At 63.1% G+C, this 54,220-nt stretch carries 57 protein-coding genes; 28 read left to right on the top strand and 29 right to left on the bottom strand.

Annotated features, from left to right (window positions below; translation table 11 throughout):
* Nucleotides 1–235: 235 nt before the first annotated feature.
* The 5 genes from mnmE to rpmH all read right to left on the bottom strand — a co-directional run bounded on the left by mnmE (nt 236) and on the right by rpmH (nt 4,179).
* Nucleotides 236–1,606, bottom strand: coding sequence for a tRNA uridine-5-carboxymethylaminomethyl(34) synthesis GTPase MnmE (gene mnmE, locus BLS75_RS24275; protein ID WP_041120513.1), 1,371 nt, complete (start codon nt 1,604–1,606; stop codon nt 236–238).
* Nucleotides 1,607–1,685: 79 nt separating this feature from the next.
* On the bottom strand, nt 1,686–3,386 hold the full coding sequence (gene yidC, locus BLS75_RS24280) for a membrane protein insertase YidC (protein ID WP_011064394.1): 1,701 nt from the start codon (nt 3,384–3,386) through the stop codon (nt 1,686–1,688).
* 2 nt (nt 3,387–3,388) lie between these two features.
* On the bottom strand, nt 3,389–3,634 hold the full coding sequence (gene yidD, locus BLS75_RS24285) for a membrane protein insertion efficiency factor YidD (protein WP_003213574.1): 246 nt from the start codon (nt 3,632–3,634) through the stop codon (nt 3,389–3,391).
* A complete protein-coding gene (rnpA, locus tag BLS75_RS24290; RefSeq protein WP_026020269.1) occupies nt 3,627–4,028 on the bottom strand; it encodes a ribonuclease P protein component in 402 nt (133 codons plus the stop codon). Before rnpA ends, yidD begins: the two co-directional genes overlap by 8 nt.
* A gap of 16 nt (nt 4,029–4,044) precedes the next feature.
* Nucleotides 4,045–4,179, bottom strand: coding sequence for a 50S ribosomal protein L34 (rpmH, locus tag BLS75_RS24295; protein ID WP_003213577.1), 135 nt, complete (start codon nt 4,177–4,179; stop codon nt 4,045–4,047).
* Between the two features lie 566 nt (nt 4,180–4,745).
* On the opposite strand from rpmH, the gene dnaA reads away from it, so the two are divergent.
* The 7 genes from dnaA (at nt 4,746) to BLS75_RS24330 (ending at nt 12,792) form a co-directional block, all read left to right on the top strand.
* On the top strand, nt 4,746–6,287 hold the full coding sequence (gene dnaA, locus BLS75_RS24300; RefSeq protein ID WP_072451923.1) for a chromosomal replication initiator protein DnaA: 1,542 nt from the start codon (nt 4,746–4,748) through the stop codon (nt 6,285–6,287).
* Between the two features lie 38 nt (nt 6,288–6,325).
* Nucleotides 6,326–7,429, top strand: a complete 1,104-nt coding sequence (gene dnaN / locus BLS75_RS24305; protein WP_011058392.1) for a DNA polymerase III subunit beta — start codon at nt 6,326–6,328, stop codon at nt 7,427–7,429.
* Between the two features lie 20 nt (nt 7,430–7,449).
* Complete coding sequence (gene recF / locus BLS75_RS24310; protein ID WP_011058393.1) at nt 7,450–8,553, top strand: DNA replication/repair protein RecF; 1,104 nt, start codon at nt 7,450–7,452, stop codon at nt 8,551–8,553.
* Nucleotides 8,554–8,557: 4 nt separating this feature from the next.
* Nucleotides 8,558–10,975, top strand: coding sequence for a DNA topoisomerase (ATP-hydrolyzing) subunit B (gene gyrB, locus BLS75_RS24315; protein WP_011058394.1), 2,418 nt, complete (start codon nt 8,558–8,560; stop codon nt 10,973–10,975).
* A gap of 338 nt (nt 10,976–11,313) precedes the next feature.
* Nucleotides 11,314–11,838 (top strand): DUF4265 domain-containing protein, encoded by a 525-nt coding sequence (locus BLS75_RS24320; protein ID WP_072451924.1) that lies wholly within the window; start codon nt 11,314–11,316, stop codon nt 11,836–11,838.
* Nucleotides 11,839–11,989: 151 nt separating this feature from the next.
* On the top strand, nt 11,990–12,475 hold the full coding sequence (locus tag BLS75_RS24325; RefSeq protein ID WP_053160549.1) for a DUF4265 domain-containing protein: 486 nt from the start codon (nt 11,990–11,992) through the stop codon (nt 12,473–12,475).
* The gene (locus BLS75_RS24330) at nt 12,472–12,792 is read left to right on the top strand and encodes an immunity protein Imm33 domain-containing protein (protein ID WP_169892327.1); all 321 of its coding nucleotides are present in this window, start codon (nt 12,472–12,474) and stop codon (nt 12,790–12,792) included. The genes BLS75_RS24325 and BLS75_RS24330 overlap by 4 nt, the downstream gene beginning before the upstream one ends.
* 27 nt (nt 12,793–12,819) lie before the next feature.
* On the opposite strand, the gene BLS75_RS24335 is transcribed toward BLS75_RS24330, so the two are convergent.
* Complete coding sequence (locus tag BLS75_RS24335; protein WP_011058398.1) at nt 12,820–13,548, bottom strand: response regulator transcription factor; 729 nt, start codon at nt 13,546–13,548, stop codon at nt 12,820–12,822.
* A 228-nt stretch (nt 13,549–13,776) separates the two neighbouring features.
* Here BLS75_RS24335 and BLS75_RS24340 point away from each other — a divergent pair, with 228 nt between their 5' ends.
* From BLS75_RS24340 to BLS75_RS24350, 3 genes are all read left to right on the top strand, one after another.
* The gene (locus tag BLS75_RS24340; RefSeq protein WP_019095588.1) at nt 13,777–14,064 is read left to right on the top strand and encodes a hypothetical protein; all 288 of its coding nucleotides are present in this window, start codon (nt 13,777–13,779) and stop codon (nt 14,062–14,064) included.
* Between the two features lie 399 nt (nt 14,065–14,463).
* Nucleotides 14,464–15,462, top strand: a complete 999-nt coding sequence (locus BLS75_RS24345; protein ID WP_072451925.1) for a FecR family protein — start codon at nt 14,464–14,466, stop codon at nt 15,460–15,462.
* 18 nt (nt 15,463–15,480) lie between these two features.
* Entirely contained in the window at nt 15,481–17,799 is a 2,319-nt protein-coding gene (locus BLS75_RS24350; protein WP_072451926.1) for a CHASE2 domain-containing protein, read from the top strand.
* 180 nt (nt 17,800–17,979) lie between these two features.
* Here the strand turns inward: BLS75_RS24350 and BLS75_RS24355 are convergent, their stop codons facing one another.
* From BLS75_RS24355 to glyQ, 4 genes are all read right to left on the bottom strand, one after another.
* Nucleotides 17,980–18,750 carry a lysophospholipid acyltransferase family protein gene (locus tag BLS75_RS24355; RefSeq protein WP_041114926.1) on the bottom strand — a complete coding sequence of 257 codons (771 nt, stop codon included), beginning with the start codon at nt 18,748–18,750 and terminating at the stop codon, nt 17,980–17,982.
* 83 nt (nt 18,751–18,833) lie between these two features.
* Nucleotides 18,834–19,367: a D-glycero-beta-D-manno-heptose 1,7-bisphosphate 7-phosphatase gene (gmhB, locus tag BLS75_RS24360; RefSeq protein ID WP_011058402.1), complete on the bottom strand. Its 534-nt coding sequence runs from the start codon at nt 19,365–19,367 to the stop codon at nt 18,834–18,836.
* A 17-nt stretch (nt 19,368–19,384) separates the two neighbouring features.
* Nucleotides 19,385–21,439, bottom strand: a complete 2,055-nt coding sequence (glyS, locus tag BLS75_RS24365; RefSeq protein ID WP_072451927.1) for a glycine--tRNA ligase subunit beta — start codon at nt 21,437–21,439, stop codon at nt 19,385–19,387.
* Nucleotides 21,436–22,389 (bottom strand): glycine--tRNA ligase subunit alpha, encoded by a 954-nt coding sequence (gene glyQ, locus BLS75_RS24370; protein WP_003177094.1) that lies wholly within the window; start codon nt 22,387–22,389, stop codon nt 21,436–21,438. The genes glyS and glyQ overlap by 4 nt, the downstream gene beginning before the upstream one ends.
* Before the next feature lie 81 nt (nt 22,390–22,470).
* On the opposite strand from glyQ, the gene tag reads away from it, so the two are divergent.
* The 3 genes from tag to BLS75_RS24385 all read left to right on the top strand — a co-directional run bounded on the left by tag (nt 22,471) and on the right by BLS75_RS24385 (nt 24,276).
* A complete protein-coding gene (tag, locus tag BLS75_RS24375; RefSeq protein WP_072451928.1) occupies nt 22,471–23,034 on the top strand; it encodes a DNA-3-methyladenine glycosylase I in 564 nt (187 codons plus the stop codon).
* Between the two features lie 42 nt (nt 23,035–23,076).
* The gene (locus BLS75_RS24380) at nt 23,077–23,964 is read left to right on the top strand and encodes a lysophospholipid acyltransferase (RefSeq protein ID WP_011058405.1); all 888 of its coding nucleotides are present in this window, start codon (nt 23,077–23,079) and stop codon (nt 23,962–23,964) included.
* Between the two features lie 72 nt (nt 23,965–24,036).
* The gene (locus BLS75_RS24385) at nt 24,037–24,276 is read left to right on the top strand and encodes a PilZ domain-containing protein (RefSeq protein ID WP_011058406.1); all 240 of its coding nucleotides are present in this window, start codon (nt 24,037–24,039) and stop codon (nt 24,274–24,276) included.
* Between the two features lie 171 nt (nt 24,277–24,447).
* Here the strand turns inward: BLS75_RS24385 and BLS75_RS24390 are convergent, their stop codons facing one another.
* From BLS75_RS24390 to def, 5 genes are all read right to left on the bottom strand, one after another.
* Nucleotides 24,448–24,765 (bottom strand): tetratricopeptide repeat protein, encoded by a 318-nt coding sequence (locus BLS75_RS24390; protein ID WP_011058407.1) that lies wholly within the window; start codon nt 24,763–24,765, stop codon nt 24,448–24,450.
* Nucleotides 24,766–24,889: 124 nt separating this feature from the next.
* Nucleotides 24,890–26,263, bottom strand: a complete 1,374-nt coding sequence (trkA, locus tag BLS75_RS24395; protein WP_011058408.1) for a Trk system potassium transporter TrkA — start codon at nt 26,261–26,263, stop codon at nt 24,890–24,892.
* A gap of 22 nt (nt 26,264–26,285) precedes the next feature.
* Nucleotides 26,286–27,611 (bottom strand): 16S rRNA (cytosine(967)-C(5))-methyltransferase RsmB, encoded by a 1,326-nt coding sequence (rsmB, locus tag BLS75_RS24400; protein ID WP_072443358.1) that lies wholly within the window; start codon nt 27,609–27,611, stop codon nt 26,286–26,288.
* Nucleotides 27,608–28,567, bottom strand: coding sequence for a methionyl-tRNA formyltransferase (gene fmt, locus BLS75_RS24405; protein ID WP_015633615.1), 960 nt, complete (start codon nt 28,565–28,567; stop codon nt 27,608–27,610). Before fmt ends, rsmB begins: the two co-directional genes overlap by 4 nt.
* A gap of 69 nt (nt 28,568–28,636) precedes the next feature.
* On the bottom strand, nt 28,637–29,143 hold the full coding sequence (def, locus tag BLS75_RS24410) for a peptide deformylase (RefSeq protein WP_011058411.1): 507 nt from the start codon (nt 29,141–29,143) through the stop codon (nt 28,637–28,639).
* 153 nt (nt 29,144–29,296) lie between these two features.
* On the opposite strand from def, the gene BLS75_RS24415 reads away from it, so the two are divergent.
* The 3 genes from BLS75_RS24415 to BLS75_RS24425 all read left to right on the top strand — a co-directional run bounded on the left by BLS75_RS24415 (nt 29,297) and on the right by BLS75_RS24425 (nt 32,113).
* Nucleotides 29,297–30,307, top strand: a complete 1,011-nt coding sequence (locus BLS75_RS24415) for a LysM peptidoglycan-binding domain-containing protein (protein WP_072451929.1) — start codon at nt 29,297–29,299, stop codon at nt 30,305–30,307.
* Nucleotides 30,308–30,394: 87 nt separating this feature from the next.
* Nucleotides 30,395–31,501, top strand: coding sequence for a DNA-processing protein DprA (gene dprA / locus BLS75_RS24420; RefSeq protein ID WP_072451930.1), 1,107 nt, complete (start codon nt 30,395–30,397; stop codon nt 31,499–31,501).
* A gap of 54 nt (nt 31,502–31,555) precedes the next feature.
* Entirely contained in the window at nt 31,556–32,113 is a 558-nt protein-coding gene (locus BLS75_RS24425) for an L-threonylcarbamoyladenylate synthase type 1 TsaC (protein ID WP_011058414.1), read from the top strand.
* 64 nt (nt 32,114–32,177) lie between these two features.
* On the opposite strand, the gene BLS75_RS24430 is transcribed toward BLS75_RS24425, so the two are convergent.
* Complete coding sequence (locus BLS75_RS24430; protein ID WP_072451969.1) at nt 32,178–33,155, bottom strand: NADPH:quinone reductase; 978 nt, start codon at nt 33,153–33,155, stop codon at nt 32,178–32,180.
* Nucleotides 33,156–33,322: 167 nt separating this feature from the next.
* Here BLS75_RS24430 and hemF point away from each other — a divergent pair, with 167 nt between their 5' ends.
* Together hemF and aroE are read left to right on the top strand one after the other, a co-directional pair.
* On the top strand, nt 33,323–34,240 hold the full coding sequence (hemF, locus tag BLS75_RS24435; protein WP_011058416.1) for an oxygen-dependent coproporphyrinogen oxidase: 918 nt from the start codon (nt 33,323–33,325) through the stop codon (nt 34,238–34,240).
* Between the two features lie 93 nt (nt 34,241–34,333).
* Entirely contained in the window at nt 34,334–35,155 is an 822-nt protein-coding gene (gene aroE / locus BLS75_RS24440) for a shikimate dehydrogenase (RefSeq protein ID WP_072451931.1), read from the top strand.
* A gap of 115 nt (nt 35,156–35,270) precedes the next feature.
* Here aroE and BLS75_RS24445 read toward each other — a convergent pair whose 3' ends face one another.
* The 3 genes from BLS75_RS24445 to betC all read right to left on the bottom strand — a co-directional run bounded on the left by BLS75_RS24445 (nt 35,271) and on the right by betC (nt 39,389).
* On the bottom strand, nt 35,271–36,839 hold the full coding sequence (locus BLS75_RS24445; RefSeq protein WP_072451932.1) for a SulP family inorganic anion transporter: 1,569 nt from the start codon (nt 36,837–36,839) through the stop codon (nt 35,271–35,273).
* A gap of 100 nt (nt 36,840–36,939) precedes the next feature.
* Nucleotides 36,940–37,857, bottom strand: a complete 918-nt coding sequence (gene choX / locus BLS75_RS24450; RefSeq protein ID WP_011058419.1) for a choline ABC transporter substrate-binding protein — start codon at nt 37,855–37,857, stop codon at nt 36,940–36,942.
* 17 nt (nt 37,858–37,874) lie between these two features.
* Entirely contained in the window at nt 37,875–39,389 is a 1,515-nt protein-coding gene (betC, locus tag BLS75_RS24455) for a choline-sulfatase (RefSeq protein ID WP_072451933.1), read from the bottom strand.
* Between the two features lie 114 nt (nt 39,390–39,503).
* Between betC and BLS75_RS24460 the strand changes: the two genes are divergently transcribed.
* Nucleotides 39,504–40,454 (top strand): choline sulfate utilization transcriptional regulator, encoded by a 951-nt coding sequence (locus BLS75_RS24460; RefSeq protein ID WP_072451934.1) that lies wholly within the window; start codon nt 39,504–39,506, stop codon nt 40,452–40,454.
* On the opposite strand, the gene BLS75_RS24465 is transcribed toward BLS75_RS24460, so the two are convergent.
* Nucleotides 40,451–41,116: an NAD(P)-dependent oxidoreductase gene (locus tag BLS75_RS24465; RefSeq protein WP_072451935.1), complete on the bottom strand. Its 666-nt coding sequence runs from the start codon at nt 41,114–41,116 to the stop codon at nt 40,451–40,453. The two genes, BLS75_RS24460 and BLS75_RS24465, sit on opposite strands and share 4 nt — an antisense overlap.
* Before the next feature lie 82 nt (nt 41,117–41,198).
* Here BLS75_RS24465 and BLS75_RS24470 point away from each other — a divergent pair, with 82 nt between their 5' ends.
* A complete protein-coding gene (locus BLS75_RS24470; RefSeq protein ID WP_011058423.1) occupies nt 41,199–41,525 on the top strand; it encodes a DOPA 4,5-dioxygenase family protein in 327 nt (108 codons plus the stop codon).
* A gap of 55 nt (nt 41,526–41,580) precedes the next feature.
* Here the strand turns inward: BLS75_RS24470 and BLS75_RS24475 are convergent, their stop codons facing one another.
* The 3 genes from BLS75_RS24475 to trpB all read right to left on the bottom strand — a co-directional run bounded on the left by BLS75_RS24475 (nt 41,581) and on the right by trpB (nt 44,178).
* Complete coding sequence (locus BLS75_RS24475; protein WP_072451936.1) at nt 41,581–42,024, bottom strand: anti-virulence regulator CigR family protein; 444 nt, start codon at nt 42,022–42,024, stop codon at nt 41,581–41,583.
* A 121-nt stretch (nt 42,025–42,145) separates the two neighbouring features.
* Nucleotides 42,146–42,958: a tryptophan synthase subunit alpha gene (gene trpA / locus BLS75_RS24480; protein ID WP_072451937.1), complete on the bottom strand. Its 813-nt coding sequence runs from the start codon at nt 42,956–42,958 to the stop codon at nt 42,146–42,148.
* Nucleotides 42,958–44,178, bottom strand: a complete 1,221-nt coding sequence (trpB, locus tag BLS75_RS24485) for a tryptophan synthase subunit beta (RefSeq protein ID WP_072451938.1) — start codon at nt 44,176–44,178, stop codon at nt 42,958–42,960. Before trpB ends, trpA begins: the two co-directional genes overlap by 1 nt.
* A 147-nt stretch (nt 44,179–44,325) precedes the next feature.
* Between trpB and BLS75_RS24490 the strand changes: the two genes are divergently transcribed.
* On the top strand, nt 44,326–45,219 hold the full coding sequence (locus BLS75_RS24490) for a LysR family transcriptional regulator (protein WP_072451939.1): 894 nt from the start codon (nt 44,326–44,328) through the stop codon (nt 45,217–45,219).
* On the opposite strand, the gene BLS75_RS24495 is transcribed toward BLS75_RS24490, so the two are convergent.
* Nucleotides 45,216–45,542, bottom strand: a complete 327-nt coding sequence (locus BLS75_RS24495; protein WP_011058428.1) for an ElaB/YgaM/YqjD family protein — start codon at nt 45,540–45,542, stop codon at nt 45,216–45,218. The genes BLS75_RS24490 and BLS75_RS24495 overlap by 4 nt on opposite strands.
* A 158-nt stretch (nt 45,543–45,700) precedes the next feature.
* Here BLS75_RS24495 and BLS75_RS24500 point away from each other — a divergent pair, with 158 nt between their 5' ends.
* Together BLS75_RS24500 and BLS75_RS24505 are read left to right on the top strand one after the other, a co-directional pair.
* The gene (locus BLS75_RS24500) at nt 45,701–45,916 is read left to right on the top strand and encodes a dodecin (RefSeq protein ID WP_011058429.1); all 216 of its coding nucleotides are present in this window, start codon (nt 45,701–45,703) and stop codon (nt 45,914–45,916) included.
* 134 nt (nt 45,917–46,050) lie between these two features.
* Complete coding sequence (locus BLS75_RS24505) at nt 46,051–46,275, top strand: DUF1161 domain-containing protein (RefSeq protein WP_011058430.1); 225 nt, start codon at nt 46,051–46,053, stop codon at nt 46,273–46,275.
* Nucleotides 46,276–46,335: 60 nt separating this feature from the next.
* Here the strand turns inward: BLS75_RS24505 and BLS75_RS24510 are convergent, their stop codons facing one another.
* Complete coding sequence (locus tag BLS75_RS24510; protein ID WP_015633630.1) at nt 46,336–47,337, bottom strand: LLM class flavin-dependent oxidoreductase; 1,002 nt, start codon at nt 47,335–47,337, stop codon at nt 46,336–46,338.
* Between the two features lie 240 nt (nt 47,338–47,577).
* Between BLS75_RS24510 and BLS75_RS24515 the strand changes: the two genes are divergently transcribed.
* Together BLS75_RS24515 and BLS75_RS24520 are read left to right on the top strand one after the other, a co-directional pair.
* The gene (locus BLS75_RS24515) at nt 47,578–48,009 is read left to right on the top strand and encodes an OsmC family protein (protein WP_011058432.1); all 432 of its coding nucleotides are present in this window, start codon (nt 47,578–47,580) and stop codon (nt 48,007–48,009) included.
* A gap of 156 nt (nt 48,010–48,165) precedes the next feature.
* On the top strand, nt 48,166–48,399 hold the full coding sequence (locus tag BLS75_RS24520; protein ID WP_011058433.1) for a DUF1161 domain-containing protein: 234 nt from the start codon (nt 48,166–48,168) through the stop codon (nt 48,397–48,399).
* 6 nt (nt 48,400–48,405) lie between these two features.
* Here BLS75_RS24520 and BLS75_RS24525 read toward each other — a convergent pair whose 3' ends face one another.
* Nucleotides 48,406–48,825, bottom strand: coding sequence for a PA0061/PA0062 family lipoprotein (locus BLS75_RS24525; protein ID WP_011058434.1), 420 nt, complete (start codon nt 48,823–48,825; stop codon nt 48,406–48,408).
* A 42-nt stretch (nt 48,826–48,867) separates the two neighbouring features.
* Nucleotides 48,868–49,281 carry a PA0061/PA0062 family lipoprotein gene (locus BLS75_RS24530; RefSeq protein WP_072451940.1) on the bottom strand — a complete coding sequence of 138 codons (414 nt, stop codon included), beginning with the start codon at nt 49,279–49,281 and terminating at the stop codon, nt 48,868–48,870.
* Nucleotides 49,282–49,340: 59 nt separating this feature from the next.
* Here BLS75_RS24530 and BLS75_RS24535 point away from each other — a divergent pair, with 59 nt between their 5' ends.
* Complete coding sequence (locus BLS75_RS24535) at nt 49,341–50,450, top strand: aminopeptidase (RefSeq protein WP_011058436.1); 1,110 nt, start codon at nt 49,341–49,343, stop codon at nt 50,448–50,450.
* A gap of 28 nt (nt 50,451–50,478) precedes the next feature.
* Here BLS75_RS24535 and BLS75_RS24540 read toward each other — a convergent pair whose 3' ends face one another.
* On the bottom strand, nt 50,479–51,129 hold the full coding sequence (locus BLS75_RS24540) for an HAD family hydrolase (protein ID WP_011058437.1): 651 nt from the start codon (nt 51,127–51,129) through the stop codon (nt 50,479–50,481).
* A gap of 28 nt (nt 51,130–51,157) precedes the next feature.
* A complete protein-coding gene (locus BLS75_RS24545) occupies nt 51,158–51,703 on the bottom strand; it encodes a gamma carbonic anhydrase family protein (RefSeq protein WP_011058438.1) in 546 nt (181 codons plus the stop codon).
* 75 nt (nt 51,704–51,778) lie between these two features.
* Between BLS75_RS24545 and prlC the strand changes: the two genes are divergently transcribed.
* The gene (gene prlC / locus BLS75_RS24550) at nt 51,779–53,857 is read left to right on the top strand and encodes an oligopeptidase A (RefSeq protein WP_019095604.1); all 2,079 of its coding nucleotides are present in this window, start codon (nt 51,779–51,781) and stop codon (nt 53,855–53,857) included.
* Entirely contained in the window at nt 53,854–54,132 is a 279-nt protein-coding gene (locus BLS75_RS24555) for a YheV family putative zinc ribbon protein (RefSeq protein WP_011058440.1), read from the top strand. The genes prlC and BLS75_RS24555 overlap by 4 nt, the downstream gene beginning before the upstream one ends.
* Nucleotides 54,133–54,220 lie beyond the last annotated feature (88 nt).

Raw genomic sequence — 54,220 nt, forward strand, 5'->3', positions numbered from 1 at the left:
TTCCCGAGATGTATAAACCTGTACAAAAAAGGGATGCAAATAGGGAACCAAGTCGGCGTTTACGCGAACTTCTGCGATATGACGGCTATCGGCTGATTAACTGGGGGATAAAGCGGTGATTTTCAGGCAGGCGATGTTACTCAATGTCGCAGCGGGCTGGGATGGGGGATAAAGGTAACGCCCGCAGATGGTATCCCAGAGGGAGTTGTCCACAGGCGCTTGCTCGGAAGGATGATTACTTGCCGATGCAGAAGCTGGAGAAGATCCGCCCCAGCAGGTCATCGGAACTGAAGGCCCCGGTGATTTCCCCCAGCGATTGCTGGGCCTGGCGCAAGTCCTCGGCCAGCAGTTCGCCGGCACCTGCCAGGGTCAACTGTGCCCGGCCATGTTCCAGGGCGGCACTGGCGTAGCGCAATGCCTCCAAGTGCCGGCGGCGCGCACTGAAGCTGCTTTCGGATGTCTGTTCATAGCCCATGCAGGCTTTCAGGTGGTCCCGCAGCAGTTCCAGCCCGCTGCCCGCGGCCATGGCACTGAGGCTGATGGTGACATGGCCATCGTCACAGGTTTCCAGGGCAATGGGTTCACCGGTCAGATCGGCCTTGTTGCGAATCAGCGTGACCTTGGCCGGGTCTGGCCGCTGTTCGAGAAACTCCGGCCACAGGGCAAAGGGGTCCGCTGCTTCCGCCGCGGTGGCGTCCACCACCAGCAACACCCGGTCGGCCTCGCTGATGGCCTTGAGGGCCCGTTCGACACCGATCTTTTCCACCTGGTCCTCGGTGTCCCGCAACCCTGCGGTGTCCACCACGTGCAACGGCATGCCGTCGATGTGGATATGTTCGCGCAGGATGTCCCGAGTGGTGCCGGCGATATCGGTGACGATGGCAGCCTCGCGCCCGGCCAGGGCGTTGAGCAGGCTGGATTTGCCGGCATTTGGGCGCCCGGCGATCACCACGGTCATGCCATCGCGCAGCAAGGCGCCCTGCCCGGCTTCACGCAGTACTGTGGATAACTCGTCACGCACTGCATCGAGCATGCTCAACACATGGCCATCGGCAAGGAAGTCGATTTCTTCCTCGGGAAAATCGATCGCCGCTTCGACATAGATCCGCAGGGCGATCAGTTGCTCGGTCAAGTTATGCACACGTTGGGAGAACGCCCCTTGCAACGAACGCAGGGCATTGCGCGCAGCCTGTGCCGAACTGGCCTCGATCAGGTCGGCAATGGCTTCGGCCTGGGCCAGGTCCAGTTTGTCGTTGAGGAACGCACGTTCGCTGAATTCCCCCGGCCGAGCCAGGCGGCAGCCCAGTTCCAGGCAGCGCTGCAGCAGCATGTCGAGAACAATCGGGCCGCCGTGGCCCTGCAGTTCCAGCACGTCTTCGCCGGTGAAGGAGTTCGGCCCGGGGAAATACAGGGCAATGCCCTCATCCAGGACTTCTTCTTGCTCACTGAGAAACGGCCCGTAATGGGCAAACCGCGGCTTCAGCTCACGACCGCTGATGGCTTTGGCTGCCGCGCCCGCCAGGGGCCCGGAAATCCGTACGATACCCACGCCGCCGCGGCCCTGGGCGGTAGCAATGGCAGCGATGGTTTCACGAGGGACATTCATAACCCGACATCCAGACAAAAGTGACAGATAGCAAAACGCCCCACTAGGGGGCGTCTTGTGTGGTTATCCACAGCGTAGGTCAGGCAGCTGCTTTCTTGGTAGCCGCTTCGATCTTACGAGTGATGTACCACTGTTGAGCGATCGACAGGCAGTTGTTCACTACCCAGTACAGCACCAGACCCGCCGGGAACCACAGGAAGAAGAAGGTGAAGATGATCGGCATCATTTTCATCACCTTGGCCTGCATCGGATCCGGAGGCGTCGGGTTCAGCTGCTGCTGGATGAACATGGTGGCGCCCATGATGATCGGCAGGATGAAGAACGGATCCTTGATCGACAGGTCGGTAATCCACAGCATGAACGGTGCCTGGCGCATTTCCACACTTTCCAGGAGTACCCAGTACAGGGACAGGAAGACCGGCATCTGCACCAGGATCGGCAAGCAGCCGCCCAGCGGATTGATCTTCTCTTTCTTGTACAGCTCCATCATCGCCTGGGACATTTTCTGACGATCGTCGCCGAATTTTTCCTTCAGCGCGGCCAGTTTCGGAGCCACTGCACGCATGCGTGCCATGGACTTGTAGCTGGCAGCCGACAGTGGGAAGAAGATCCCCTTGATCAGCATGGTCAGGAAGATGATCGACCAGCCCCAGTTACCCACCAGGCTGTGGATATGTTGCAGCAGCCAGAAGATCGGCTGGGCAATGAACCACAGGAAGCCGTAGTCCACGGTCAGTTCCAGGCCTGGGGACAACTCTTTCAGCACGGCCTGGCTTTTCGGGCCGGCATACAGAATGGCACTGGTTTCAGCCTTGGCACCCGGAGCAACGGTCATCGAAGGGCCGGTGTAGCCGATGATGTAGTTGCCTTTGCTGTCTTTACGCGCCAGAACCTGGTTGTTCTCGCCTTTTGGCGGAATCCAGGCGGTTACGAAGTAGTGCTGCAGCCAGGCAACCCAACCACCCTGAACATTTTCAGTGATGGGTGCCTTGGATTTGTCCTCGTTCACCTTGTCCATGTCTTTCATGGACACTTTTTTGTACGGCTCGGAACTTGTCCACAGGGCGGCGCCCAGGTAAGTCGCGGTGCCGGTGGCGGTGCTGGAGGATGGATCGGAACTGGCGTCGCGCTTGAGCTGGGCGAACATCGCACCGGTCCAGGGCTGCGCGCTTTCGTTGTCGATCAGGTAGGAAACGGTGATGTCATACAGGCCACGCTTCAGGGTGAAGCGCTTGATGTAGTTGACGCCGTCCTTGCTGAACTTAAGGTCGACCACCAATTGGTCCTGACCGTCAGCCAGTTGATAACTTTTCTTCTCGGCCGAGTAGATCGGGCGACCGGCCGGGCTTGCGTCCGGGCCGTTGCTGCCAATCAGGCCACTTTGTGCCAGATAAGTCCGCTCGTTGCCGTTATCGAACAGCTGGAACGGGATTTCCGGGTGGTCCTGACGACGTGGATACAGTGGCAAACGCAGTTGCGCGATATCCCCACCTTGTGGATCGACAGCCAGGTCGAGCACATCCGTTTTGATCTGAATGAGATCTTTGCTTGCCGCTACAGGCGCTTCAGCGGGTGCGGTGGTGTCGCTTGCCGCGCGCGGAATGTCGTCGTTGGCAGCGGAAGTGCCTGTTGGCGCATCCGGCAAGCCCGGGGCGGTCGTGCTGGAAGCAACATTCTGAGTCGGCAGGGCAGCTTGGCCATAATCCTGGTTCCATTTAAGAACCATGACATAGGACACGATTGCCAGGGCGACGATCAGGATCGTGCGTTTGATATCCATGATTACTCGGCCATCGAAGAAGAACGGGAGGTAGGGATAGGTGGAACCGGGTCATAACCACCGGGATTCCACGGATGACAGCGACCTAAACGACGAAAGGTCAGCCAGCCACCGCGCAGAAGGCCATGATTTTCGATGGCTTCCAACGCGTAGCAGGAACAACTGGGGTAGAAACGACAGTGATTGGCCATCAGAGGACTAATGGCATAGCGGTAAAACTGGATCGGAACGAGTGCCAGTTTACGCATCGGGACTGTCTACCCCTACAGTTTCGGAGTTGGCTGCTGGTACCGGCTTGTTGCGTGCCAGGCGTTTCCAGAGTTTGCCGAAATGCTGAATCAATTCGGGGTTTTCTACATCGCCCAAACCTTTGCGCGCGACGATAACGATATCCCATCCGACCAGTGAATCCTGGTGGAGACGAAACGATTCGCGCATCAGACGCTTGAGGCGATTGCGCTCAACGGAGAGTTTTACGCTCTTTTTCCCGATCACGAGCCCCAGACGGGGATGATCAAGATCGTTGTTGCGCGCAAGGAGCAGGAGATTTTTCCCCGGAACCTTGCCGGTAGGGGAGTCAAAGACCGCCTTGAAGTGCCGGGGAGTAAGCAGACGCTTTTCCCGACTGAAGTCCTGACTCACCTCCAGTGCCGGATTATCAAACTGCCAGACGCGCACGACCTTTGGCGCGACGACGCGACAGGACGGCACGACCGTTCTTGGTAGCCATGCGAGCACGGAAACCGTGGGTACGAGCGCGTTTGATAGTGCTTGGTTGGAAAGTACGTTTCATGTCGTGTTACCTGGTTCGTCCACAACGGGCCGGAATGGCCCCCGTTTTAAGAGATCGGCGATTCTAGAGAAAGCAAGCCTCTAGGTCAATTTCCAACCAGCTTTTCCTTTATCTATGTATGTCCGGGTACGGGGTTGTGAGCCAGGGTCGGCTAGATATAAAAATAAAGAAGGAAAGTATTTAAAGCTTTTCTGTAAAGCTTATAAAGACTAGGGACGTCCTCATCTGTGGATAACTTACTCAAGCCCTTCTAGTCCGTACTGTACAGAGAATGACAACACGGTTGAGAAACGGTGTCCTGCCTGTGCTGCGCCATCGGAAAACCTGTGTGTGGAACGGTCGGTTATCCACAGGCGAGTTACCCACAGAGTTTCGCCCCGAGTTGTGCAATGGCCTCAAGTGGGGTTATCCACAGAGCTTATGCACATACCGCTGGTCGTGTTTATTCGGGGTAAGGCGTTGATTCTTAGTGTCCTGAGGACACGCTACATGTGGATAAGTGGGCGGCTGATCGCTACAATGGCCGCTTGTTTTTGCCTCACCGGCTTTCAACTTAGGGGATATCCGTGTCAGTGGAACTTTGGCAGCAGTGCGTGGAACTTCTGCGTGATGAGCTGCCTGCCCAGCAATTCAACACTTGGATCCGTCCGCTACAGGTCGAAGCCGAAGGCGACGAGTTGCGTGTATACGCACCGAATCGTTTTGTTCTCGATTGGGTCAATGAAAAGTACCTGGGGCGTGTGCTCGAGCTGCTGGATGAACACGGCAACGGCATGGCACCGGTTCTTTCCTTATTAATAGGCAGCAAACGCAGTTCGGCGCCTCGCGCCGCACCTAACGCGCCACTGGCCGCTGCCGCTTCGCAAGCGCTGCAAGCCGCAGCAGCCAATGCTGCCCCGGCGGCTGCTCCCGCGCCCACTCCGGCACACACTTCTGCCCCGGCCAAGAAAGCCGCCGCACAGAAGGCTGCCGAAGTCAGCGAAGAACCCTCTCGTGACAGCTTCGACCCGATGGCGGGCGCCAGCTCGCAGCAGGCACCGGTACGCGCCGAACAGCGTACCGTCCAGGTAGAAGGCGCGCTCAAGCACACCAGCTACCTGAACCGCACTTTCACCTTTGAGAATTTCGTCGAGGGTAAATCCAACCAGCTGGCCCGCGCGGCGGCCTGGCAGGTGGCGGACAACCCCAAGCATGGCTACAACCCGCTGTTCCTTTATGGTGGCGTCGGCCTGGGTAAGACCCACTTGATGCACGCTGTGGGTAACCACCTATTAAAGAAGAACCCGAATGCCAAGGTCGTGTACCTGCATTCCGAGCGATTCGTGGCGGACATGGTCAAGGCGTTGCAGCTCAACGCCATCAACGAATTCAAGCGTTTCTACCGTTCGGTCGATGCGCTGCTGATCGATGACATTCAATTCTTCGCCCGCAAGGAGCGTTCCCAGGAAGAGTTTTTCCACACCTTCAACGCCCTCCTCGAAGGCGGCCAGCAGGTGATTCTCACCAGCGACCGCTACCCGAAGGAGATCGAAGGCCTGGAAGAGCGCCTCAAGTCGCGCTTCGGCTGGGGCCTGACGGTGGCCGTCGAACCGCCTGAGCTGGAAACCCGGGTGGCGATCCTGATGAAGAAGGCCGACCAGGCCAAGGTCGAGCTGCCTCATGATGCAGCGTTCTTCATTGCCCAGCGCATTCGCTCCAACGTCCGTGAACTGGAAGGTGCCCTGAAACGGGTCATCGCCCACTCGCACTTCATGGGCCGCGATATCACCATCGAGCTGATTCGCGAATCCTTGAAGGACCTGCTGGCGCTGCAGGACAAGCTGGTGTCTGTGGATAACATCCAGCGCACCGTCGCCGAGTACTACAAGATCAAGATTTCCGATCTGCTGTCCAAGCGGCGTTCCCGTTCGGTGGCCCGCCCGCGTCAGGTGGCCATGGCCCTGTCCAAGGAACTGACCAACCACAGCCTGCCGGAAATCGGCGATGTGTTCGGCGGTCGCGACCACACCACGGTTCTGCACGCCTGCCGCAAGATCAATGAACTTAAGGAATCCGACGCGGACATCCGCGAGGACTACAAGAACCTGCTGCGTACTCTGACCACTTGATGACTCCAACGCAGCTTATTAAGGCAAGGGACTAGACCATGCATTTCACCATTCAACGCGAAGCCCTGTTGAAACCCCTGCAACTGGTCGCCGGCGTCGTCGAACGCCGCCAGACCTTGCCGGTGCTTTCCAACGTGCTGCTGGTTGTCGAAGGCCAGCAACTGTCGCTGACCGGTACCGACCTGGAAGTCGAGCTGGTCGGTCGTGTGCAACTTGAAGAGCCAGCCGAGCCGGGGGAAATCACCGTTCCCGCGCGCAAGCTGATGGACATCTGCAAGAGCCTGCCCAACGATGCCCTGATCGATATCAAGGTCGACGAGCAGAAGCTGGTGGTGAAGGCCGGGCGTAGCCGCTTCACCCTGTCGACCCTGCCGGCCAACGACTTCCCGACTGTGGAAGAAGGCCCGGGCTCGCTGACCTGCCAGCTGGAGCAGAGCCGACTGCGCCGCCTGATCGAACGCACCAGCTTCGCCATGGCCCAGCAGGATGTGCGCTACTACCTCAATGGCATGCTGCTGGAAGTGTCCGCCGGGATCATCCGCGCCGTGGCCACCGACGGTCACCGTCTGGCCATGTGCTCGATGCAGGCGGACATCGGCCAGCCGGATCGCCACCAGGTGATCGTGCCGCGCAAAGGCATCCTGGAACTGGCGCGCCTGCTCACCGAGCCCGATGGCAACGTCAGCATTGTCCTGGGCCAGCACCACATTCGTGCCACCACCGGCGAATTCACCTTCACCTCCAAGCTGGTGGACGGCAAGTTCCCGGACTACGAGCGCGTGCTGCCCAAAGGTGGTGACAAGCTGGTACTGGGTGATCGCCAGGCGCTGCGCGAAGCCTTCAGCCGTACCGCGATCCTGTCCAACGAGAAGTACCGCGGCATCCGTCTGCAACTGGCCAATGGTCAGCTGAAGATCCAGGCCAACAACCCGGAGCAGGAAGAAGCGGAAGAAGAAGTGGGCGTGGAATACAACGGCGGTTCCCTGGAAATCGGCTTCAACGTCAGCTACCTGCTGGACGTGCTGGGCGTGATGACCACCGAACAGGTTCGCCTGATCCTGTCCGATTCCAACAGCAGTGCGCTGGTGCAGGAATCCGACAACGACGACTCGGCTTACGTTGTCATGCCGATGCGCCTGTAATCATGCTCAGCAGAAGCTAGATGTCCCTCAGTCGCGTCTCGGTCACCGCGGTGCGCAATCTGCACCCGGTGACCTTCTCCCCCTCCCCCCGCATCAACCTTCTCTACGGCGCCAACGGCAGTGGCAAGACCAGCGTGCTGGAAGCCATCCACCTGCTGGGGCTTGCCCGCTCGTTCCGCAGTGCCCGCCTGTTGCCGGTGATCCAGTACGAGCAGCTGGCCTGCACGGTGTTCGGCCAGGTGGAGTTGGCCCAGGGCGGCCATAGCAGCCTGGGGATATCCCGTGATCGCCAGGGGGAATTCCAGATCCGCATCGACGGTCAGAATGCCCGCAGCGCGGCGCAGTTGGCCGAGATCCTGCCGCTGCAGTTGATCAACCCGGACAGCTTTCGCCTGCTGGAGGGGGCACCGAAGATCCGTCGGCAGTTCCTGGATTGGGGAGTGTTCCATGTGGAACCACGCTTCATGTCCACCTGGCAGCGCTTGCAGAAGGCCCTGCGGCAGCGGAACTCATGGCTGCGGCATGGTACACTTGACGCCGCTTCGCAAGCGGCCTGGGACCGGGAACTGTGTCAGGCCAGCGCTGAAATCGATGAATACCGCCGCGCTTATATCAAAGCCTTGAAACCAGTCTTTGAGCGGACCTTGGGCGAACTGTTGCAGCTCGAGGGCCTGACGCTTAGCTATTACCGTGGTTGGGACAAGGACCGGGAGCTCAGTGAAGTGCTCGCGACCGCCCTCCACCGTGACCAGCAAATGGGTCATACCCAGGCCGGCCCACAACGTGCTGATTTGCGTCTGCGCTTAGGCGGACACAACGCCGCGGACATCTTGTCCCGTGGCCAGCAGAAGCTGGTGGTCTGTGCCTTGCGCATTGCCCAGGGGCACCTGGTGAGCCAGGCTCGCCGCGGTCAGTGTATTTATCTGGTGGATGACTTGCCGTCCGAGCTGGACGAGCAGCATCGCCGCGCACTTTGTCGCTTGTTGGAAGACTTACGCTGCCAGGTGTTTATCACCTGTGTAGACCACGAATTATTGAGGGAAGGCTGGCAGACGGAAACGCCAGTCGCTTTGTTCCACGTGGAACAAGGCCGTATCACCCAGACCCACGACCATCGGGAGTGAAGGCATGAGCGAAGAAAATACGTACGACTCGACCAGCATCAAGGTGCTGAAAGGTTTGGATGCCGTACGCAAACGTCCCGGTATGTACATTGGCGACACCGATGACGGCAGCGGTCTGCACCACATGGTGTTCGAGGTGGTCGATAACTCCATCGACGAAGCGCTGGCCGGCCATTGCGACGACATCAGCATCATCATCCACCCGGATGAATCCATCACCGTGCGCGACAACGGTCGCGGCATCCCGGTAGATGTGCATAAAGAAGAAGGCGTTTCGGCGGCAGAGGTCATCATGACCGTGCTCCACGCCGGCGGTAAGTTCGACGATAACTCCTACAAGGTCTCCGGCGGTCTGCACGGCGTAGGTGTATCGGTAGTGAACGCCCTGTCCGAGGAGCTGATCCTCACCGTGCGCCGTAGCGGCAAGATCTGGGAACAGACCTATGTCCACGGTGTTCCGCAAGAGCGGATGAAGATCGTTGGCGACAGCGAAACCACCGGTACCCAGATCCACTTCAAGCCTTCGGCTGAAACCTTCAAGAACATCCACTTCAGCTGGGACGTCCTGGCCAAGCGGATCCGTGAACTGTCCTTCCTCAACTCCGGTGTCGGCATCGTCCTCAAGGACGAGCGCAGCGGCAAGGAAGAGCTGTTCAAGTACGAAGGCGGCCTGCGGGCATTCGTTGAATACCTGAACACCAACAAGACTGCGGTCAACCAGGTGTTCCACTTCAACATCCAGCGTGAAGACGGCATCGGCGTGGAAATCGCCTTGCAGTGGAACGACAGCTTCAACGAGAACCTGTTGTGCTTCACCAACAACATTCCTCAGCGCGACGGCGGTACCCACCTGGTGGGCTTCCGTTCGGCCCTGACCCGTAACCTGAACAACTACATCGAGCAGGAAGGCCTGGCCAAGAAACACAAGGTCGCCACCACTGGTGACGATGCTCGTGAAGGCCTGACCGCGATCATCTCGGTGAAGGTGCCGGATCCGAAGTTCAGCTCCCAGACCAAGGACAAGCTGGTTTCTTCCGAAGTGAAGACCGCGGTCGAACAGGAAATGGGCAAGTACTTCTCCGACTTCCTGCTGGAAAACCCCAACGAAGCCAAGTTGGTGGTGGGCAAGATGATCGACGCTGCCCGCGCTCGTGAAGCGGCGCGTAAAGCCCGTGAAATGACTCGCCGCAAAGGCGCGCTGGATATCGCCGGCCTGCCGGGCAAACTGGCGGACTGCCAGGAAAAGGATCCGGCCCTGTCCGAACTCTACCTGGTGGAAGGTGACTCTGCTGGCGGTTCCGCCAAGCAGGGCCGCAACCGCAAGACCCAGGCGATCCTGCCGCTCAAGGGCAAGATCCTCAACGTCGAGAAGGCACGCTTCGACAAGATGATCTCCTCGCAAGAGGTGGGCACCCTGATCACCGCGCTGGGCTGCGGCATCGGCCGTGAAGAGTACAACATCGACAAGCTGCGTTATCACAACATCATCATCATGACCGATGCTGACGTTGACGGTTCGCACATCCGTACCCTGCTGCTGACCTTCTTCTTCCGTCAGTTGCCGGAGCTGATCGAGCGCGGCTACATCTACATCGCCCAGCCGCCGCTGTACAAGGTCAAGAAAGGCAAGCAAGAGCAATACATCAAAGACGACGACGCCATGGAAGACTACATGACCCAGTCGGCTCTGGAAGATGCCAGCCTGCACTTGAACGAAGAAGCCCCGGGGATCTCCGGCGAGGCGCTGGAGCGCCTGGTCAACGACTTCCGCATGGTGATGAAGACCCTCAAGCGCCTGTCGCGCCTGTACCCGCAGGAGCTGACCGAGCACTTCATCTACCTGCCGGCCGTGACCATGGAGCAACTGTCCGACCACGCCGCCATGCAGGATTGGCTGGCCAAGTACGACGCCCGCCTGCGCACTTCCGAGAAGTCCGGCCTGGTCTACAAGGCCAGCCTGCGCGAAGACCGTGAACGCAATGTGTGGCTGCCAGAGGTCGAGCTGATCTCCCACGGCCTGTCCAACTACGTCACCTTCAACCGCGACTTCTTCGGCAGCAACGACTACAAGACCGTCGTCTCCCTCGGTGCTCAACTGAGCACCCTGCTGGACGAAGGCGCGTATGTTCAGCGCGGCGAACGCAAGAAAGCCGTCACCGAGTTCAAGGAGGCCCTGGACTGGCTGATGGCGGAAAGCACCAAGCGCCACACCATCCAGCGATACAAAGGTCTGGGCGAGATGAACCCTGACCAGCTGTGGGAAACCACCATGGACCCAAGCATGCGCCGCATGCTTAAAGTGACCATCGAAGACGCCATCGGCGCCGACCAGATCTTCAACACCCTGATGGGTGATGCGGTCGAGCCTCGTCGCGACTTCATCGAAAGCAACGCCCTGGCGGTGTCCAACCTGGACTTCTGATCCGGGGGCACAGCTGGAAATAAAAAGGCCGACGCTTAGCGTTGGCCTTTTTATTGGATGGAGTAAATAAGGACGTTGATCTTGGCAGGTACAAACAGCCATCTATTCGATGAAGTACCCTACCCCATCGCCTGGCGTTTCAATGCCGTGGACTGTGGCCTGAGTGCTGACGACAAACAGCAAGTCGTACTGTTTGATCAGGTAGCGTCAAAGGCGCTATGGGACTGGTTCATTCCAGTGCCCAGCCTTATCACAGCGCAGAGGTCATATTTTCCTTCGAGGAAAACTTCTTTTACGTGCAGTTCATGAGGCCCATGGCGGCGCCTCGGTGAGATGGAATGGATACCTCGACAGCACAGTTTCACAAGATCATTTTCAAGCTCACCGTCGACGCCGACGGTTATCCACCGGTGGAGTATGAGTCGATTTGGGGCATTCAACGGGGGGCGGATGTCTACCAGTTGGATAACACGCCCTACTATCTCTATGGCGTTAGCAAGGGGGACTGGGTGCTGACTCGCGCTGAGGCCCATGAGCGGATCGCGACTGTCGTGGTGCGGCAATCCGGGCACTCGACGCTGCGGGTTTTTGCCGAGCGCGAGTCAGAGCGCTCGGGGATTGTGCAGCACCTGCGCAGCCTTGGCGCCCGGTGCACGGTTACCCGGGGCCTGTCGCTGTTCACTGTGGATATCGCGCCCGAGGTCAGTTTTTGCGCAATCGACCAATACCTGGCCTCCATCTCCGACGACCAACATGTCGCCTATGAAGATGCCTGTTTACAGCACGAGGCCATTGAGCCTGCGCGCCTGAGCGAGTGCTCTTCACTGGCCTCACTTGAGTGCGTCACCTGGCGGGATCACTAGGTGCTGTGCTGGCACCTGAGCTGCGAGACGCTCCGGCCATCGAACAGGCGCGTTCGAGATGTGTTTATCGATCAGTTGACCCCGCTACGCGGCTGAGCCGGTTCGGCTCATTTCACCCTTTGTAGAAACAGCAATCGCACGGAAATGGGTTATGGATGATGAAAACCAGGAAATATCGATTCGGGTTGTTGCGGGGCAGAATAGCCGTGGCCCGGTCTATGAGCCGCTGCATGTCCGGCGCATTGATGAGGACAGTTACGAGATTCTCTATTCTCCAGGGCTGGCGCTGAACCTGGCCAAGGGCGACATCATTTCGATCAAGGATCCGCAGGCCCCCGCCGTGGTGCTCAAGCGTGGCGGCAACTTCTGCATCCATATCTATTCGGATCACATCCCTGAAGAACACATCATGGCCCTGGCGGCGGATGTGGCGAGCGAATTGGGTGGCATGCTCGACGGGCGCTACAAGGGCAATCTGACATTGTCGGTGCCGGCGCGAAACGGCATGGACAACATCGCCCTGTTCTTCAACCGCTTTCGCGAGACCACGGGCAGCGAGTGGTACTACGCCAACATCTATAAAAACCTCGATGACACCGATGACGAGACCCTGCTCGATTGGTGGCTGGCCCTATGAACGAAAGACAGCAGCTTATCTGTGAACGCTACGACCTTGCTCCCCAGGCCCCGGAGCCGATGATTGCTCTGGCCATAGGCTCCCTTGCGCAATCGCCCATCTATGGCACCCGGGTCGAGTTGCCGGAAAACGGCACGGTCAGTTGGTTTATCCACTGCGGCGAACATTCCACTGCGGTGGATTTCTACCAGCCTCTGTGTGCCGAGCATCTGCTCGAGCTGTTGCCGGAGGTGATCGATTACCTGTACCTGCCGAGCGGGACGCGTTTCATCATCGACCGCGCCGGCTATGAAGATGTCTGGCGGGACCCGGAATGATATCAAGCCGCTTTTGAAGGCAAGCAGTCAGCTGCCCTGTTCTTCAGGCGACGCGACACTTTCCAGGCGGTAGCCATAGCCGTAGATCGTCAACAGCTGCCAGCCGCGATCCGCGGTCAGCCCGAGTTTGTTGCGCAAGCGGTAGATGTGGGTATCCAGGGGCCGTGAGGAAACGATTTCCTCATGGGTCCAGAACCGTTCGTACAGGTACTCCCGGGACAGCGGCCGGCCCAGGTTGGCGAACAGGCAGCGGGCCAGGCGGTACTCGCGCTCGGTAAGGCTGATGGGAGCGCCGGCGCGGGTGACGGTCAGTTCCGCATCATCGAAGCTCAGGTCGTTGAAACTCTGCACTTCTTCGCTGTGGTTGCGCTGCAAGCCATGGCGGCGCAGTACCGCGTTGACCCGGGCCTTGAGTTCGTTGGGGCGAAACGGCTTGCTCAGGTAGTCGTCGGCACCGGTGTTCAGGGCCTGGACGATATCGCTCTCGGCATCGCGGCTGGTGAGCATGATGGCCGCGGGCGGCGAATCCATGTGTTCCCGGGTCCAGCGCAACAGGGACAGGCCGCTGAGGTCCGGCACTTGCCAGTCGAGGATCAGCAGGTCGAAGGTTTCCCGGCGCAACTGGCGCAGCAGGTCTTCTCCGCGCTCGAAGCTGTGCAAGGTCCAGGGCTGTTCGCCGGGGCCGGGAATCTCTCGCAGTGTCTGTTCCACCCGCGCCAGTTCCGCAGGTTCGTCATCCAGTATCGCGACACGCATGCGAGGCAGTTCCTTATGGTTCCAAGAGCGCCCGGGGCCGTGGCTGCCGGGCTCGGACTGAGGGGAAGTTTAGGCACCTGGCCTGAATCTGAACAATTGTGGCGAATTGCTCTTGAGCCCCGGGTCCCTCGGTACGCTGATATCAAATAGCCGGTAAGGCGCCCGGAGCACGGGCCGTCGGGCTATTGAGCAGCACGATACCGGCTCGTACAAACAAGGAAAAGAACCATGGGGAACCTGCTCAGGAAAGGCCAGGTCGCGCTTGTCAGAATATTCAGCGGCGATGATCCGGTGCGTCTTCTCAGTTTGATGCTGGCGGCTTATCTGGGAATCAGTGCCTGTACCGTGCCAGCGTCCACAGCGGGCTGCTGTCAGCCCTCCGGCATCGGGCAATACCCGGCGTTTGCCCTGCCCGCCGGCAGTGACTCCAACCTGACCCTGGACGCCGAGCCCGTGATCGGTCGGACAGCGCTACCCACGAACCTGCAGCCACCGGCCCCGCGCTGGGTGTTCTAGAGGCCGCGGCAATGATTCTGAACAAATATTGCAAATCCGTCGCAGCTTTGCGGCCAGCGTTACATTGCTTCCCGCTGAGTGGCACACGGGGGCACCTGGAAGTGCTCCGACACAGGGAGTGTCAACCGCCAGGCTGGCGGGACAACGCGCGCGCGCGTGCGTCGTTGAAGGGGAATACAGGGAGTGCCTCCTCAGGACTTTGGGCCGGGCGACCTGTCGCTCCGGTTCCGACACAGGGACGTGTCACTTTCTTCTCGCCCTGTCCTGTTTCCGCCCTCGCCCGACCGGGTTCCTGTCTTTGGGCGACATCCCGCAGCGTCCGGCTTTCTGCCAACGATCTGCCTCAGGTATGGTGCGTAGGATTTCGCCGCGGTTTTCCCAAAGGCTCTAAGCACATCCATGAATGACCTCTGCCCTTTTCCGTCCACCGGCCGGCCTCAGGTCGCGCGTGTCGCCCTGCTGTTGGCCGGGTTGATTCTGCCGTTGTGTGCGGCACAGGCGGCTGCGCCACGGCTGCCCTATATCGATGACAACCAGCAGTGCCGTGGTCAGCCCCTGCCGGCGACGGTGGAACACCTGACCGGCGAAGCCTGGAAACTGGACGCCAAGGGACGCGAGGTGCTCCTGCAGGAAGGCATGAGCATCGATGAGAAGGAAGGGGTCAGGACCTCGCCGTCGGCCTTCGTCAGCCTGTCCCTGGGAGACGGTTCGCGGGTGGTGCTGCCTTCCAGTTCCCAGGTCACCCTGCAACTCAATAACCGGTACGCCATCCCTCAGGTTGTGCTGGAGCAGGGCCAGATCGAGTCCTACGTGATCAAGCGCACCAGTGATCACGACCGTTTCCAGATCGTTACGCCGGTGGGCGTGCTGGGGGTTCGCGGTACTCACTTCCGGGTACGCAATGACGATCAGCAATCCCTGGTGGAGGTGCTCAATGGCCAGGTGGCAGTGAATCGCGAAGAGGACGCGCCGCAGCCGGGACCGCGGCGTACGCGTCAGCGCCCTGTGGATAAACCGGCAGGCCCGGTGCCGGGTGAAGTCCAGGTCATGGCGCGCCAGGGGCTGCGGATCCAGAAACAGGGCGAGCTCAAGCCGGTGGAACTGCTGGCCGCGCCGAGGCTGCTGGGGCAGGCTGGGCAGACCGGTGCCCTGCCCGTCTGGCAACTGATCCTGCAACCTTTGCCCGGTGCCAGCCGCTACCGGGCCCAGGTCGCCACCGACAAGGACTTCCTGAACATCAAGCAGGAGCAGTTCTCCAGCACCCCGCAGGTCAACTTCACCGGCTTGCAGGCATTTTTTTATCACGTGCGTCTTTCGGCGTTCGATGAGCACGGCCTGGAAGGCGAAACCGGGGTCTATGACATCTTTTATTACCCCAGGACCACCCGTGTTGAATAACGCTCCGGTGGGCCGTCCATGAGCGTGTGGCGCCGTCGGGCCGAAGGCCGTGAACCGACCCAGGCTCAGCGCCTGTTCCGCGGGCTGGTGCGGGAGTGGCTGTGGGTCAGCCTGATTCTTCTGCCGCTGACTGCGGTGTTGTCCCTGAGCCACGGCCTGGCCCTGAACAATCTGTTCTACGACAACCTGCGGCGCTTCACCCCGCTACCGGTGGACCCGCGCATCCTGCTGGTGACCATCGACGACTACAGCTTGCAGCAACTGGGGCGCTGGCCCTGGCCGCGGGCCATTCATGGCCAACTGCTGGACCGGCTGAGCGCGGCCGAGGCCAAAGGGGTGCTGTTCGATGTGATCCTCAGTGAACCCGGCAGCACGGTGGAAAACGACACCCGCCTGGCTGCCGCCCTGTGCCGGGCCGGCAATGTGTTCCTGCCGGTGCTGCGCCAGGGCGTTGCCCGCTATGGCCAGGACATTGAGGAAATCCCGCCGGTGCCGCTGCTGCGCAATTGCGCCCGCGGCCTGGGCCATATCAATGCCGAAGCGGATGCCGATGGCACGGTGCGCAGCGTGTACCTGCGCGAAGGCCCGGTGCTGGCTCCCCGGGCGCAACTGACATGGCTGCTGTACCAACTGACCGAAGCCGAGCCGGCATTTCCCCATATGCCCGGGCCCGGTGAACCTCGCGTGGCCCAGGGGTGGCTGCGGTCCAACCCGGTGCGCATTCCCTTTATCAGTGCCGACGCCGGCTTTCCCAGCGTGCCCTATGTCAGCGTGCTGCGGGGCGAAGTGCCGCCGGAGCTGCTGCGCGACCGGCTGATCCTGGTGGGCTCCACGGCCCCGGGGCTGGGGGACCGCTACGTGACCCCGCAATCCGGCAGCCAGGGCACCACCCCGGGGGTGGAGATCCAGGCCAACCTGCTCAACGGCCTGCTCCAGCATCGCAGCGTGGTTGCCCTGGGCCAGTGGTCGGGGATGCTGCTGTCCATGGCCCTGACCGCTGTGTTGCTGGGCCTGTTGCTGTGGCGGCCGCGCCACGCGCTGTGGATAACCCTGGGTTGCATGGGGCTGGGCCTGGCGGGCTCGGTACTGATGCTGCGGCTGGGCTACTGGTGGTCGCCGGTGGCCAGCCTGCTGGGCATGCTGCTGGCCTACCTGATCTGGAACTGGCGCCGGCTGAGCGTGATCCTGGCCTACTTCGGCTGGGAACTGGCGCGCCTGGACAGCGAGCCCAAGGTGTTGCCGGAACGCCGGCGCAGCCAGGCCCCGGCCGGGGATGTGCTGCAGGGGCAGATCGTCGCTCTGGAGCAGGCCCTGAGCCGCACCCGGGACACCCGGCGTTTTATCGCCGATGGCCTGGAGTACCTGCCGGTCGCGACCCTGATCAGCGACCCCGACGGCAAGATCCTGTTGGCCAACCGCAATGCACGGGAAGTGTTTGCCCATTCCCTGGTGGGTGAAGGGCTGATTGCCCAACTGGCCGCCCTGGGTTACCCGGGCCTGACGGAACCGGCCTTGTACCCCCGGCTGGAACAACTGCCGGCGGTGGAGTTCCGTGATGTTCAGCAGCGCAGCCTGCGAATGGAACTGGCGCCGCTGCTGCCGGTGGACAGCGATACCGCCATTGGCTGGCTGCTGAGCCTCACCGACCTCAGCGTCGAGCGCGATGCCGAACAGCAACGCAGCGTGCTGTTGCGCTTTCTGTCCCATGATCTGCGCGCGCCCCATTCGGCGATCCTGGCCTTGCTGGATGTGCAGCGCCATCAGCCGGCGACGCTCCGGCAGGTGTACGGCCAGATCGAACAGCAGGTACGCCGGGCCCTGGCTCTGACCGAGGCCTTCGTGCAGTTGGCCAAGGCCGAGTCGGAGGCCTACCAGTTCGAACCGAGCATGTTCGCCATGCTGGTGCTGGACGCCTTCGATCAGGCCACGACCCTAGCCCAGTTGAAGGACATTCACCTGGAGCATGACCTGGACGACGAGGCCGAAGGCCTGGTGCTGGCGGACCAGTCGCTACTGACCCGGGCGCTGTTCAACCTGCTGGAAAACGCCATCAAGTACAGCCCGGTGGAGTCCAGGGTGAGTGTGCGGGTCAGTTGTACCCCAGGCTGGCTGCGCTGCGAGATCACCGATGAAGGCCGGGGTATCGATGCCGCGGATCTGCCCCAGCTGTTCGGCCAGTACCAGCGCTTTGCTTCGGCCAAGGGCATTGATGGCCTGGGCCTGGGCTTGTCCATGGTCAAGGCGGTGGTGGACCGGCATCAGGGCCGTATCAGTTGCCAGAGCGTGGTGGGTCGGGGCTCTTGCTTCATCCTCGAACTGCCTTTGCTGGAGGAATGAAGGGCCGGGAATATCCCAGGTGAAAAAAACCGGCTCCAAGGCCGGTTTTTTTGTCTGCTGAAAAACTTATGCACGTTTTTCCACATTTTATGAGCTTGGGAAATATATATATAAATCAGTGATTTATAATTCTATTTCAAGCCTTGTAGGAAAAGTCGTACACAGGTTATCCACAGAAGCTCATACAGCAACCTTATCCGTAGAAGTGGCCAATGGTGGCAATGAGCCCATATCCCGTTGAGCCTGTTCATTCCAGGCCGCCACCCGGTCATTGAGCTCGGCGATGGCCCGCGGGCCGCTGCCTTCGGCATACATCGGCGCGCCGATGGTCACGGTGATGGTGCCGGGGCGCTTGGCCCAGCCGGTCTTCGGCCAGAACTTGCCCGCGTTGTGGGCCACCGGCAGCACCGGCAGGTCGGCATTCACCGCCAGGGCGCTGCCGCTGCGGGAAAACTTGCCGATCTGGCCGTAAGGCACGCGGGTGCCTTCAGGGAAGATCAGTACCCAGACATTGTCCTTGAGCAACTCGTCGCCCTTGCTCGCCACCTGCTTGAGGGCAGCCTTGGGGTTGTCCCGGTCAATGGCGATGGGCCGCAGCATGGCCATGGCCCAGCCGAAAAACGGCACATACAGCAGCTCGCGCTTGAGCACCTGGCTCAGGGGCTCGAAGTAGGCCGAGAGAAAGAAGGTTTCCCAGGTGCTCTGGTGATTGGAAACGATCACGCAAGGCCGCTCGGGGACGTTTTCCGCGCCCTTCACTTCCACGCGGATATTGAGGAATACCTTGGTCAGCCACAGCGCGCAGCGACACCAGTAGACGTTGATAAAGCGATAGCGCGCCTTGAATGGGAGGAACGGCGCGATAAAAAAGCTCAGGGAGCACCACAGCAAGGAACTGGTGCCCAGTAGCAGGTAAAAGAAAAAGGTTCTGATGGCCTGCAGGATCGACATAGCGGCATTTACCATTGCGGGCATTGCCCGCCTGTTAAAAAGCGCTCTCCCGAACAGTCCTTGGTCAGGATGCCAGAAGGGGCCTAATTGTGGATAAGTTCAGCGGCAACGGCCGCCAGGTCGTCAAAAATCAAGGTGCCTACCGGCAGGGTTTTCCCCAGAGTCTTTTCGCCTTTCCCGGTCTTTACCAATACTGGCTGAGAGTCGACGGCTTTTGCGGCTTCCAGGTCACCGAGACTGTCACCGACAAACCATAGACCTGTCAGTTCTGCCTGGTAATGCTCGGCAATGGTTCGCAGCATGCCCGGTTTCGGTTTGCGGCAGGCGCACCCTTCGTCGGGCCCATGGGGGCAATAGACGATCAGCCCGACTTCGCCGCCCTGCTCCGCCACCAGTTCGCGCAGGCGCGCGTGCATGGCATCGAGGGTGGCCAGGTCGTAGTAGCCGCGAGCGATGCCGGACTGGTTGGTGGCGATCGCCACCGTCCAGCCGGCCTTGCTCAACTGCGCAATGGCTTCGATCGCGCCGGGGAGCGGAATCCACTCCTGCACCGATTTGATGTAGGCATCGGAGTCGTGATTGATCACGCCGTCACGATCGAGTATCAGCAGTTTCACAGCAGTTCCCTACCTGATCAGCTCAGTACCGAAATGTCGGCCACGCCCAGGAACAGGCCCCGCAGCCGCGCCAGCAGCGCGTAGCGGTTGGCCCGTACATTGGCGTCCTCGGCATTGACCATCACCGCCTCGAAGAAGGCGTCCACCGGCTCGCGCAGGGCAGCCAGGCGGGCCAGGGTCTCGCTGTACTGGCGGGCAGCGGCCATGGGCTGTACAGCCTGGTCCGCTTGCTGGATCGCCGAGTACAGGGAGAACTCGTTGGCGTTGTCGAAGTACTTGGCTTCGATGGTGGTCGGCACATTGCCTTCGATCTTGCTCAGCAGGTTCGACACGCGCTTGTTCACCGCAGCCAGGGCGGCGGCTTCCGGCAGCTTGCGGAAGGCCTGCACGGCTTGCACGCGCTGGTCGAAGTCCAGGGCCGAACCCGGCTTCAGGGCACGCACCGAGAGGTAGGTGGCCACATCCACGCCTTCGTCTTCGTAACGGGCACGCAGGCGGTCGAAGATGAACTCCAGCACCTGGTCGGCCAGGCCGGCGGCCTTGACCTTGCTGCCGAAGGCGCTGACGGCGAAGGCCACGGCGTCGTTCAGGTCGAGGTCGAACTTCTTCTCGATCAGGATCCGCAGCACGCCCAGTGCCGCGCGACGCAGGGCGTAGGGGTCCTTGCTGCCGGTGGGCAGCATGCCGATGCCGAAGATCCCCACCAGGGTGTCCAGCTTGTCGGCGATGGCCACGGCGGCACCGGTCACGGTGCTGGGCAGCTCGGCGCCGGCGCCACGTGGCATGTACTGCTCGTTCAGGGCCAGGGCGACATCTTCCGGCTCGTCGTCATTGAGGGCGTAGTAGTAGCCGGCGATGCCTTGCATCTCCGGGAACTCGCCGACCATCTCGGTGGCCAGGTCGCACTTGGACAGCAGGCCGGCGCGTGCGGCGCGCTGGGCGTCGCCGCCGATGCGCGGGGCAATGAAGGCGGCCAGCTTGGAGATCCGCTCGGCCTTGTCGTAGACGCTGCCGAGTTTTTCCTGGAAGACCACGTTCTGCAGGCGCAGGTTGAAGTCTTCGAGCTTCTGCTTCTTGTCCTGCTTGAAGAAGAACTCGGCGTCGGTCAGGCGTGGGCGCACGACTTTCTCGTTGCCCTCGATGATCTGGCGCGGGTCCTTGCTCTCGATGTTGGCCACGGTGATGAAGCGCGGCAGCAGCTTGCCGTCCACGTCCAGCAGGCAGAAGTACTTCTGGTTGTCCTGCATGGTGGTGATCAGGGCTTCCTGGGGCACTTCGAGGAAGCGTTCCTCGAACGAGCACACCAGTGGCACCGGCCATTCGACCAGGGCAGTCACTTCGTCCAGCAGGTCCGCCGGGACGATCGCCGTGCCTTCCTGCAGGGTCGCCAGTTCCGCGGTGCGCTTGCTGATCAGCTCGCGACGCTCGTTGGCGTCGGCCAGCACGTAGGCGGCACGCAGGTCGGCCAGGTAGTTGGCCGGCGCGGTGATGCGCACGCTTTGCGGGTGGTGGAAGCGGTGGCCGCGGGAGTCGCGACCGGCCTTCTGGGCGAGGATGGTGCAGTCGATGACCTCATCGCCCAGCAGCATCACCAGCCATTGAGTCGGGCGCACGAACTCTTCCTTGCGCGCGGCCCAGCGCATGCGCTTGGGAATCGGCAGGTCGTTCAGCGAATCTTCGACGATGGTCGGCAGCAGGCTGGCGGTCGGCTTGCCCTTGATGCTCTGGCTGTAGCGCAGTTTCGGGCCGCTCTGGTCGATCTCGCTGAGTTCGACGCCGCACTTCTTGGCAAAGCCCAGGGCCGCCTGGGTCGGGTTGCCTTCAGCATCGAAGGCTGCCTGGCGTGGCGGGCCGTCGAGGTTGATGCTGCGATCCGGCTGCTGGGTGGCCAGTTGGGTGATCAGCACCGCCAGGCGCCGTGGCGCGGCGTATACGTGCTTGGCCTGGAAGCTCAGGCCGGCGCTCTGCAGGCCTTTTTCGATGCCGGCCAGAAAGGCTTCGGCCAGGGTGTTCAGGGCTTTGGGTGGCAGTTCTTCAGTGCCCAGTTCAACCAGAAAATCTTGCGCACTCATTGTGCCGCCTCCAACTTAGCCAACACTTCATCACGCAGGTCCGGGGTTGCCATCGGGAAGCCCAGCTTGGCACGGGCCAGCAGGTAGGCTTGCGCAACGGAACGCGCCAGGGTGCGCACACGCAGGATGTACTGCTGGCGTGCGGTGACCGAGATGGCCCGGCGTGCATCCAGCAGGTTGAAGGTGTGCGAGGCCTTGAGGACCATTTCATAGCTCGGCAGCGGCAGTGGCTGATCCAGCTCGATCAGGCGCTTGGCTTCGCTTTCGTAGAAATCGAACAGTTCGAACAGCTTCTCGACGTTGGCGTGTTCGAAGTTGTAGGTCGACTGCTCCACTTCGTTCTGGTGGAACACATCGCCATAGGTGACCTTGCCGAACGGGCCGTCGGCCCACACCAGGTCGTATACCGAATCCACGCCCTGCAGGTACATGGCCAGGCGTTCCAGGCCATAGGTGATTTCACCGGTCACCGGGTAGCACTCGATGCCACCGGCTTGCTGGAAGTAGGTGAACTGAGTCACTTCCATGCCGTTGAGCCAGACTTCCCAGCCCAGGCCCCAGGCGCCCAGGGTCGGCGATTCCCAGTTGTCCTCGACGAAGCGGATGTCGTGCACCAGCGGGTCCAGGCCCACGTGCTTCAGGGAACCCAGGTACAGCTCCTGGAAGTTCTCCGGGTTGGGCTTCAAGACCACCTGGAACTGATAGTAGTGCTGCAGGCGGTTGGGGTTTTCGCCGTAGCGGCCGTCAGTCGGGCGACGACTGGGCTGCACATAAGCGGCGTTCCAGGTTTCCGGGCCGATGGCCCGCAGGAAGGTAGCGGTGTGGAAAGTGCCGGCGCCTACTTCCATATCGTAGGGCTGAAGTACCACACAACCTTGCTCGGCCCAGTACTGCTGGAGGGCGAGGATCAAGTCTTGGAAGGTACGCACGGCTGGCGTAGGCTGGCTCACGAAATTCACCTGTTACTTGGGCTGCGATTTAAGGAGCGGGAGTATACCCGATTCAGTCCTGCGCACGCCCACTGGAGCCTTATGCCACGCTGCTTTTGGTGTTCCGAAGATCCGCTGTACATGGCTTATCACGATCAGGAGTGGGGCGTGCCGCTGCGCGATGGGCAGCGCTTGTTCGAGTTGTTATTGCTCGAAGGGTTCCAGGCCGGGCTGTCATGGATCACCGTGCTGAAGAAGCGCGAGCACTATCGCCAGGTGCTGTTCGGCTTCGATGTGCAGCGCGTGGCGCAGATGAGCGATGCCGAGATCGACGACCTGATGCAGGACCCGGGCATCATCCGCAACCGCCTCAAGCTCAACGCCGCGCGGCGCAACGCCCAGGCCTGGCTGGAGCTGGAAGACCCGGTGGCCTTTCTCTGGGCCTTCGTCGGTGGCGTGCCGAAGATCAACCATTTCAAGGACCGCAGCGAAGTGCCGGCGGTGACGCCGGAGGCCGAAGCCATGAGCCGCGGCTTGCGCAAGGCCGGCTTCACTTTCGTCGGCCCGACCATCTGTTATGCGCTGATGCAGGCCTCGGGGATGGTCATGGACCACACCCTGGACTGTGATCGGTACGCCATCCTGGCCGATGCGTGGTTAGAATAGCCGGCTGGCGACACGCTTCATGACCAAGATCAGGAGTCATTTGTGGATAAGTTCAAAGGCGCCCTGCTGGTGGGTGCTCTGCGGTTGTTTGCCCTGCTGCCCTGGCGCGCGGTGCAGGCGGTCGGCGCAGCCATCGGCTGGATCATGTGGAAGACGCCCAATCGTTCCCGCGAGGTGGTGCGTATCAACCTGGCCAAGTGTTTTCCACAGATGGACCCGGCGGAACGCGAGCGCCTGGTGGGCCAGAGCCTGAAGGACATCGGCAAGTCCCTGACCGAAAGCGCTTGCGCCTGGATCTGGCCGGCCGAGCGTTCCATTGCCCTGGTGCGTGAAGTCGAGGGCCTGGAAGTACTCAAGGACGCCCTGGCCTCGGGCAAGGGCGTGGTTGGCATTACCAGCCACCTGGGCAACTGGGAAGTGCTCAACCACTTCTATTGCAGCCAGTGCAAACCGATCATTTTCTACCGTCCGCCCAAGCTCAAGGCGGTTGACGAACTGCTGCGCAAGCAGCGGGTGCAACTGGGCAACCGCGTGGCGGCTTCCACCAAGGAAGGCATCCTCAGCGTCATCAAGGAAGTGCGCAAAGGGGGGGCAGTGGGCATCCCCGCCGACCCGGAACCGGCCGAGTCCGCCGGGATCTTCGTGCCCTTCTTCGCCACCCAGGCCCTGACCAGCAAGTTCGTGCCGAACATGCTGGCCGGCGGCAAGGCGGTCGGCGTGTTCCTCCATGCCCTGCGCCTGCCCGACGGCTCGGGCTACAAGGTGATCCTCGAAGCGGCGCCGGAAGACATGTACAGCACTGATACCGAAACCTCCTGCGCGGCCATGAGCAAGGTGGTCGAGCGTTATGTGGGGGCCTATCCAAGCCAGTACATGTGGAGCATGAAACGCTTCAAGAAGCGCCCGCCTGGCGAGGCGCGCTGGTACTGAGGGAGCTGGCACGATCTGTGGATAACCCCGCACCGGGAGTTATCCACAGCACACCGAACAAGGGCGCAGAAGATGTCCGATCATCGCAAGTCGTTCCGCATCAAGATTTCCCACGAAAGCATCGGCGAATGCCTGGGGCAGACCCGCAACCTGTCCGCCAGCGGCGTCTATGTACAGAGCCCGGCCCTGGCAAGACTGCCCAAGGGCGCGGTGGTCTACGGCCAGGTCCAGGGCCTGCCGGTGACGGCGCCGCGGGTGCGCATGGAAGTGGTGCAAGTGGACGCGGAAGGGATCGCCCTGCGCTACCTGTGAAATAGCCCCGTAGCCGCTGCCGAGCCCGCGAGGCTGCGAAAAGGAGCGAAGGGCCTTGCTTGGCGCTCTCTTGTCGAGCCTGTGCGGGTCTTCAGAGCTAGCGAGCAGTGCATCGGAGTGCCGCCCAGCTCGTTCGCAGCCTGCAACTGCGGCTACCGAGGAGGGGTGGGGTCAGCCTTGAGACTGGCGGTCGAGTTTTTTCAGGAACACCGTCATTTCCTTTTCCGCCTGCTTGTCGCCGTGGCCCCGGGCCGCTTCCAGGCCCTGTTCCCAGGCCTGGCGCGCTGCCGGCAGGTCGCCCTGCCCCTGGCAGGCCTTGCCCAGCAACTTCCACGCTGCGGAATACTTGGGGTCGAAGGCCACGCAACGTTGCAGGTGCTCGGCGGCCTTGGCGAAATCGCCCTGATCCAGGTAACCCTTGCCCAGGCCAAAGCGCAGCAGGGCGTTATCCACACCCTTGGCGAGCATTTTTTCCAGGGATTCAAGCATCGTTGTCACTCCTGTGGGCTCGTGTAGCCGCCGCAGGTTGCGATCAGGCCCGCAGGGCCTTCGCAAGGGCAGCGCCTGCTGCGCAGTCGATCGCAGCCTTCGGCAGCGGCTACAGAGTTGTTGATCAGAAGAAGCTCAGGCCGACGTGGAACAGTTTCTCCACGTCGCGGATGTGTTTTTTATCCACAAGGAACAGGATCACATGGTCGCCGGCTTCGATCACCGTGTCGTCGTGGGCGATCAGTACTTCTTCGTCGCGAATGATCGCGCCGATGGTGGTGCCCGGCGGCAGGCCGATGTTCTCGATGGCACGGCCGATCACCTTGCTCGACTTGGCGTCGCCGTGGGCGATGGCCTCGATGGCTTCCGCCGCGCCCCGGCGCAGGGAGTGCACGCTGACGATATCGCCGCGGCGCACGTGGGCCAGCAGCGTGCCGATGGTGGCCAACTGCGGGCTGATGGCGATGTCGATGTCGCCACCCTGGATCAGGTCGACGTAGGCCGGGTTGTTGATGATGGTCATCACCTTCTTCGCTCCCAGGCGCTTGGCCAGCAGCGAGGACATGATGTTGGCTTCGTCGTCGTTGGTCAGGGCCAGGAAGATATCGGCGTCGGCGATGTTCTCTTCCAGCAGCAGGTCGCGGTCCGAGGCGCTGCCCTGCAGCACCACGGTGCTGTCCAGGGTGTCGGAGAGGTAGCGGCAGCGGGCCGGGTTCATCTCGATGATCTTCACCTGGTAGCGGCTTTCGATGGCCTCGGCCAGACGCTCGCCGATCTGCCCGCCACCGGCGATGACGATGCGCTTGTAGGATTCCTCCAGGCGGCGCATCTCGCTCATCACCGCACGGATGTGGGCCTTGGCGGCGATGAAGAACACTTCGTCGTCGGCCTCGATCACTGTATCGCCCTTGGGCATGATCGGCCGGTCGCGACGGAAGATCGCCGCCACCCGGGTGTCGACGTTGGGCATGTGCTCGCGCAGCTGGCGCAGTTGCTGGCCCACCAGCGGGCCACCGTAGTAGGCCTTGACCGCCACCAGTTGCGCCTTGCCTTCGGCGAAGTCGATCACCTGCAGCGCACCGGGGTGCTCGATCAGGCGCTTGATGTAGTTGGTCACCACCTGCTCGGGGCTGATCAGCACGTCCACCGGAATCGCATCGTTGTCGAACAGCCCGGCGCGGGTCAGGTAGGCGGCTTCGCGCACCCGGGCGATCTTGGTCGGGGTGTGGAACAGGGTGTGGGCCACCTGGCAGGCGACCATGTTGGTCTCGTCGCTGTTGGTCACCGCCACCAGCATGTCGGCGTCGTCGGCGCCGGCCTGGCGCAGCACCGTCGGGAACGAGGCGCGGCCCTGCACGGTGCGGATGTCCAGGCGGTCGCCGAGGTCGCGCAGGCGTTCGCCGTCGGTGTCGACCACGGTGATATCGTTGGCTTCGCTGGCCAGGTGTTCCGCCAGCGTGCCACCCACTTGCCCGGCGCCGAGGATGATGATCTTCATCCAGTCACTCCCTTAAAACCGTTTAACCGCGTGCGGCGGCAATCTTGATCAGCTTGGCGTAGTAGAAGCCGTCGTGGCCGCCTTCTTGCGCCAGCAACTGGCGCCCGTGGGGCTGCTTGAGGCCGGCCGCAGGCTGCCCCAGTTGGCCGCCGATGTCCAATTCACGAGCACCCGGGGTGCGGGCCAGGAAGGCCTCGATGACCTCGGTGTTCTCGGTGGGCAGGGTCGAGCAGGTGGCGTAGAGCAGGATGCCGCCCACTTCCAGGGCCTGCCACATGGCATCCAGCAGTTCGCCTTGCAGTTGCGCCAGGGCGGCGATGTCTTCGGGCTGGCGGGTCAGCTTGATATCCGGATGGCGGCGGATCACCCCGGTGGCCGAGCATGGCGCGTCCAGCAGGATCCGCTGGAACGGCTTGCCGTCCCACCAGGCCTGGGTGTCGCGGCCATCGGCGGCGATCAATTGGGCGTCGAGCCCCAGGCGGTCGAGGTTTTCCCGTACCCGCACCAGGCGCTTGGCCTCCAGGTCCACCGCTACCACGCCGGCCAGGGCCGGTTGCACTTCGAGGATGTGGCAGGTCTTGCCGCCCGGGGCGCAGCAGGCGTCCAGCACCCGTTGCCCCGGCGCCAGTTCCAGCAGCTCGGCGGCCAGTTGCGCGGCCTCGTCCTGCACACTGATCCAGCCTTCGGCAAAGCCCGGCAGGCTGCGTACATCCAAGGCTTCGTCGAGGACGATGCCGTCCTGGCTATAGACGCAAGCCTTGGCCGCAACCCCCGCTTCGCTCAACAGCTTCAGGTAGGCATCGCGGGAGTGATGCCGGCGGTTGACCCGCAAGATCATCGGCGGGTGGGCGTTGTTGGCGGCGCAGATGGCTTCCCACTGCTCGGGCCAGAACGCCTTGAGGGATTTCTGCAACCAGCGCGGGTGCGCGGTGCGCACCACCGGGTCGTGCTCCAACTCGGCCAGCAGCGTTTCGCTTTCGCGTTGGGCACGGCGCAGCACGGCATTGAGCAGAGCCTTGGCCCAGGGCTTTTTCAGCTTGTCGGCGCAGCCCACGGTTTCACCGATGGCGGCGTGGGCCGGAACCCGGGTGTAGAGCAACTGATAGAGGCCCACCAGCAGCAATGCTTCGACATCGGCGTCGGCTGCCTTGAACGGCTTCTGCAGCAGCTTGGCCGCCAGCGCCGACAGCCGCGGCTGCCAGCGTGCGGTGCCGAAGGCCAGGTCCTGGGTGAAGCCACGATCACGGGCCTCGACCTTGTCCAGCTGGATCGGCAGCGAGCTGTTGAGCGAGGCCTTGCCGTTGAGCACGGCAGTCAGCGCCTTGGCGGCGGCCAGGCGCGGGTTCATTGGGCCTCCGCTGCTGGGCCGAGCAGAGTGCCGATGGCGAATTTCTCGCGGCGGCTGTTGAACAGGTCGCTGAAGTTCAGCGCCTTGCCCCCGGGCAGTTGCAGGCGGGTCAGGCACAGCGCCTGCTCACCGCAGGCAACGATCAGGCCGTCCTTGCTGGCGCCGAGGATTTCCCCCGGCGCGCCCTTGCCTTCGGCCAGGGTGGCGGCCAGCACTTTCAGCGCTTCGCCATTCAAGCTGCTGTGGCAGATCGGCCAGGGGTTGAAGGCCCGCACCAGGCGCTCCAGTTCCACGGCCGGGCGGCTCCAGTCGATGCGCGCCTCGTCCTTGTTCAGCTTGTGGGCGTAAGTGGCCAGGCTGTCGTCCTGGACTTCGCCTTCCAGGGTGCCGGCGGCCAGGCCTTCGATGGCTTGCAGCACTGCGGGCGGGCCCATCTCGGCCAGGCGGTCGTGCAGGCTGCCGCCGGTATCTTCGGCGCTGATCGGGGTGCTGACCTTGAGCAGCATCGGCCCGGTATCCAGGCCGGCTTCCATGCGCATCACGGTCACCCCGCTTTGCGCGTCACCGGCTTGCACCGCACGCTGGATCGGCGCGGCACCGCGCCAGCGTGGCAACAGCGAAGCGTGGCTGTTGATGCAACCCAGGCGCGGAATATCCAGCACCGCCTGGGGCAGGATCAGGCCGTAGGCCACCACCACCATCAGGTCCGGCTTGAGCGCTGCCAGTTCGGCTTGAGCCTCGGCATTGCGCAAGGTCGGCGGTTGCAGCACGGGGATGTCGTTTTCCAGAGCTAGCTGCTTGACCGGACTGGGCATCAGCTTCTGCCCGCGCCCCGCCGGACGGTCCGGCTGGGTGTAGACCGCAACGATCTGGTAAGGGCTGTCGAGCAGGGCCTTGAGGTGTTCGGCGGCGAATTCGGGGGTGCCGGCAAAGACGATGCGCAGTGGCTCAGTCATGGGAATTCTCGATGTTAAACATGCGGAAAAGAAAAAGGCTTGCCGTAGCAAGCCTTTGCAAGACGGTCATCAAGCCTGCTGGCGATGCTGCTTTTCCAGCTTCTTCTTGATCCGGTCACGCTTGAGCGTGGACAGGTAGTCGACGAACAACTTGCCGTTCAGGTGGTCGCATTCGTGCTGGATGCACACGGCGAGCAAACCTTCGGCGATCAGTTCGTAGGGCTGGCCGTCGCGGTCCAGGGCCTTGATCTTGACCCGTTGCGGGCGGTCGACGTTTTCGTAGAAGCCCGGTACCGAAAGGCAGCCTTCCTGGTACTGGTCCATCTCGTCGGTCAGGGCTTCGAACTCGGGGTTGATGAACACCCGTGGTTCGCTGCGGTCTTCGGACAGGTCCATGACCACCACGCGTTTGTGCACGTTGACCTGGGTCGCCGCCAGACCGATGCCTGGGGCCTCATACATTGTTTCAAACATGTCGTCGACCAACTGACGCACTTCGTCGTCCACTACGGCCACTGGTTTGGCGATAGTGCGCAGGCGCGGATCAGGGAATTCGAGGATGTTTAAAATGGCCATAAGCGTAATTGCTACACGTGTGAAGTAAGGGCGGAGTCGGCGTCCGCGCAGGTTCTGGACCTGGGCCGCCGGTGCAAAACGTGCTCTGGGATGGAGCGAGCCGTGCAGGCTCTGGCGTTTCACGCGAACGCACATAATAAAGGGATTCAGCCCATGAGGAAATCACTGTTCGCCCTGCTGCTGGCGGGCTGGACCGCCATCGGCCAGGCCCAGGTGCAACTGCGGGACAGTTATCCACAGCACTATCGGGTGCAGCCGGGCGATACCCTGTGGAGCGTCGCCAGCCTGTATCTGCAGCAGCCCTGGCAATGGCGCGAGCTCTGGCCGGCGGGCTTCGCCGGGCAGATCTTCCCCGGTGACCGCCTGCAACTGGTGCGCAATGACGGCCCGCCACGCCTGCAGCTGGAGCGACCAGCGGCGCCGCCGACGGTCAAGCTCGCGCCCCAGGCCCGGCGCCTGCCCCCTGCCCCGATTCCGAGCATCCCCCTGCAAGCGATCAGCAGCTTCTTGCTGGACAACCGCATCGTCGATCAGCCCGGGGCCCTGGAGCAGGCGCCGTATATCGTGGCCGGCGAGGGCGAGCGGGTGCTGGGTGGCATGGGCGACCGGCTTTTCGCCCGTGGCCGGCTGGACCCTGAGCAGCCGGTCTATGAGCTGTTCCGCCAGGGCAAGATCTACCGCGACCCCCTGAGCCAGGAACTGCTGGGGGTCAACGCCGACGCCATTGGCAGCGCCCGGGTGGTGGCGAGCGAAGGTGACCTGGCCACCCTCGCCTTGCAGAGCAGCAACCAGGAAGTGCGCCTGGGTGATCGCTTGCTGGCCGCCGATACCTCGGGGTTGCCGGGCTCCTTCAACCCCAGTGCCCCGCAACGGCCGGTGGAAGGGCTGATCATCGACGTGCCCCGAGGGGTCACCCAGATCGGCGCCCTGGATGTGGTGACCCTCAACCGCGGGCGCCGCGACGGCCTGCTGGAGGGCAACGTACTGGCGGTGATCAAGACCGGTGAAACCGTGCGCGACCGGCAAACCGGCGAGCCGCTGAAAATCCCCGACGAGGCGGCCGGCTGGCTGATGGTGTTCCGCAGCTACGACAGGCTCAGCTACGGATTGGTACTCAAGGCCACGCGTTCGCTGGCGGTGCTGGACAAGGTCCGCAACCCCTGAGGGAGATCTTTCCTCAACAAGTTACCAACAGAGTTATCCACAGCTTGTTCCAGCTCAGGCTGGAGCCCTGACGATCAAGGATGATCCATGTCGAACTCGATGAGCGGCAGCATTTCCCCGGCAGAACTGGAAGCTCGATTGCGCTTGCACGTCCTGCCCGAACTCGGGCCGATGCGTTTTCAGCGCCTGCTTCAGGCATTCGGTTGCGCTTCTAAAGCACTCAGTGCCCCGGCCAGTGCCTGGCGTTCCCTGGACCTGCCGCCGGCCTGCAGCGAAGCCCGGCGCAGCCCCCTGGTGCGCGACGGCGCCCGTCGCGCATTGGCCTGGATAGATAGCCAGGCCCAGCATTTGCTGATGTGGGACCAGCCCGGCTACCCGCCCTTGCTGGCGCAACTCGAGGATGCGCCACCGCTGCTGTTCGTGGCCGGCGACCCCTCGATTCTCGAACGGCCGCAGTTGGCGATGGTGGGCAGCCGTCGCGCATCGCGACCGGGGCTGGACACCGCCGGGGCCTTTTCCCGCAGCCTGGCCCGTGCCGGTTTTGTCATCACCAGCGGTCTGGCCCTGGGCGTCGATGGCGCTGCCCACCAGGCGGCCCTGGATGTTGGCGGGCGCACCGTGGGCGTGCTGGGCACTGGCCTGGAAAATTTTTATCCACAGCGGCACCGGGCCCTGGCCAGGGCCATGATCGACCAGGGCAGCGCGGTGGTTTCCGAGTTCCCTCTGGATACCCCGGCGCGTGCGGAACACTTCCCCCGGCGCAATCGAATCATCAGTGGCCTGGCCCTGGGCGTGCTGGTGGTGGAGGCCAGCGTCGCCAGCGGTTCGCTGATTACCGCGCGGCTGGCGGCGGAGCAAGGCCGCGAGGTGTATGCCATCCCCGGTTCTATCCACCACCCCGGTGCCCGGGGCTGCCACCAGTTGATCCGCGACGGCGCGGTGCTGGTGGAAAGCGTGCAGCACATCCTGGAGACCCTGGCCGGCTGGCAGAACCTGCCGCCCAGCGCCTCGCTGCCGACAGCGGCCTGTACCCACCCGTTGCTGGCCTTGCTGCATGCGGCGCCCCACAGCAGCGAAGCCTTGGCCAGCGCCAGCGGCTGGCCCCTGCCCCGGGTGCTGGCGGCCCTGACCGAGCTGGAGATCGAAGGCCGTGCGGTCCATGAAAATGGGCGTTGGTATGCGCGTCTGAGCTAGGTTTTATAAGCAGGATCGGTAAACTGCGCACAGCTTTTATCTGGAGAGTCGGCAATGGTCAGCAGTTGGCGTGTGCAGCAAGCCGCACGAGAGATTCGCGCAGGGGCGGTGATTGCCTATCCAACCGAAGCGGTCTGGGGCCTGGGGTGCGATCCGTGGAATGAAGAGGCGGTGGATCGCCTGCTGGCGATCAAGTCACGGTCGGTGGACAAGGGCCTGATCCTGATCGCTGACAACATCCATCAGTTCGATTTCCTCTTCGAGGACTTCCCTGACACCTGGATCGATCGCATGTCCAGCACCTGGCCGGGGCCCAATACCTGGCTGGTGCCCCATCAGAACCTGTTGCCCGAGTGGGTCACCGGGGTCCATGACACGGTGGCGCTGCGGGTCAGCGACCATCCGCTGGTGCGTGAACTGTGCTCCCTGGTGGGCCCGCTGATTTCCACCTCGGCCAACCCCCAGGGGCGCCCGGCGGCGCGCACGCGGCTGCGCATCGAGCAATATTTCCGTGGGCAACTGGATCTGGTCCTCAGTGGCAGCCTGGGCGGGCGCAAGAACCCGAGCCTGATCCGTGACCTGGCTACCGGCAAGGTAGTTCGGCCTTCCTGAAGCCTTTCGCCGGCAAGCCGGCTCCTACGATACTCGGTAGGAACCGGCTTGCCGGCGAAGGCGTTCAAGGCAGCAGCACAGTCGAGCCAGTCGTGCGTCGCGCCGACAGTTCGATATGGGCCTTGGCCGCATCCGCCAGGGCGAAGCGCTGGCCAATCTCGATCTTCAGCTTGCCGCTGGCAATCATGCCGAACAGGTCGTCGGCCATGCGCTGCAGGTTCTCGGCATTGTTGGCGTAGCTGGCCAGGGTCGGCCGAGTCACGTACAGCGAGCCCTTGGCCGAGAGAATCCCCAGGTTGACCCCGTCCACTGCGCCAGAGGCGTTGCCGAAGCTGACCATCAGCCCGCGTGGGGCCAGGCAATCCAGGGAGGTCAGCCAGGTGTCCTTGCCCACGCCGTCGTAGACCACCGGGCACTTCTTCCCGCCGGTCAGTTCCAGCACTCGCCGGGCCACGTCTTCATGGCTGTAGTCGATGGTTTCCCAGGCGCCCAGAGCCTTGGCGATGGCGGCCTTTTCCGGCGAGCTGACGGTGCCGATCAGCTTTACCCCGAGGGCCTTGGCCCACTGGCAGGCCAGGGAGCCGACACCGCCGGCAGCGGCGTGGAACAGCACGGTTTCGCCGCCCTGGAGTTCATAGGTCTGGCGCAGCAGGTACTGCACGGTCAGGCCCTTGAGCATGACCCCGGCGGCCTGTTCGAAGCTGATGGCGTCCGGCAGGCGCACCAGGTTGGCTTCGGGCAGCACATGCACATCGCTGTAGGCCCCCAGTGGGCCGCTGCCGTAAGCCACGCGGTCGCCGACCTTGAAACGGGTCACGGCACTGCCTACGGCCTCGACCACGCCCGCGCCTTCGGCCCCCAGGCCCGAAGGCAGGGCGGGCGGTGCGTAGAGACCGCTGCGGAAATAGGTGTCGATGAAGTTCAGGCCGATGGCCTTGTTGCTGACGCGAACCTGTTGCGGGCCCGGTTCCGCCGGTTGGTAATCCACATATTCGAGCACTTCGGGGCCGCCATGGGCGCGGAACTGGATACGTTTGGCCATCTGCATTCTCTCCTCGGACGTGTCGTGAAAGTGCTCTATCGGACTCCTCTGCTTGACCTTCGTCAACTGCGGAGCGCCCCGGCGCGGTGTTATGCTACGCGCCCATTTGCGCCGGCCCGTGCTCCATCCCTAGCGCCGCGTAGCTTTGCCCGATTCAAGGTGATGCCATGACTACCCGCACCGAGGCCGTGAAAGCCTACCTGCTCGACCTGCAAGACCGCATTTGCGCTGCACTGGAAACCGAAGACGGTGGCGCACGCTTCATCGAGGACGCCTGGACCCGGCCTGCCGGTGGTGGCGGGCGTACCCGGGTGATCGGCGACGGTGCAGTGATCGAAAAGGGTGGGGTGAACTTCTCCCATGTATTCGGCAGCGGCCTGCCGCCATCGGCCAGTGCCCACCGGCCCGAGCTGGCCGGCCGTGGCTTCGAGGCCCTGGGCGTGTCCCTGGTGATCCACCCGCACAACCCCCATGTGCCGACTTCCCACGCCAACGTGCGGTTCTTCATCGCCGAGAAGGAAGGCGAAGAGCCGGTCTGGTGGTTCGGCGGCGGTTTCGACCTGACCCCCTACTACGGCAACATCGATGACTGCGTGCACTGGCACCGGGTTGCCGAGCGCGCCTGCGCGCCCTTCGGTGCCGATGTCTACCCGCGCTACAAGGCCTGGTGCGACAGCTATTTCCACATCAAGCACCGCAATGAACCGCGGGGCATCGGCGGCCTGTTCTTCGACGATCTGAACGAATGGGATTTCGACACCAGTTTCGCCTTCATGCGCGCCATCGGCGACGCCTACATCGAGGCCTATCTGCCCATCGTCCAGCGCCGCAAGGCCGCGGCCTACACCGCGCAGCAGCGGGAATTCCAGGAATTCCGCCGGGGCCGCTACGTGGAGTTCAACCTGGTCTACGACCGTGGCACTCTGTTCGGCCTGCAATCGGGTGGGCGCACCGAGTCGATCCTCATGTCGCTGCCGCCACAAGTGCGCTGGGGCTATGACTGGAAGGCCGAGCCGGGCAGCGAAGAAGCGCGCCTGACCGAATACTTCCTGCAGGATCGCGACTGGCTGGCAGCCAGCAACTAAACCGCACACCACTGTGTAGAAGCCGGCTTGCCGGCGAAAAGGCCTTCAGGCGGATGCGGTTCCTACCCCTGTGTTGAGCAAATGGGATGAGAGATGGATCAGTACGTTGTCTTTGGTAACCCGATCGGCCACAGCAAGTCGCCGCTGATCCATCGGCTGTTCGCCCAGCAGACCGGCCAGCAGCTGGAGTACAACACCCTGCTGGCGCCCCTGGATGATTTCGCCGGCACCGCTCGCAGTTTCTTCGCCCACGGGCGTGGGGCCAATGTCACGGTGCCGTTCAAGGAAGAGGCCTATCGCCTGTGCGACAGCCTGACCGAACGGGCCCAGCGCGCCGGCGCGGTGAATACCCTGAGCAAGCAGGCCGACGGCTGCCTGCTGGGGGACAACACCGACGGCGCCGGGCTGGTGCGCGACCTGAAGGTGAACGCCGGGGTCAGCCTCAAGGGCAAGCGCATCCTTGTGCTGGGGGCTGGCGGCGCGGTCCGTGGTGCCCTGGAGCCGTTGCTGGCCGAGCAGCCGGAGGCCTTGGTAATCGCCAATCGCACCGTGGAAAAGGCTGAGCTGCTGGCGGAGTTGTTCGCCGACCTGGGGCCGGTATCGGCCAGCGGCTTCGACTGGCTGCAGGAGTCGGTGGACCTGATCATCAATGCCACCTCCGCCAGCCTTTCGGGCGAGCTGCCGCCGATTGCCGGCAGCCTGATCGAGGCGGGCAAGACCGTGTGCTACGACATGATGTACGCCAAGGAGCCGACACCGTTCTGCCGCTGGGCCAGTGAACAGGGCGCGGCCCTGGTGCTGGATGGCCTGGGCATGCTGGCCGAGCAAGCGGCGGAAGCCTTCTACCTGTGGCGCGGCGTGCGCCCTGACAGCGCCCCGGTGCTGGCTGAACTGCGTCGCCAGCTGGCGCAGTAACCCCCCGTAGGAGCTGGCTTGCCAGCGAAGGCGGCTTCAAGGCTGGGCCAGGCTCAAGGGCCTCTTCGCCGGCAAGCCGGCTACTACGTCGGGCGTGGGCAAGGCACCTGCGGGTTCAGTCTTCGAAGTGGATCGGGCAGCGTTCCGGGCCTTCGAGCTTGATCAACTCTTCTTTCACCGCCTGCCGTGCCCGGCGCAGGATCAGGCTGCGCTCCTGGCGCCTGAGGCGGCGTGCTTCCTGGTGCAGCATCTCCACCCCTGAATAGTCGATGAAGTTGATCTGCCGTGCGTCGATCACCAGCCTGGGCGCGTGGCAGCGCTGCATGCGCACCTGCAGGTAATGGCTGGCGCCGAAGAAAATCGAACCGCCGACCCGCAGGATGTCTTCATCGCCTTCGCTGGACTGCTGCACCCGCGGTTGCGAAGTGCGCTTGAGGTAGAAGAACAGCGACGCCAGGACCCCGGCATAGATCGCGGTCTGCAACTCCAGGAGCAGGGTGGCGACGCAGGTCAGGCTCATCACCACGAACTCGGCGCGGCTGACCCGGAACAGCGCGCGAATGCCCCGATGGTCCACCAGCCCCCAGCAGATCAGCAGGATGCTGCCGGCCATGGCCGGGATCGGGATATGGGCGATCAGCCCGGCGCCGGCCACGGCGAACAGCGCCACCCACAGCGCCGAGAACACCCCGGCCAGGGGCGAGCAGGCGCCGGCCTCGTAGCTCAACCCGGAGCGGGTGAAGGAGCCCGAGGACAGGTAGCCGGAGAAAAACGCCCCGACCATGTTCGACAGGCCCTGGGCGCGGACTTCCTGGTTGGCGTCCAGCAACTGTTCCGAACGTGCTGACAGCGAGCGGGCAATCGACAGGCTGGTGACCAGCCCGAGCATGCCCACCGCCACTGCGCTGGGCAGCAACCGCAGGATCAGTTCCAGGTCCAGGGGCAGCGGGCTCAACGGCGGCAGCCGGCCGGTGAAGGCGCTGACCAGTTGCACATGGCCAAACACCCCCGGCAGCAGCCACACCACCAGGGCACTGAACACCAGGCTCAGCAGCAGTCCGGGCCAGCGCGGCGCCAGCAGCTTGAAGGCGACCCCCAGTGCCAGGGTGCCCAGCCCCAGCAGCAGCGAAGGCCGGTCCACCTCGCCCAGGTGCTGCAGCAACTGGCTGAGGCTGTTGAGGGCGGTGGCCTGGTTCGGCAGTTCCAGCCCCAGCAGGTTGGGCAATTGGCCCAGGGCGATGATCACCGCCGCGCCGAGGGTGAAGCCCAGCACCACCGAGTGCGAGACGAAGTTCACCAGGGCGCCGAAGCGCAGCATTCCCAGCAGCCACTGGAAGACCCCGGCCAACAGCGTCAGGAGCAGGATCAGGGTGATGTAGTCCTCGGAGGCCGGCACTGCCAGGGGGCTGACGCTGGCATAGAGAACGATGGAAATCGCCGCCGTGGGGCCGCAGATCAGGTGCCACGATGAACCCCACAGGCAGGCGATCAGCACCGGGACTATGGCCGCGTACAGCCCGTACTCCGGGGGCAGGCCGGCGATCAGGGCATAGGCGATGGATTGCGGCAGAGCGAGGATCGCGCCGCTCAGGCCCACCAGCAGGTCACGGCCGACGCTGGCCCGGGTCTGGCGCGGCAGCCAGCTCAGCAAAGGCAGGAGAGATTGGCGGTCGGGCCAGGCCATGGTTCCTCACGGGTGGGTTGATTCGGTGGGCCAGGGTAAAGCATTGCCAGGCTTTGGGTGTAGGAGCCGGCTTGCCGGCGAATGGCCGGCGCACCTCGGGCTACAACCTGCTCTTCACCGCTGCCAGGGCCTCTTTGTCATCAATGGTCCGCACTCCCTCCAGCCATTGCTCCAGCACTGCCGGGTGGGCCTTGATCCAGGCCTTGGCGGCCTCGGTGTTGCTGAGTTTGCTGTTGACCACCGCGGCCATGATGCTGTTCTCCATCTCCTGGGTGAACCGCAGGTTGCCCAGCAGTTTGCCGACGTTCGGGCAAGCCTGTGCATAACCCTTGCGGGTCAGGGTGTAGACGCTGCCGCTGGCGCCGAAGTACTTTTCGCCACCGGTCAGGTAGCGCATCTTCAACTGCACGTTCATCGGGTGTGGGGTCCAGCCGAGGAAGGTGATGAAGCGCTGCTTTTTCGTGGCCCGGGACACTTCGGCGAGCATTGCCTGTTCACTGGACTCGATCAGCTTCCACTGGCCCAGGTTGAACTGGTTGCTCTTGATGATTTCCTGCAGCGACAGGTTGGCCGGCGCGCCGGAGCCGATGCCGTAGAGCTTTTTGTCGAACTTGTCGGCGAACTTGTCCAGGTCGGCAAAATCATGCACTCCGGCCTCCCACACATAGTCCGGCACCGCCAGCGTGAATTCGGTCCCTTCCAGGTTCTTGGCCAGCTGGGTGACGTCGCCATTGGCCACGAACTTGTCATGGAAGCCTTGCTGCGCCGGCATCCAGTTACCCAGGAATACATCCACCCGGCCATCCTTCAGACCACCGAAGGTGATGGGCACGGCCAGGGTGTCGATCTTCGCCTTGTAGCCCATGCCGTCGAGCAGGAAGCCGGTGATGGCATTGGTGGCGGCGATATCGCTCCACCCCGGGTCGGCCATCTTCACGGTCTCGCACGAGTCGGCCCAAGCGGATGCGCTGCCCAGGGCCAGAAGCCCGAGCGTCAGTGCTGTGGATAACCTTTGCATGCTTTTCCCCTTACGTTTTATTGGTTTTGGCAGGGTTGTGGATAACGGGCCTTGCGCTCCAGGTCATCGAGGTCGATGTGGTTGCGCATGTACTGCTGGCTGGCGTCTACCAGCGGCTGGTGGTCCCAGCTCTTGAGTTTGCCCCGGCTCAGCGCCTCGGCCACCAGCCGGCGGCGGCGCTGGCTGGCCAGGACCTGTTGGTGAATGCGCGGAATGTCCCACTTGGCCCGGGCCTCTGCCAGGAACGCGTCGAACAGCGGCCGATGCTCGGGCGACTGGCCAAGGTCGAAGCGCTCTTGCGGGTCGTGGTGCAGGTCGAAGAGTAGGCAGGGATCGTCTTCGCTGTAGATGAACTTGTAGGCCCCGCGGCGAATCATCATCAGCGGGCCGATGGTGCCTTCGGCCATGTATTCGCCGAACACCTCGTCGTGCCCGCCCTGCCCTTGCAAGTGCGGGACCAGGGAGCGGCCATCCAGCGGCAGGTCGGGCTCGACCCGGCCGCCGGCCAGTTCCACCAGGGTCGGCAGCAGGTCGGCGGTGGAGACAGCGGCGCCGACCCGGCCGGCAGTGAACTGCCCCGGTGCACAGATCAGCAGCGGTACCCGGGCGGCCATTTCAAACCAGTGCATTTTGTACCAGAGGCCGCGCTCACCGAGCATGTCGCCGTGGTCGCCGGAAAACACGATCAGCGTGTCGTCCGCCAGCCCGGTGTCTTCCAGGGTCTGCAGCAGCTTGCCGACGTTGCTGTCGATGTAGCTGCAGGCGCCGAAGTAGGCGCGGCGCGCGTCGCGGATCTTATCCACAGGCAAGGGCTTGTCCCACAGGTCGTAGACCTTGAGCAGGCGCTGGGAATGCGGGTCCAGCTCGCTTTGGGGCGGGGTCTGCGGCAGTGGAATCTGGTCGTCGCGGTACAGGTCCCAGAAGGCCCTGGGAATGGTGTACGGATCGTGGGGGTGGGTCATGGAGACGGTGAGGCAGAACGGCTGGTCGCCGGCCTCGCGCACATGGTCGAACAGGTATTGCTGGGCCTTGAACACCACCTCCTCGTCGAAATCCAGCTGGTTGGTGCGTACACAGGGGCCGGCCTGCAGTACCGAGGACATATTGTGGTACCAGCTGGGGCGCACATCGGGCTGGTCCCAGTTCACCGCCCAGCCGTAGTCGGCGGGGTAGATATCGCTGGTCAGGCGCTCTTCATAGCCGTGCAACTGGTCCGGGCCGCAGAAGTGCATCTTGCCCGAGAGCGCAGTGCGGTAGCCCAGGCGCCGCAGGTAGTGGGCGTAGGTGGGCACGTCGGCGGGGAAGTCCGCGGCGTTGTCGTAGGCGCCGATCCGGCTGGGCAACTGGCCGCTGACCAAAGTGAAGCGCGAGGGTGCGCACAAGGGGCTGTTGCAGTAGGCGGCGTCGAAGACCACGCCCTGGGCGGCCAGCCGGCTGAGGTGAGGCAGCTTGATCGGCGAGGGTCCGTAGAACGGCAGCAAGGGGGCGGCCATCTGATCGGCCATGATGAAAAGAATGTTCTTGCGCTTCATGGATTCGCGGCATTCCATAGTCGATGGTTATGCGAAAGTGCTGCAATCGAGCATGGATCCCATGCCGTTGGTGGTAAAGCCCATGTACAGCAATGACTAGGATAAGCACAGCTTATGCATGAAGCCCTTGGCGACCTGTCCCTGGACCTGCTCCGGGTGTTCGAAGCAGCCGCGCGCCTGCGCAGCTTCACCGCCGCGGCGGTGGAACTGGGCACCACCCAGCCGGCTATCAGTCAGCAGATCAAGCGCCTGGAGGAACAGCTGGGGGTGCGCCTGTTCGACCGCATCTACCGGGGCATAGAGCTGACCGAGTCTGCAGCCTTGTTGCTGGATCAGGTCCAGGCCGGCCTGCAGAGCATCGATGCCGGCCTCAGCGCCCTCAGCCAGCAGCATCAGCATGAGGTGCTGCAGGTGGCCACGGATTTCGCTTTCGCCGCCTATTGGCTGATGCCCCGCCTGCATCGCTTTCATGAGGCCAACCCCCAGGTGGATGTGAGCCTGGTCACCAGCGAGCGCAGCCACAGCATGCTGCGCAGCGATATCGACGTGGCGGTGCTGTTCGGCGACGGGCGCTTCAGGCAGGGGGAAAGCCACTGGCTGTTCAGCGAAGAAGTGTTTCCGGTGTGCAGCCCGCTGCTGCTCAAGGACCGCGTTGCGCCGCTGCCCGCCCCTTCCCTGCTGGACCTGCCGCTGCTGCACCTGCGGGGCGAAGGCAGCAACCACTGGTTCGACTGGAGCGGGGTATTTCGCGAGCTGGGCCTTGCGGGTGCGCCGGCCCCAGGGCAATTGCGCTTCGACAATTACACCCTGCTGATCCAGGCGGCCATCGGCGGCCAGGGCGTGGCCATCGGCTGGCGTCACCTGGTGGATGACCTGCTGGAGCAGGGCCTGCTGTGCAGGCCCATCGCCGAGCGCGCGCTGTCCGCCTACGGCTATTACGTGGTGCTGCCCCAGCGCAAGCGCCGCGGCCCGCTGATCCAGCGTTTCGTCGACTGGCTGATGAGCGAGCAGGCCGGCAGCGCCCAGAGCCTCAAGGGGCTGGCGCTGCCGTCCATTGCCCGCTAGGTGGTGGCCTGGGGTTGGGTGGCGATGAAACTCACATGCTCGCGCAGGTGCAGATTCAGGCGCAGCTCGTCGCTGATGCCGATTGCCACGCCGTTGAGCCGTCGCAGCGGCTCGGCAAGTCCCGGTTCGAGGCTGTCGCCAACCTGGTTGAAATGCTCGATACCCAGCCCGGCCACGCCCCGCGGCGCGTTGATCAGGGTCCAGTCCAGCGCGCTGCTGCGCAGTGCATCGAGGATTTCCTGCGCGGCATGGTGAGGCAGGCTGGTGCTGGAGGGCGGGTTGTCGAGAACGCTGAACTCCCCCACCAGCATCAGCCGACGGATGCCGGCGCCCTGCATGCCTTCGATCAGGGCATCCACCGCCCGTACCTGATTCACCGGGTCGGGGGCTTGGCCGGGCGTGGTGCTGCCGGGCAGATCGGGGGCATCCAGCAGGCAGATCACCGCCGAGCTACCGGCTACGCTCTGCTTGACCCGGTCCGGGTCGAACAGGTCGCCGCCCTTGGCGCGCAGGCCTGGGCGCGGGGCCAGCGCGGTGAGGTCGTCGAGAATGGCGATCACCTCATGCTGGCGCCTCAGGCTCTCTGCCATCAACGCACTGCCCAGGCTGCTCATGGCACCATAGAGCACCAGTTTGACCACCGGAGTTTCGGCATTTTTCATGGCCTGGCTTCCTTATTTTCCACAGGTACCGGTTGTGACCTGTGGCGAGCCTTGAGGGTTCGTCTTGATTGCGAGGGTTTGCATGCAACGGATCAAGGGCTACCACGCCCATGTCTACTTTGACGCCAGCACCATCGACCAGGCCCGGGCCTTGTGCGAGCGGGCGGCGCAGCTGTTCGAACTGAAAATGGGCAGGGTCCACGAGCGGCCGGTGGGGCCGCATCCGGACTGGAGCTGCCAGTTGGCGTTCGGCCCCGAGGTGTTTGCCCAGGTGGTGCCGTGGCTGGCCCTCAATCGCCAGGGGCTGGTGGTGTTCCTGCATCCGGATACCGGCGATGACCTGCTGGACCACACCGACCATGCGATCTGGATGGGGGCTATGCGGCCACTGGACCTGAGGGGGTTCTGAGGGCGACGGAGCGCCGGCAAGCCGGCTCCTGCAGGGGCCGGCCGGTCGGGTGAGGTCAGTAGAGCACGCCGTCGAGGATCTCGTAGACGATGCCGGTGCCCACGGCGATCAGCACGATGTCGCCCCCCATGCGTCGCCATTCGTACCCCGGGTACACCGGCAGGCGCGACAGGGCCCGGGGCTCCAGGCGTTCGCCGTAGTAGCCGCGCGGCAGTGGCTGGCCGCGCACCAGGTGGATGCCGGGAGGTGGCGGCGCGCCCCGGACGAAGTAGCCGTGGTTGTCGCGGATGGTCTGGCGCACCGGGCCGAAATCCCGTGGCGGGCCGCCGCGGCGATCATCCCCCGGGCCACGGTGCTCGTTGCCACGGTTGTCCCGATGGCCCTGCTGTGGCCCGCCACGATCATAGCCGCCGCGCTCGTCGGCCATGACCTGCAGCAACGGGCTGGCGCAGAGCATCAGCACCGCGGCACCGGCAATCAGACGTTTGGGCATTTTCATCAGGTATTCCTCGCAACACACACAGCAAAAAGGGGTTCGCCACCTTGGTCGCGAACCCCCGGGTCTTGCTGTTTAGTCTGTGTCTCGAGGCGCTAATTCCTCTGTATCAGGAACTTTACCCTCAGCTGACGCGGGCCTTACGTACGCCCTCGGACAGCGCCGCACACAGGCTCAGCACCCCATCCACCGCTTGCTCGGAAGACTCGGCGCTGGCGATGTGGTCGATGAGCGCCGAGCCCACTACCACGCCGTCGGCCAGGCGAGCGATGGCGGCTGCCTGCTCCGGAGTACGGATGCCGAAACCGATGCTGATGGGCAGGTCGGTGTGGCGACGCAGGCGGGCCACGGCTTCTTCCACGTGTTCCAGGGTGGCGGCACCGGCACCGGTGACCCCGGCCACGGAAACGTAGTAGACGAAACCGGAGCTGCCGTTGAGCACCTTGGGCAGGCGGGCGTCGTCGGTGGTCGGTGTGGTCAGGCGGATGAAATCGATGCCGGCGGTCTGGGCCGGGTCGCACAGTTCACTGTTATGTTCCGGCGGCATGTCCACCACGATCAGGCCATCGACACCGGCGGCCTTGGCGTCGGCGATGAAGCGCGGCACGCCGTAGTGGTGGATCGGGTTGAAGTAGCCCATGAGCACCAGCGGGGTGTCGCTGTTGCCTTCGCGGAACTCGCGAACCATCTGCAGGGTTTTCGCCAGGTTTTGCTTGGCCCCCAGGGCACGGATGTTGGCCAGCTGGATCGCCGGGCCGTCGGCCATCGGGTCGGTGAAGGGCATGCCCAGTTCGATCACGTCGGCGCCCGCTGCGGGCAGGCCCTTGAGGATCGCCAGGGAGGTGTCGTAGTTCGGGTCGCCGGCGGTGACGAAGGTCACCAGGGCGGCGCGGTTTGCTTCCTTCAGCTCGGCAAAACGGGTTTGCAGGCGGCTCATCAGTGTTTCTCCTGCTGGGACTGTTGCATGTGGTGCATCACGGTTTGCATGTCTTTGTCGCCACGGCCCGAGAGGTTGACCACCATCAGGTGATCCTTGGGCAGGTTCGGTGCGCGTTTGAAGACTTCGGCCAGGGCATGGGCGCTTTCCAGGGCCGGGATGATGCCTTCCAGGCGGCAGCACTGGTGGAACGCGGCCAGGGCTTCGTCGTCGGTCACCGAGGTGTATTCGACGCGGCCGATATCGTGCAACCAGGCGTGTTCCGGGCCGATGCCGGGGTAGTCGAGGCCGGCAGAAATCGAGTGGGCGTCGATGATCTGGCCATCGTCGTCCTGCAGCAGGAAGGTGCGGTTGCCGTGCAGTACGCCGGGTACGCCGCCGTTGAGGCTGGCGGCGTGCTTGCCGGTCTCGATGCCGTAGCCGGCGGCTTCTACGCCGATGATCTCGACGCTCTTGTCGTCAAGGAACGGGTGGAACAGGCCCATGGCGTTGGAACCGCCACCGATGCACGCCACCAGGCTGTCCGGCAGGCGGCCTTCCTGGGCTTGCATCTGCTCGCGGGTCTCCTTACCGATGACCGCCTGGAAGTCGCGGACCATGGCCGGGTACGGGTGCGGGCCGGCGACGGTGCCGATCAGGTAGAAGGTGCTGTCGACGTTGGTCACCCAGTCACGCAGGGCTTCGTTCATCGCGTCCTTCAGGGTGCCGGTGCCGGCCACCACCGGGATCACTTCGGCGCCCAGCAGCTTCATGCGAAATACGTTGGCCTGTTGGCGCTCGATGTCGGTGGTGCCCATGTAGATCACGCAATCCAGGCCAAAACGCGCGGCCACGGTGGCGGTGGCCACGCCATGCATGCCGGCGCCGGTCTCGGCGATGATGCGCTTCTTGCCCATGCGCCGCGCCAGCAGGATCTGGCCGATGCAGTTGTTGATCTTGTGCGCGCCGGTGTGGTTCAGCTCTTCACGCTTGAGGTAGATCCTGGCGCCGCCGCAGTGCTCGGTCAGGCGTTCGGCGAAGTACAGCGGGCTGGGGCGGCCCACGTAATCGCGCTGGAAGTAGGCCAGCTCCTTGAGGAATTCGGGATCTTCCTTGGCCTTTTCGTATTCGCGGGCCAGGTCGAGGATCAGCGGCATCAGGGTTTCGGCCACGTAACGGCCGCCGAATGCGCCGAACAGGCCGTTGTCGTCAGGGCCATTGCGTAATTGGGACTGGGTCATTGCAGCGCTCCCGGGGGAAGTTTGGAGAAAGAAGGCCTGGTGGAAAGACCGCTTCGTAGAAACACAATGGAGCCCACTCTACCCCTGACATCCGATGCTGAAAACCGATAAGATCGCCGCAACCTGTCAGGAAAACTCACAGATAAAATGAGCCGCGACCTGCCTCCCCTGAATGCCCTGCGGGCCTTCGAAGCCACTGCCCGGCTCAATAGCGTCAGCCAGGCGGCCGAACAGCTGCACGTCACCCACGGCGCGGTCAGCCGGCAGTTGAAGGTGCTTGAAGAACACCTGGGGCTGAGCCTTTTCGTCAAGGAAGGCCGTGGCCTTAAACTCACAGATGCCGGCATTCGCCTGCGCGATGCCAGCAGCGAGGCCTTCGAGCGCCTGCGGGATGTCTGCGCCGAGCTGACCCAGGGCAGCGCCGATGCGCCCTTTGTCCTGGGCTGTTCCGGAAGCCTGCTGGCGCGCTGGCTGATCCCGCGCCTGGGGCGCCTGAACGCCGACCTGCCGGACCTGCGCCTGCACCTTTCGGCCGGTGAAGGCGACCTCGACCCCCGGCGCCCGGGCCTGGATGCCTTGCTGGTCTTTGCCGAGCCGCCCTGGCCGGCGGACATGCAGGTCTATGAACTGGCCAGCGAACGCATCGGCCCGGTGCTCAGCCCGCGCTACGCCGGTTATCCACGCCTGCGGCAGGCGCCGGCTGGCGTCCTGGCCAGCGAGGCCCTGCTGCACACTACTTCCCGCCCCCAGGCCTGGCCCAGTTGGGCGCGGCGCAACGACCTGAATCCCGAAACGTTGAAGTACGGGCAGGGTTTCGAGCATCTGTATTATTTGCTGGAGGCGGCCGTGGCGGGCCTGGGGGTGGCAATTGCCCCGCAGCCGCTGGTGGCCGAGGACTTGCTGGCGGGCAGGTTGGTTGCGCCCTGGGGTTTTTCCGACACCCCGGGGCAACTGGCGCTGTGGTTACCCAAGCGCGCCTCGGATGGGCGCGCCCGGCAATTGGCGCAGTGGCTGGAAAACGAACTGCGCCAGCAGCTTTAGTCGCCGCGCTTGCACAGCAGATAGGCGGCCAGCAGGCCGATGGCACCCACGGCAACCCCGGCGGTGGTCCAGGGGTGTTCCTGGGCATAGTCGCGGGTCGCGATCCCGGTTTCACGGGTTTTCACTTTGACTTCTTCATAGGCATCGCTGAGCAGGCTGCGCGAATGCTTCAGCGCGCTTTCGGCATTGCTCTTGAGCGCCTTGAGGGTCTTGCGCGACTCGTCGGACGCATCGTCCTTCAGGCTTTCCAGCGATTTGAGCAGGCTGGAGATCTCGGCTTCCATACTTTCCAGTGAGGCTTTGCGTAACGAGGTGTTGGCCATGTCGGCTCTCCTGCAGGGTGGTGAATGGGCTGTGTAGGTTCCGACTGCGGCGTGTTGGGAAAGTGCAGAAAATCTGAACTTAGCCTTGGGCGCAGGCGCCACAAGTAATAAGAAAAATCACTGCTAGGCTGTAATTCACAGCTAAAAAGGAGAGCGCCATGACTGATCATCACACTTACAAGAAAGTCGAACTGGTGGGTTCGTCGCCGAACAGCATCGAAGATGCGATCAACAACGCGCTGGCGGAAGCGCACAAGAGCATCAAGCACCTGGAATGGTTCGAAGTAACCGAAACCCGGGGCCATATCAAGGACGGCAAAGCGGCGCATTTTCAGGTCACGCTCAAGGTGGGCTTCCGAATTGCCAATAGTTGAAGGCTTGAGCTAGGCTCTGGAACTTGTGCGCTGGCCGAGTGCCATAGGAAATGGCAAAGCGCTACATGTGTCTTGAGCCTCTGTCAGGCAGGCGTCAATGCCGCCTCTTTTGATCCGACCAGGGAATGTGACCGATGAAAAAACTAGTATTAGCTGCTGCTTTGTTGAGTCTTGCGGGAACAGCCCTTGCCGCTGGCAAGCCGTGCGAAGAACTCAAGAGCGAGATTGCCGCCAAGATCGACGCCAACGGCGCCACGCACTATTCGCTGGAAGTGGTGGACAAGGGCGCGGCGGCGGATGGCAAGGTAGTCGGCTCCTGCGAAGCCGGTACCAAGGAAATTGTCTACAAGCGCGGTTGAGCCTTGTGGATGGTCAAAAAAAAGCCGACGCAGAACGTCGGCTTTTTCATGCCTGTCGTTTCAGCCTTTCATTACCTGTGACAGCAGCTCGTAGGAGTGCAGCCGATCGGCGTGTTCGTACAGATCGCAGGTGAAGATCAGCTCATCGGCTCCGGTCTGCTCGATCAGCACCTGCAGCTTGGCGCGGATTTTCGCCGGGCTGCCGACCATCGCCAGGCCGAGGAAGCTGGCGACCGCTTCCTTCTCATGGGGTAGCCACAGGCCGTCCATGCTTTGCACCGGTTTGCGCTGGACCAGGCTCTGGCCACGCATCAGCGCCAGGATGCGCTGGTACACCGAAGTCGCCAGGTAATCGGCCTGTTCGTCGGTGTCGGCTGCCACCAGCGGCACGCCAAGCATCACGTAGGGCTTGTCGAGCACCGCCGAAGGCTTGAAGTGGTTGCGGTAGACGCGAATCGCCTCGTGCAGGTAGCGCGGTGCGAAATGCGAGGCGAAGGCGTAAGGCAAGCCCCGTTCCCCGGCCAGTTGTGCACTGAACAGGCTGGAGCCCAGCAGCCATACCGGCACGTTGGTGCCGGTGCCCGGCATGGCGATCACCCGTTGTTCGGGGGTACGCGGGCCCAGGTAGGCCATCAGTTCGGCCACGTCCTCAGGGAAATCGTCGGCGCTGCCGGAACGTTCCCGGCGCAGGGCGCGGGCGGTCATCTGGTCGGAACCCGGGGCGCGGCCCAGTCCCAGGTCGATGCGCCCCGGGTACAGGCTTTCCAGGGTGCCGAACTGTTCGGCGATCACCAGGGGCGCGTGGTTGGGCAGCATGACCCCGCCGGAACCGACACGAATGGTCGAAGTACCGCCCGCCAGGTAGCCGATCAGCACCGAGGTAGCGGAACTGGCGATACCGTCCATGTTGTGGTGCTCGGCGACCCAGAAGCGCGTGTAACCGAGCTTCTCCACATGCTGCGCCAGGTCCAGGGAGTTGCGCAGGGACTGCCCCGGGCTGCCGTTTTCACGCACGGGCACCAGGTCGAGGGTCGAGTATTTAACAGCGGACAGCGGTTTCATAAGCCTGCTTCTCCTTGGGGTGCGCAGGCTTTTGTCATGAGCCAAAACCTGCCGAAGTCTGTAAGTCAGATCTATGCAATGTGGGCATATACCCGAGTTTCAATAGCCTGAGTGAATTTGTCGGGTAAACGGGCATCGGCGACAACGGCTGAACTTTGCCATCGGATCTATCCTCAGAACCCTTAGGCAACAAAAAACATCAGGGTGCGAACTTTCGCACCGGTTCTTGAGGAGAAAGCGATGAGCATCAAAAAGAAAGCCTCGGCGCATTGGGAAGGTGACCTGAAAACCGGCATTGGCTCGATCTCGACCGAAACCGGCGTGTTGCGTGAGGCGCCCTACGGCTTCAAGGCGCGTTTCGAAGGTGGCAAGGGCACCAACCCGGAGGAACTGATTGGCGCGGCCCACGCGGGCTGTTTCTCCATGGCCTTTTCCATGATCCTTGGTGAGGCCGGGCTCAAGGCGGACAGCATCGACACCCAGGCAGAAGTGACCCTGGACCAGGTCGATGGCGGCTTTGCCATTACCGCGGTGCACCTGATCCTCAAGGCGAAGATCCCCGGTGCCAGCCAGCAGCAGTTCGATGAGCTGAGCAAGAAGGCCAAGGAAGGGTGCCCGGTGTCCAAGGTGCTCAACGCCAAGATCAGCCTGGATGCGACGCTGCTGAGTTGAGGCAACTGCTTGGCCGGCAAGCCGGCTCCTGCACCGGTCCGTAGGAGCGGGCATGCCGGCGAATGCGCCTGTGCGGCGGACAAGCACCTGTGGTCGAATACGCGACTGCGGCTTCAGCGCACCCCCGTGTGCACCGCAGCAAGGGAGCTTTAGATCATGAAACGTTTTGCCTTGGCGGTTGTTAGTTGTGCGCTGGCCACATCGGCCCTGGCCGCGCCGAAGCCCTGCGAGGAACTCAAGGCCGAGATCGAAGCCAAGATCCAGGCCCAGGGCGTACCTTCCTACACCCTGGAAATCGTCACCAACGATGAAGTCCACGACAACAACATGGTGGTCGGCAGCTGTGAAAACGGCACCAGGAAGATCATCTATCAGAAGAACGATCGCTGACCCGACTCAGGGCACGCAGTTGATCATGCGCTCCTCGGCGACTATTTCGCGCTGGGCGTTGTACAGCCGTGCGCTGGGGGTGAACCCCAGGTTGCGCGCCTCCAGGCGATAGCGCTGGCCGGCCTGGAAATGGTCGTAGCGCAGGCTCAGGTAACACAGGCGCTCCTGGGGATCGTTGTTCATGCCCATGCCGCCGGCGAACACTTCGAAATCGAAGCGCACCATCAATTCGTGGCTGCCGGGGCTGACTTGGAAGAAGCGCCCGTCGTCCAGGCGCTGGTTGTCCAGGCGTTCGGCCATGACCAGCTTGCCCCCGGGCGTCGGGGTGGCCAGGTCGATCCAGGCCTGTTGCGGATCGACGCCCGGCAGGGGCGTAGTGCAGGCGCTGAGGGTGCCAAGGGCGAGAAACAGTAGAAATGGACGCATGACGGGGGCCGAGTGAGCGAGAGGCCCTCAGCATAGCGCCGTTCAACTGCGCTGGCAGCCTGCCGGCCGGGCTTTGTCGAGCAGGGTGTGCTGCTCGTCGTAGAGCCTGGCCCAGGGGTGGAAACCGATGTTCCCGGCCTGTACCTGGTAGCGCTGGCCGGCACCGAAATCCTTGAATTTCACGTTCAGCTGGCAATCGCGCCACAGCGGCTCGGCGCCTGGCCCGATGTTGCTGGGTTGCACGGCGAACTGGTAGCGCAGGGTCAGTTCATGGCTGCCGGGCTGGACCTGGAAATAGCGCGGATCATCGATGTTCTTGGCGTCCACCTCCAATGCCTGCAGGTGGGTGTCCCGGGGCGGAGCCAGGTCGACCCAGGCCTGGGCCGGGTCGGGGTCGGGCAGGCCGGCGCAACCGCCGAGGGTCAGCAGGCCGGTGGTCAACAGCAACACGCGCATGGCGAAACTCCAGGCTGGCGAGATAGTCTTGCGGACAGACTCTCTGTGGATGATTCGATTTGACTAGGCCGTGTTCAAGCCATGGGTTACTTGATCCTCTTTTACGGTTTTTGTTTCCGGCACTGATGCTTTTGCTGCTCAACGGTTGCAGCAGCGTCGGTTATTACAGCCAGCTGGCCAGTGGCCAATTGCAGCTGCTGCGAGCCCGTGTGCCGGTGGCGCAAGTCGTCGCCGACCCGAGCCGCGATGCGAGCCTGCGCGCCCATCTGGCCCAGTCGCAGCAGGCACGCCGCTTTGCCAGCGAGCACCTGCACCTGCCGGACAACCGCAGCTATCGGCTGTACGTCGACATCGGGCGGCCCTATGTGGTGTGGAACGTGTTCGCCACCCCGGAGTTTTCCCTGAACCCGCAAACCCACTGCTTTCCCATTGCCGGTTGCGTGGCTTACCGCGGCTATTACAGCCAGGGCGCGGCCCGGGGCGAGGCGGCGTTGCAGCAGTTGAAGGGCATGGACGTGGCGATCGGCGGGGTCGAGGCGTATTCCACCCTGGGCTGGTTCGACGACCCGATCATCAGTTCGATGATGCACTGGGGCGACGAGCGCCTGGCGACCCTGATCTTCCACGAGCTGGCGCACCAGCGCTTCTATGTGAAGGACGACACCGAGTTCAACGAGTCCTACGCCACCTTCGTCGAGCAGGAAGGCACCCGCCAGTGGCGCGCCTATCGCGGGCTGGCGCCATTGAGCGACGGCGAGTTGCGCCAGCGTGACCAGTTCACCCAGCTGGTGCTCGATACCCGCAAGCGCCTGGAGCAGCTGTATGCCCTGCCTTTGCCCGCCGAGCAGATGCGCCAGCGCAAGGCCGCAGAGTTCGAGCGCATGCGCAGCGAGTATCGGCAGTTGCGCGACAGTCAGTGGGCCGGTTCCAAACGCTATGACGCCTGGATCAACACCCCGCTGAACAACGCCCGGCTGCTGCCCTTCGGCCTGTATGACCAATGGGTGCCGGCGTTTGCCGCCTTGTTCAGGCAGGTGAAGGGGGACTGGCCGGCATTCTTCGCCGCCGTGGAGACGCTGGGACGTTTGCCGGCCGAGGAGCGCAAGGCGGCCCTGATCCGGTTGCAGGACACCGTCGCCCTGGCGCCGGCTCCTGCTTCGGGACTGTAGCATCCGGCTTGCCGGCGAAGCCTCTGCCCTAACGCGGCAAAAACGCCTGGTGCAGCTCGCCCAGGGTCTGGAAGTGATAGGCCGGGGCTTCGGCAGTCAATTCCTCATGGCTGCCAAAGCCATAACCCACCGCCGCCGCATCCAGCCCGTTGCGCCTGGCGCCGATCAGGTCGTGCTTGCGGTCGCCGATCATCAATGTGCTGGCAGGGTCGAGTTGCTCCTGCTCCAGCAGATGGGCGATCAGCTCCACCTTGTCGGTGCGGGTGCCGTCCAGTTCGCTGCCGTAGATCACCTTGAAGTGCTTGGCGAAGTCGAAGTGACGGGCGATCTCCCGGGCGAAGACCCAGGGCTTGGAGGTTGCGATGTACAGTTGTCGCCCTTGCCCGCCGAGGGTTTCCAGCAGCGGCGTGACGCCATCGAAGACGCGGTTTTCATACAGGCCGGTGACCTTGAAGCGTTCGCGATAGAAGTTCACCGCTTCCCAGGCCCGGGCCTCGTCGAAGCCGTAGAACTGCATGAAGGCCTGCAACAGCGGCGGGCCGATGAAGTGCTCCAGTTTGCTCAGGTCCGGCTCGTCGATGCCCAGTTTGCCCAGGGCGAACTGGATCGAACGGGTGATGCCCTCGCGAGGGTCGGTGAGGGTGCCGTCGAGGTCGAACAGTACGGTTTGGTAATGCATGGGGATTCCTGGGCTGTGCAAGGGGGGGTCAGGGCCGGTCGTAGCCTTCGGCCAGGTGCAGGTCCTTGAGCTTCACGTAGTTGGCGGCGCTGTAGGTGAAGAAGGCGCGTTCCTTGTCGGTCAGCGGGCGCGCCTGCTTCACCGGGCTACCTACATAGAGAAAGCCGCTTTCCAGGCGCTTGCCCGGTGGCACCAGGCTGCCGGCGCCGACTATCACATCGTCCTCCACCACCGCGCCATCCATGACAATGCTGCCCATGCCGATCAGCACCCGGTTGCCGATGCTGCAACCGTGGAGCATGACCTTGTGGGCGATGGTCACGTCGTCGCCGATCAGCAGCGGGAAGCCGTCGGGGTTGAACGGGCCGGCGTGGGTGATGTGCAGCACGCTGGCGTCCTGCACGCTGGTGCGCGCGCCGATGCGGATGCGGTGCATGTCGCCGCGGATCACGGTCAGCGGCCAGACCGAGCTGTCGGCGCCGATTTCCACGTCGCCGATGACCACCGCCGAGTGGTCGACAAAGGCCCGCTCGCCCAGGTTCGGGGTGTGGTTCTGGTAGCTGCGAATGGCCAAGTGCGAATGCCTCTCTGAGATTTATTAATGGGGGCTATAGCTGCGGTGGGCGTCGATTGTAATTAAGATGGCTCAATGTTTCTTCCAGCCAAGGTGCCCACCGTGAGTGTGAACAACCCTCTTCTGCAGCCCTACGACCTGCCGCCGTTCTCGGCGATCCGCGCCGAGCATGTGCAACCGGCCATCGAACAGATCCTGGCTGACAACCGCGCCGCCATCGCTGACATCCTCAAGACCCAAGCCACCCAGCCGACCTGGGCTGGCCTGGTGCTGGCCATGGACGAGCTCAATGATCGCCTGGGCGCTGCCTGGAGCCCGGTCAGCCACCTCAACGCAGTGTGCAACAGCGCCGAACTGCGTGAAGCCTATGAGGCCTGCCTGCCGGCCCTGAGCGCCTATTCCACGGAAATGGGCCAGAACCGCGAGCTGTTCCAGGCCTTCGACGCCCTGGCCAAGAGCCCGGAAGCCGCCGGTTTCGACGTGGCGCAGAAGACTATCCTCGAACACTCCCTGCGGGACTTCCGCCTGTCGGGCATCGACCTGCCGCCCGAGCAGCAAAAGCGTTATGCCGAGGTGCAGAGCAAGCTTTCCGAGCTGGGCAGCCGGTTCTCCAACCAACTGCTGGATGCCACCCAGGCCTGGACCAAGCACATCACCGATGAAGCCGCCCTGGCCGGCCTGACCGACTCGGCCAAGGCGCAAATGGCAGCCGCCGCCCAGGCCAAGGACCTGGAAGGCTGGCTGATCACCCTGGAATTCCCCAGCTACTACGCAGTGATGACCTACGCCCAGGACCGTGCCCTGCGCGAAGAAGTCTATGCCGCCTACAGCACCCGCGCGTCGGACCAGGGCCCTAACGCCGGTCAGAACGACAACGGTCCGGTGATGGAAGAAATCCTCGACCTGCGTCAGGAGTTGGCCAAGCTCCTGGGTTTCGCCAGCTTCTCCGAGTTGAGCCTGGCCACCAAGATGGCCGAGTCCAGCGACCAGGTGCTGAGCTTCCTGCGGGACCTGGCCAAGCGCAGCAAGCCGTTTGCCGCCCAGGACCTGGAGCAGCTCAAGGCCTACGCCGCCGAACAGGGTTGCCCCGACCTGCAAAGCTGGGACAGCGGTTTCTACGGCGAGAAGCTGCGTGAGCAGCGCTACAGCGTTTCCCAGGAAGCTCTGCGCGCCTATTTCCCCATCGACAAGGTGCTGAGCGGGCTGTTCGCCATTGTCCAGCGCCTGTACGGCATCGAGATCGCCGAGCAGAAAGGTTTCGATACCTGGCACCCGGACGTGCGCCTGTTCGAGATCAAGGAAAACGGCCAGCACGTCGGCCGCTTCTTCTTCGACCTCTATGCCCGCGCCAACAAGCGCGGCGGTGCCTGGATGGACGGTGCCCGCGATCGCCGTCGCACGCTGGACGGGGTATTGCAAAGCCCGGTAGCCAACCTGGTGTGCAACTTCACCCCGGCGGTCAGCGGCAAGCCGGCCTTGCTGACCCACGATGAAGTCACCACCCTGTTCCACGAATTCGGCCACGGCCTGCACCACCTGCTGACCCGGGTCGAGCACGCCGGAGTGTCCGGGATCAACGGCGTGGCCTGGGACGCCGTCGAGCTGCCGAGCCAGTTCATGGAAAACTGGTGCTGGGAGCCGGAAGGCCTGGCCCTGATCTCCGGCCACTATGAAAGCGGCGAACCGCTGCCCCAGGACCTGCTGCAGAAGATGCTGGCGGCGAAGAACTTCCAGTCCGGGCTGATGATGGTGCGCCAGCTGGAATTTTCCCTGTTCGACTTCGAACTGCACGCCACCCACGGCGACGGCCGCAGCGTGCTGCAAGTGCTGGAAACCGTGCGCGACGAAGTCTCGGTGATGCGCCCGCCGGCCTACAACCGCTTCCCCAACAGCTTCGCGCACATCTTCGCCGGCGGTTATGCCGCGGGGTACTACAGCTACAAGTGGGCGGAAGTGCTGTCGGCCGACGCCTTCTCCAGGTTCGAGGAAGAGGGTGTGCTCAATTCGGCCACCGGGCGTGCGTTCCGCGAGGCGATCCTGGCCCGTGGCGGCTCCCAGGAGCCTATGGTGCTGTTCGTCGATTTCCGCGGACGCGCGCCGTCGATTGACGCACTCTTGCGCCACAGCGGCCTCAGCGAGGACGCGGCAGCATGAGTGACGCACCCGTGAAGACCAAGAAACGCTTTATCGCCGGGGCGGTATGCCCGGCGTGCAGTGAGCAGGACAAGCTGATGATGTGGAGTGAGGACGATGTGCCTCATCGCGAGTGTGTGGCCTGTGGCTACTCCGACACCCTCAACGAACAGGGGCTGTCGGTGCCCAAGGAACTCGGGACCCGGGTCAACAGCGCGACGCCCAAGGTGGCGGACATCAAGGTGCAATCGGTGCAGTTTTTCCCCAACCCCAAGTTGAAGAAAAAGACTGACTGACCCCGCAGTAAAAAGCCGGCTCCCCTCCAGGAGCCGGCTTGCCGGCGAAGCGATTCGCCCCCCTTCTTTCGATCCCTGGGTTTTCGCA

It is taken from the genome of Pseudomonas sp. NFPP12 (assembly GCF_900103205.1).
Classification (GTDB): Bacteria; Pseudomonadota; Gammaproteobacteria; order Pseudomonadales; family Pseudomonadaceae; genus Aquipseudomonas; species Aquipseudomonas protegens.

Excerpts from the sequence above, each read along its gene's own strand:
- mnmE (WP_041120513.1), bottom strand. The coding sequence starts at position 1,606 with ATGAATGTCCCTCGTGAAACCATCGCTGCCATTGCTACCGCCCAGGGC.
- yidC (WP_011064394.1), bottom strand. The coding sequence starts at position 3,386 with ATGGATATCAAACGCACGATCCTGATCGTCGCCCTGGCAATCGTGTCC.
- yidD (WP_003213574.1), bottom strand. The coding sequence starts at position 3,634 with ATGCGTAAACTGGCACTCGTTCCGATCCAGTTTTACCGCTATGCCATT.
- rpmH (WP_003213577.1), bottom strand. The coding sequence starts at position 4,179 with ATGAAACGTACTTTCCAACCAAGCACTATCAAACGCGCTCGTACCCAC.
- dnaN (WP_011058392.1), top strand. The coding sequence starts at position 6,326 with ATGCATTTCACCATTCAACGCGAAGCCCTGTTGAAACCCCTGCAACTG.
- recF (WP_011058393.1), top strand. The coding sequence starts at position 7,450 with ATGTCCCTCAGTCGCGTCTCGGTCACCGCGGTGCGCAATCTGCACCCG.
- gyrB (WP_011058394.1), top strand. The coding sequence starts at position 8,558 with ATGAGCGAAGAAAATACGTACGACTCGACCAGCATCAAGGTGCTGAAA.
- BLS75_RS24320 (WP_072451924.1), top strand. The coding sequence starts at position 11,314 with ATGGATACCTCGACAGCACAGTTTCACAAGATCATTTTCAAGCTCACC.
- BLS75_RS24325 (WP_053160549.1), top strand. The coding sequence starts at position 11,990 with ATGGATGATGAAAACCAGGAAATATCGATTCGGGTTGTTGCGGGGCAG.
- BLS75_RS24330 (WP_169892327.1), top strand. The coding sequence starts at position 12,472 with ATGAACGAAAGACAGCAGCTTATCTGTGAACGCTACGACCTTGCTCCC.
- BLS75_RS24335 (WP_011058398.1), bottom strand. The coding sequence starts at position 13,548 with ATGCGTGTCGCGATACTGGATGACGAACCTGCGGAACTGGCGCGGGTG.
- BLS75_RS24340 (WP_019095588.1), top strand. The coding sequence starts at position 13,777 with ATGGGGAACCTGCTCAGGAAAGGCCAGGTCGCGCTTGTCAGAATATTC.
- BLS75_RS24345 (WP_072451925.1), top strand. The coding sequence starts at position 14,464 with ATGAATGACCTCTGCCCTTTTCCGTCCACCGGCCGGCCTCAGGTCGCG.
- BLS75_RS24350 (WP_072451926.1), top strand. The coding sequence starts at position 15,481 with ATGAGCGTGTGGCGCCGTCGGGCCGAAGGCCGTGAACCGACCCAGGCT.
- BLS75_RS24355 (WP_041114926.1), bottom strand. The coding sequence starts at position 18,750 with ATGTCGATCCTGCAGGCCATCAGAACCTTTTTCTTTTACCTGCTACTG.
- glyS (WP_072451927.1), bottom strand. The coding sequence starts at position 21,439 with ATGAGTGCGCAAGATTTTCTGGTTGAACTGGGCACTGAAGAACTGCCA.
- tag (WP_072451928.1), top strand. The coding sequence starts at position 22,471 with ATGCCACGCTGCTTTTGGTGTTCCGAAGATCCGCTGTACATGGCTTAT.
- BLS75_RS24385 (WP_011058406.1), top strand. The coding sequence starts at position 24,037 with ATGTCCGATCATCGCAAGTCGTTCCGCATCAAGATTTCCCACGAAAGC.
- BLS75_RS24390 (WP_011058407.1), bottom strand. The coding sequence starts at position 24,765 with ATGCTTGAATCCCTGGAAAAAATGCTCGCCAAGGGTGTGGATAACGCC.
- trkA (WP_011058408.1), bottom strand. The coding sequence starts at position 26,263 with ATGAAGATCATCATCCTCGGCGCCGGGCAAGTGGGTGGCACGCTGGCG.
- rsmB (WP_072443358.1), bottom strand. The coding sequence starts at position 27,611 with ATGAACCCGCGCCTGGCCGCCGCCAAGGCGCTGACTGCCGTGCTCAAC.
- fmt (WP_015633615.1), bottom strand. The coding sequence starts at position 28,567 with ATGACTGAGCCACTGCGCATCGTCTTTGCCGGCACCCCCGAATTCGCC.
- def (WP_011058411.1), bottom strand. The coding sequence starts at position 29,143 with ATGGCCATTTTAAACATCCTCGAATTCCCTGATCCGCGCCTGCGCACT.
- BLS75_RS24415 (WP_072451929.1), top strand. The coding sequence starts at position 29,297 with ATGAGGAAATCACTGTTCGCCCTGCTGCTGGCGGGCTGGACCGCCATC.
- dprA (WP_072451930.1), top strand. The coding sequence starts at position 30,395 with ATGTCGAACTCGATGAGCGGCAGCATTTCCCCGGCAGAACTGGAAGCT.
- BLS75_RS24425 (WP_011058414.1), top strand. The coding sequence starts at position 31,556 with ATGGTCAGCAGTTGGCGTGTGCAGCAAGCCGCACGAGAGATTCGCGCA.
- BLS75_RS24430 (WP_072451969.1), bottom strand. The coding sequence starts at position 33,155 with ATGGCCAAACGTATCCAGTTCCGCGCCCATGGCGGCCCCGAAGTGCTC.
- hemF (WP_011058416.1), top strand. The coding sequence starts at position 33,323 with ATGACTACCCGCACCGAGGCCGTGAAAGCCTACCTGCTCGACCTGCAA.
- aroE (WP_072451931.1), top strand. The coding sequence starts at position 34,334 with ATGGATCAGTACGTTGTCTTTGGTAACCCGATCGGCCACAGCAAGTCG.
- BLS75_RS24445 (WP_072451932.1), bottom strand. The coding sequence starts at position 36,839 with ATGGCCTGGCCCGACCGCCAATCTCTCCTGCCTTTGCTGAGCTGGCTG.
- choX (WP_011058419.1), bottom strand. The coding sequence starts at position 37,857 with ATGCAAAGGTTATCCACAGCACTGACGCTCGGGCTTCTGGCCCTGGGC.
- betC (WP_072451933.1), bottom strand. The coding sequence starts at position 39,389 with ATGAAGCGCAAGAACATTCTTTTCATCATGGCCGATCAGATGGCCGCC.
- BLS75_RS24460 (WP_072451934.1), top strand. The coding sequence starts at position 39,504 with ATGCATGAAGCCCTTGGCGACCTGTCCCTGGACCTGCTCCGGGTGTTC.
- BLS75_RS24465 (WP_072451935.1), bottom strand. The coding sequence starts at position 41,116 with ATGAAAAATGCCGAAACTCCGGTGGTCAAACTGGTGCTCTATGGTGCC.
- BLS75_RS24470 (WP_011058423.1), top strand. The coding sequence starts at position 41,199 with ATGCAACGGATCAAGGGCTACCACGCCCATGTCTACTTTGACGCCAGC.
- BLS75_RS24475 (WP_072451936.1), bottom strand. The coding sequence starts at position 42,024 with ATGAAAATGCCCAAACGTCTGATTGCCGGTGCCGCGGTGCTGATGCTC.
- trpA (WP_072451937.1), bottom strand. The coding sequence starts at position 42,958 with ATGAGCCGCCTGCAAACCCGTTTTGCCGAGCTGAAGGAAGCAAACCGC.
- trpB (WP_072451938.1), bottom strand. The coding sequence starts at position 44,178 with ATGACCCAGTCCCAATTACGCAATGGCCCTGACGACAACGGCCTGTTC.
- BLS75_RS24490 (WP_072451939.1), top strand. The coding sequence starts at position 44,326 with ATGAGCCGCGACCTGCCTCCCCTGAATGCCCTGCGGGCCTTCGAAGCC.
- BLS75_RS24495 (WP_011058428.1), bottom strand. The coding sequence starts at position 45,542 with ATGGCCAACACCTCGTTACGCAAAGCCTCACTGGAAAGTATGGAAGCC.
- BLS75_RS24500 (WP_011058429.1), top strand. The coding sequence starts at position 45,701 with ATGACTGATCATCACACTTACAAGAAAGTCGAACTGGTGGGTTCGTCG.
- BLS75_RS24505 (WP_011058430.1), top strand. The coding sequence starts at position 46,051 with ATGAAAAAACTAGTATTAGCTGCTGCTTTGTTGAGTCTTGCGGGAACA.
- BLS75_RS24510 (WP_015633630.1), bottom strand. The coding sequence starts at position 47,337 with ATGAAACCGCTGTCCGCTGTTAAATACTCGACCCTCGACCTGGTGCCC.
- BLS75_RS24515 (WP_011058432.1), top strand. The coding sequence starts at position 47,578 with ATGAGCATCAAAAAGAAAGCCTCGGCGCATTGGGAAGGTGACCTGAAA.
- BLS75_RS24520 (WP_011058433.1), top strand. The coding sequence starts at position 48,166 with ATGAAACGTTTTGCCTTGGCGGTTGTTAGTTGTGCGCTGGCCACATCG.
- BLS75_RS24525 (WP_011058434.1), bottom strand. The coding sequence starts at position 48,825 with ATGCGTCCATTTCTACTGTTTCTCGCCCTTGGCACCCTCAGCGCCTGC.
- BLS75_RS24530 (WP_072451940.1), bottom strand. The coding sequence starts at position 49,281 with ATGCGCGTGTTGCTGTTGACCACCGGCCTGCTGACCCTCGGCGGTTGC.
- BLS75_RS24540 (WP_011058437.1), bottom strand. The coding sequence starts at position 51,129 with ATGCATTACCAAACCGTACTGTTCGACCTCGACGGCACCCTCACCGAC.
- prlC (WP_019095604.1), top strand. The coding sequence starts at position 51,779 with ATGTTTCTTCCAGCCAAGGTGCCCACCGTGAGTGTGAACAACCCTCTT.
- BLS75_RS24555 (WP_011058440.1), top strand. The coding sequence starts at position 53,854 with ATGAGTGACGCACCCGTGAAGACCAAGAAACGCTTTATCGCCGGGGCG.